The following is a 57671-nucleotide window of genomic DNA, read 5'->3' as shown; positions in this document are numbered from 1 at the left end:
TCATTGCAGAATCCGGTATTGTTTACTTAACAGGGTTAAATATGGGCGACCAGTTAAGTATCAGTTGGGGAGAAGGAAAGTCATGCAACTTCTCTGCCGACAGTATTCTGGTAAAAAGCAGTGATGCCATCATGTGCAATCAGTAAAATAACGAAAAAATGGGTGAAAAATGACATTCTTTAAAAAGGTAATTTCGGTTGTTTTATTATCTGGCGTAATGACGCAAGCCCAAGCAGTATTAGGGCTTGACCGGACTCGTATTATTTTGAATCAAGCGGATGGCGGTACGAGTGTAGTCGTTGATAACCAAGATAAAACATCATCATTTTTAGCACAGACATGGATAGAAACCGCCAAAGGCGATAAATTAACAAACTCTTTAGTGGCACTTCCCTTTTTACAGAAAATAGGGCCGCTACAGAAAAAACAAATTAAAATTACGCATATGGAAGGGCTGAATACCTTACCGCAAGATAGAGAAAGTTTATTATATTTCAATGTTCTTGGGATCCCACCGCAAGGCAAAGAAGCGAATGTGGTGCAGTTTACCATCCAATCACGGTTGAAACTGTTCTATCGCCCAAAGGGAATTAATTACCCATTGTCTGCGGATAAAGATTTTCAACAGGATCTTAAGGTCGCTAAGCAAGGTGGAAGTTTAAAATTAACTAACCCAACACCATTTAATATTATTGTTACGAATATTAATGTGGATAGAAGCAAGGATAACCAATTTCCAGAAACTGTCGTTGCACCTTTCAGTGATGCTGTTGTCACATTAAAAAATCCATCTTGGAACAGTTTTGAGGTTGCTTATATTGATGACTTTGGTGGGTTAAAGTTTAATAAATACCAATGTGATTCATCACAGTCTTGCCAGTTATTGCCACAGGCGAAAAAATAAATGAAAAGCTTTAATCATACAAAAAAAGATCACAAGAAAAGACTGATTAAAGGCATATTAGGGTCTTTATTATTACTCTCAGGAGCGTCGTCTTATGCGGGGGTAAATTGTAAACCTGGCAGTGGGAATGCCTGGTTTCCTCTACCTTTGATATCGATTGATATGAATACAACTCCTGGTCCTATTCCTATAGGCACTGAGTTAGGCAGTGGACGCTCGATGATGGCATGGGAATGTAATTTTTCGGGGTCTGTAGCGGATAGAACGATTTGGTTTTATAACCAAACGCCAGCCCAGACTAAGGCATATCTCTTATCTAGTGGTATTCAGGTTTATCAACATTCTTATAGCCTTAGCAAGGTTGTTGAGATTACGGCACCGAACACACCGCGTTTAGAAGTAGGTTCTTGGGGGGTAGGTACACAAAATATTGGGTTATGGCATGTGTTTACGCTAAAAAGAGGATATGGTGAGCTAAAATCTTTTGATACAGGAAATTTTGTTGTTGGTTATCATACAGATGGAGTAGGGCAACGTATAGGAGACTTATATACTATCCGTCTAGTTGGGAAGTTGGTTAACTATTGTCCCACTCCGATAGTAACAATGAGCGATAAAGTCGTTGATTTTAAAGAGCTTACTCCTGAGCAATTCAATAATGGTAAAACGGTTAAAGAGAATTTTAATATCACGTTAACGCCTATTTCTACTTGTGAAGCGGCACTTGAAGTTAGCGTGGCTTTTCAAAGTAACAGTGGTGTTGTGAATAAAAAATATTTGATGTTTGACAATGGGTTACAAATTGCAATTACGGATAAAAATTTAGGACAGGAAATCAACTTTGACCAGTATTACTATAAAGGTCAAATTTCTCAGCAACGACCTGGAAGCTACCAATATACTGCTGAATTATCGAATAAAAGTAATGATCCAATTAAATCAGGGCAATTTAGTAATACTGTAAATGTATTATTTTCATACCGTTAACGTTACCTCATCTTATTTCATGAAAGCCCATCATATTGAATATGATGGGCTTTTTTGTTTTCATAGTTTCAATCAATTTAGCCATTTATAGCTTTAAGTCTTATTATTTTATAGATGTATGTTTCACTCTATCTTGGGGATATAAAATGCCATCAAAAAGAAAATGTTAACGTTTGGTTAATCGATAACATTTCACATTGAAGATTTGTTAGATAAAAAAACTGTATTTTTAGGATATGTGAGATAAGTAACCATATTTGATGATGGCATTTACCCGAAAAATGATGAGTTCGCTAGACAATGTTTCATACACCTTACTTATATTAAGGGTAAATCATATATTAATAGTCAAAAATCAGATATTTTAATAAATAAAATTAATGTTTTGTTTTATTTATTACTCGTATGTGAATTTGTTATTTTTATTTTATTTAATTAGTATTGCTCGCAGTTAGTTATTCTTATGTTATTCAGTATCTACTTTGTATTATTCAGAAAGGAAATAAAAATGGCAGCTAGATATCCTATTGCCAAAATAGTAGGGAGCAGAATAAAGAAGCTTAGAAGGGAGTATGGACTAACGGGAACTGAAGTGGCAATGGCTTTGAATGTTAGTCAACAACAGTTTTCTCGCTATGAACGAGGTATTAATAGAATAGATATCGATTCATTAGTTATGATTGCAGACTTCCTTAAAGTCAGTGTTCATTATTTCCTTGAAGATATAGATTTAGAACAATCAAAAAATTGGACCTCTGAATACAATTCATTATTAAGTCATGGTTTTTATTCAAAAAATAAAAAAAATGAAGATTAGTATTTGTTTTAAGGATCTCCTTATATTTACGGTTCATGTTAGTGGTTATATTACTTCACATGTTATCGGACATCTCAAGTCATTAAAATAATGATACGAATAAAGTTAACTGAATTCTAGTTATATCAATAATACGATTGGTATGACTGTGTACCAACTAAGGTATTGCCTTAGTATATATTAATAATATCATGAAATAAGGGTTTAAAATGAAAAAGACGCTATTAGCATCTTCAATTATCGCATTAACATTCACTGCTGCATCAACTTCATTCGCTGCGGATGTAGGAAGTGGTACTATTGAATTTAATGGTACAGTGAATACGGGTGCTTGTACTATTGCTCCTTCTTCTGTTAACAAAGAAGTTCAATTAGGTTCTGTTCCAGCGGCATCATTACAAACAGCTGGTTCACAAGGTCCAAATGTTGATTTTACATTAGAATTAACGGATTGTATTTTGGACCCTACTGCAAGTGGTACTGATTATTCTAAAGTAACAGTTAAATTCACTGGCCAAATGGATGCAGCAGGCACCTTATGGGCAAGTACTGGTACTGCTACCAATGTTGGTGTGTTATTCCAAAATGCAAGTGGAACAAATTTAAAAACAAATGATACTGTTGAGCAAAGCTTAAATGCAGGAACAAATGTTATTAATTTATCTGCTCGTATGCAGGCATTAGGTGCAGCTACAGCCGGTTCTGTTAAATCTACAGTCGCTTACGTTTTAGATTACCAATAAGTATTAATATAAAAATATTAAAAAAATAATAAATCTTATATTTGCTGATTATGCTGTGTATAGCAATTGCTTCACAGCATTTTCAGTTATATGAGTTCATTCAATAAATCCATTATAGAATATTGCGGCTAATGAAAAAGAACAATTTTAATAAAAACATAGTGACTAGTTTAGTATCTAGTTTATTGTTTTACACTTACTATGTTAATGCGGATTCTGTTCAATTTAATGAAGACGCATTATCTATTTTGGGTAATACTAATATCGATTTAAGTGCATTTGAGAAAAATAAAATTAGTGAAGGTTCTTATTTTTCTAATGTATCGGTAAATGGTCGAAGAATTAATTATTTTGATCAAATAAATTTTTTAAGAAAAGATGAAAATATACAACCTTGTATTTCTAGAAGCTTAGTAGAAGTTATTGGGTTAAAAGAAGAGTTTATTAAAGAAGTGCCTACATGGGAAAATGGTCAGTGTTATGACCTTGCATCACAGGATAAAAACATTCAGGCTAGATTCGATGATGAAAAGCAAGAGCTAATGCTTTCAATACCTCAAGCTTACTTTCAGTATTCTGATGACAATTGGGTTCCGCCTATGCAACGGGAAGTTGGGGTTAATGCGCTCGTCTTGGATTACAACCTTGTTGAAAACTATATTAAATATAAGAATACTCGAGACATTAATAATTTTAGCTCATTCGGTTCTGTTGGTGCGAATGTAGGGCGTTGGCGTGTCCGTAGTAATTATCAATACCAAAAAGACTTTAATGATAATAAAAATGATAATTTTAAATGGGTACAAACTTATTTATTTACAGATTTACCTAGTTTATCTGCAAAATTTTTTGCGGGTAAATATTATACAGTAAGTAATGTATTTGATTCTGTACGTTTTAACGGTGTTAGTGTCTTTACTGATGAGAACATGTTACCAGCTTCTCTAAGAGGCTATGCACCGAGTGTTACTGGAACCGCGACAAGTAATGCGACGGTTACTATATCGCAAAATGGACGTATTTTGAATCAAATGAAAGTGGCACCAGGGCCTTTTTCAATTGATAATTTAAGTTCCTCTTTATCGGGGGCTCTTGATGTTAAAATTACAGAGGAAGACGGCTCTATACGTGAGTACCAAGTATCCTCGACTAATATTCCATTTTTAACACGCCCAGGCATGGTGCAATATAAACTAAATGCAGGTCGGTTAGACCCAATGGGATATAAAAACATTAATGATGATTTTATATCAACTGAAGCCTCTTGGGGGATCCTCAACAATTTGTCTATTTTTGGTGGTGTTTTCGCAACCTCTAATGATGAATACCATGCCTATAATGCGGGTGTTGGGGTAAATATGGAACGCTTTGGTGCAATATCTTTTGATATTACACAGTCGAGAAACCAACTACAGGATGTCGCTTTACATACTGGTGAAAGTTACCGTATTAATTATGCAAAACGTTTTTCAAATTCGAGTAGACTGGATTTAACAGGGTATCAGTTTTCTAACGAAGGCTTTATGTCAGTGAATGACTATATTAGCTTAAAAGAAACTCCGTTAACGCCACATTATCGGCAGAAAAATGTATTTACGACTTCTTTTACACAACAACTCCCTGATTTACAGGCTGATATAAGTTTAAGTTACTCTCGGGAAAGTTATTGGAAAGAATCAAAAAATAACAATACTCTTAATTTATCATTTAATAAAACAATAAACACAAGTTTTATAAATAATGCGATTTTATCATTATCAATTGGTGAAAGTAGCTACGTAAAAGGTAAACGCTCTAAGCAAGCATACCTTTCGTTAAGCGTCCCATTTGGTGGTGAAAGAAATTCACGGATTCAATATTTTAGTTCTTATAATGATATTGATAAGAAATATAATAGTAATATTAATTACAACTCTAAAATTAATGATAATAACATTAGTTTAGGTTTATCAAGTAAAGACTTTTTTGAAAATGCGGCAATGAACGCATCCGTTTATCGTGACACGCAATATGGTACTGCACAACTAACGGGGTCGTATGGTGAAGACTACCATACATTAAGTGGTTCTCTAGACGGCTCTTTGACCATTACCAGCCAAGGGCCAGTCTTACACCGACGAGTTTATGATAACCAAGCTCGTATGGTTATTGATACAGATAAGGCGAAAGGGGTATCAATTAATAAAAATGAATCAGTCACGAATGGGTTTGGTTTAGCCGCAATTAGTAATGTTCCAACCTATTATAGGTCGACCCAGTATGTTGATCTTAATAATGTACCAGACAATGTCAGCATTGATGACAGTGTGATTGAATCAAATTTAACTGATGGTGCGGTTGGTTATTCAAAACTCAATACATTAGTGGGTGAAAAAGCGTTAGTCACAATTAAATTCCCTGACGGCAGTACGCCTCCATTTGGTGCTTTAGTTTATGGCTCCGATAATAAAAATGTATTGGGAATGATTGCAGAGGAAGGGCAAGTTTATTTAACGGGCTTCCAGCCAGATCAACAATTAATAGTTAAATGGAGTGGTGACCAGTCATGCAGAATTATACTAGGTAAACAAAGTCATTTAACCAGTAAAAACATAACCTGTAATAAAGAATAGAAAATTATGAAAAAACTTAAATTAATAATGAGTGCTTTAATTTTAATTAGCACATACACACATGCATCAATTTCTGTTGACCGTACTCGCGTTATTTATGATGAAGCAAGTAAAGGTGTTAGCGTTGTGATTGAAAATATTGATAAAAAAGATCCTTATTTAGTTCAATCATGGATCGAGAATGAAAATGGCGAAAAAATTTCAGAACCACTGATTGCTTTGCCTTTATTACAACGTGTTGAAGCGAATCAAAAGAAGCAAGTTAGAATTAGTTTATCAAAAAATGATGTGAAAATACCGAACAACCAAGAGTCATTATTTTACTTTAATGTCTTGGGCATTCCACCGAAAACTAAGTTAGAAAATGCAGTTGAAATTGTCATTCAATCACGTTTTAAATTATTTTATCGTCCGAGTGAATTGAAAAAATACCCTAATAATGATTGGCAAAAAGAGTTGAAAGTGGAGAAAGTGGGAAAGTCATTAAAATTAACTAACCCGACTCCCTATCACATTGTTGTGATTAATGTTAATGATAATGAATCTAAAGTTCCTGATTTTAAAGAAATTGTCGTGAAGCCAAATAGCAATGCAACATATTTACTATCAGATAAACAAGTGAAATCACCAAAAATGATTGTGACTTATATTGATGATTATGGAACACCAAACTTATTGAAATATACATGTAATACAACTTGTTCCTTGTCAAATGAAAAGGATAAGAGGTAAGTTATGTTAATTTTGAAAAAAATAAATGCATTCGCTATATTATTTTTATTTTTGCTAAGTTTTCAATCAGTAGCTGCTGTTAATAATTGTGTACCGAGTTCCGGAGCTACATCTATAGAACAAGAATTAACCTTTGATATTACAAATAGTAGTACTTCAATTGCAAATGGTACCTTATTGACATCAGCAATGAGCTCATATGTATCAGTGAGATGTGAGTTTACTGGTTCATCAAGCACAGCTAATGCAGTTTACTTTAAGAATACAATGCCAAGTGCAATTAAAACATTGTTGATTAATAGTGGTGTCAGTGTGACACAACAAAATGCAATTTCATCTCCTAATCCAGTAACGATAACCAACCCAACTGTTCCGAATATTTATTTAGGGTATTGGAGTCAACCAGAGACAGGAATTACACGTAATATTGCTTTTATGTATAACTTCTATGTTTACAAGGGGGCTAATGCTCTTAAACCTTTTGATACTGGGTTATTTTTATTAGGAACTCATGTGGATTATTTAGGTAAGGATTTAGGCGGACCAACTTATGTGCGAATTAAAGGTAACTTAACCTTACTCTGCCCTGCGCCAGCGGTGAATATCACAGCTTCTAATGGGGGAAGTGTAAACTTTGATACGATTTCACCTAAACAAATGAATGCGGGAGATGTGGTTAGCCGAACTTTTAATTTAGGTATGTCAGTGCCACAAGACTGCGAAACAGGACTGAATATATCAGTTCGTTTTGAACCCAATAATAATACGGTGCTAGGCGGAAAATATCTTGATATGGGTAATGGATTACAAACGCTATTAACCCGTAATTCAACTGATATTAACTATAATGAAAGTTACAGTATTGGTGAAATCATGCCACAATCACCGATTAGTGTCCCTTTTACTGCGACATTAAGCAAGATTGCAGGCAGCACCATCGCTTCAGGTCCGTTTTCTAAAACAGTTCGAGTTGTTGTTTCATATTAAGAGTGTTAATTGACATTTTTTTATGGTGTTATATTGAATATACATATTCTGATGCTGAGTATCATTAAATGAAAAAACTCAAATTAGTATTAGTTGATGATCATCCCATTGTGCTTTCAGGTTTGAAAGATACACTTTCTCAATCAATGAATTTAGAAATTTTAGGTGCCTACACTCAGGATGCTGAACTATTTTCTTTCTTGAAAAAAAATGAGGTTGATGTGATCGTAACTGATTATATGATGCCTAATAATACCCAATCTAGCGATGGCCAGAATTATATTCAATTTTTACGTCGTCAATACCCAAATATTGCTGTGATTGTATTAACGATGGTTTCTAACCCAATGATTATACAAATGTTATATGATTCGGGGGTGAGCGCGGTGGTGTCAAAAGAGGCACCATTAAGCGACCTGATGAAGGCTATCACATTAGCGGGGCAAGGCCGCCAATATCGTGTTCCTGTTGCAGATATGACAACGACATTAAAAAGCCGTAATGCGGTAACATTAAATGATAGGGTAAAGACATTATCACCTCGTGAACTTGAGGTATTGCGCCTTTTTGTTCAAGGAAAACCTATTGTTGATATTGCAAAGCAATTAAACCGCAGTGATAAAACTATCAGCTTACAGAAAAATGCAGCAATGCGTAAATTGGGTGTTGATAATAATCAAGCGTTAATCAGTTATTGCCTTACACACCATTTATTTGACTGATTTTTTTTATCCAATTAGCTAATTGATTGCAGATATTCTGGTTAACCTGAGTATCAATGTGTGTTGATGCCTGTGAATCTAATGATGCCTCAAACTCCCGAAGCTCATTAGCTAATTCACGTTGTTCAACACTAATTAATGCGCCACGGATACGGTGGGATAACTGCTTTATTTCATCAGTATTATTATCTTCGACAGCTCGGCAAAATTGAGCAATATCGGTAATAAAATGATGAATAATTTTTTCTCTATCCTCTCCATTTAGTGGGTTAATCATTTTTAGGGAGGCCGTTTCTAAAGTTGAGGAGGAGTAAATCGGGAATAAACGGTTGAATAATTGAATTAAGGTTTCTAGCTCTATAGGTTTTACAAGCCATGAATCCATTCCAGATTCTAGGCATCGCTCTTCTTCTTCTTTTAATCCATTCGCAGTAACACCAATAATCGGACATGTTTCACCTTCACTGCGTAGCTGTTGTGCGAGTTCATAACCATTACGATAGGGCATATTAACGTCTGTAAGAATGATATCGACAATTTCGTTATCCCAAATTACCAACGCTTCTTCACCATCATTGGCAATAAATACCTTACAACCGAGTAATTCAAGCTGCTCTTGTAGAACAACTTGGTTAATGGGGTTATCTTCAGCAATTAAAACGCGAAGCGGATATTTATGCATATGAGTTTGTATACGAGATGTTGGACAAATAAGGGGTAACTGTTCTTTATTATTTTGTAGTAAGAATAACTGCTGATTTAATTCGGATAGTCGAAAATTCATCTCAGGGCTTACCCATTGTTGTCCATCCCAATGCGTCGGCAGAGGAAACGATGGAATTAAGATGCCGACAGCAATAACGGATGAGGTATCTATGGGGAGGCTATTTTCTGTGAAATAAACATTAGCTCCCCAACGTTTTAGCCATTGTGTTATATTTTCAGTCAATAATGGGTTTGGGGTTTGTAACCAAATATTGGTATTTTTTAGTGGTAACCAATGTGGTTGCTGTATATCGAGCGCTAAAGGTAGTGTCACGAGAAACGAGCTACCAACCCCAGTTTCACTTTGTAAGCTTATTTGCCCATCCATCAATTTAATAAGTTTAGAGCAAATAAATAGGCCTAAGCCAGTACCGCCATAGGCATGAATTTCTGAATGAGCTTGATAAAATGGCTCAAATAATTTTATTTGTTGTTCAGGACTAATTCCAACACCGGTATCACTGACACGTATTAATATATTATTATTACTTCTTTTAAGTTCAATAGTAACCGTACCCCTGTGGGTAAATTTAATTGCATTACTGAGTAAATTACCTAAGATTTGTTGCAGTCGAGCAGAGTCACCAATTCTATTTGCTTGTACACTTGGGTCAATAATAGCAAATAGGAGTAACCCTTTTTGCTGAGCAATACCTTGATATAATTGAACAGTTTGTTGTACTAATTCTAATAAATCAAATGGCTGATTATGGATTTGAATTTGATTAGCTTCTATTTTGCTAATATCTAAAATATCGCCAATTAATTGCATAAGTAATTGGGACGTTGTTGATATTCTCTCAATAAAATGAGCTTGTTGAGGTGAAAGAGAGGTATTTGCGAGTAATTCTAACGTGCCGATTAGGCCATAAAGTGGGGTTCGTATTTCATGGCTCATTGTTGCTAAAAATGTCGATTTAGCTCGGTTAGCTTCTTCTGCAAGCCGTTTAGCATCATCAAGTTGTTTTTCAGTTTCTGCTTGGATGGTAATATCAGTAAATGCGCATAAAATAACAGGACGCTGTTGGTAATAAGTTGCTGTACTCACAACATAGAGGACATGCTCCCCTGATTTTAAAGTTGTTTTAACGTGTTCTGTGTCAGAAAGAACCTTGGTGAGTAATTCATTATATTCATTTGAGTCGCGGGGGGGCGCTGTATTGGTTATTTTTAGCCAGTAACGAGCTAACTCATTCGCGAAGCGTAACTGCTGGGTTTCTTTATCTATTACACATAATCCGATAGGTGTTGTTGCGATAAGTGCTTGGTTAAATGCTTCATTTTCTAAGATGGCTTGTTGGGAGTCTATTGCGGGTTGTAATATTTTTCGTTGGTACCAGCGGTGGTATCCCCATCCACAAAATAAACTAAAGAAAAGTGCAATAACTAAGCTGATAGGAAACCACAGGTTGTCTTCAAAAAAAGCAGCATAACTAATTCTATAATATCCCGTCCATTCGTCAGTTTTAGATGAAAGCTTAAGAACTAGGCCATCTTTGGTATAAAAAATACCTTCTAATGCTTCTTCCTCAGGTGCTTGGGTTGTTCCAAGTAACTGACCATATTTTGTATGAATTAGCCAAAATTGATGGGTGAGTGTGGGATTTAACATTCGTTCCAGCACACTTAACCTAGCTTGGCTTAACATACTGACCGCATAAATATTTTTAGGGGAAATATGAGCATTTTGCCATAAATGTTCATCAAAACCGGCTGGAATAATCCCGATGAGAATATTATCAAAAGGCACTGGACGTAGCCAAATAATTTGTTTTAAGTCAGCCGGTTGCGATTCTGAAAACTGAGCATGGATAGCAGGTAAATTTTTCCTGACGTTATCAATAACGGAATAATATAAATTTGGAGATATGGATTCATTTCCTAACACAGTGCCAACAGAAGGCACACTAATACTAATTTGGTCGTGCTCATTGACAAAAAATACAGCCGCGGCTGGGAAATAGGATCCCCCCCAAAACGTGGAATAATAATCAGCTAAATAAGCCCCCAGAGAAAATAATATGCTGGGCACTTTGGTGCATTCTAAACTTTTATCACAAGCTAGCGTGAATGGCATTGCGACTAAAGACTCTTTGCCTTCGAGTAGGTGTAATGATAGTTTGGTTGGTAGTGATTGCTCTTGTATTGCATAAGTTCGGCTTTCAACTAGCTCTGATAGGTCTTGGTTTTGCTTATTTAGCGATCTTAAAAATTTCTCTTGCTCATTGATATAACCTATTAGTGACCTAAAATCGACTTCTAACCGCTTAGTTTCTTGTTGGACAATGCGTTCTGCGCTCCAAAATAATGTTGCTATTAGGATAAACAACAGAGGGAAGGCGACAGTGAGTATGCTGTTCGTGCGTCCTGATGTGCGAGTTATCCTTGAAAATGCAGTCGGAGAAGGGGTAGGCATAGTGCTGTTCTCATCGATTATAGGCAAACTCCATAATTTTCATAATAATATAAAATAAACAAATTAAACAATATTTCTTTATGCCAAAGGTTAGACAATTGCTGAATTGTAATAGTCTTTCAAATCATCTAATTCCCAACCAAAACCATTTAAATTAGTGATATGGTGTGAAAGTTTAGGATGATGGCTAACGATATAGAATAGCCTATGGTAAAAATCTGGAAAGTTAATACCGAGTATAAGAATAAATTTAAATAATACATCTACGGTTAATGCATTCTCACCTCGTTCATAACGAGATAATTGCTGTTGGCTAATACCTAGCTCTTTCGCAATCCTCTCACCGCTAATACCTAACTCTTGTCGGTATTCTTGTAAGCATTTACCAACTAGCTGGCTGATATAATAAGTTGTATCTTTTTTCTTTTTCATGTGGAAACTTGACCCTAGTATCATTGATTCATAAAACTATTTTTATCTTTAAGAGTAAATTATGGCAAAAATAAAATTTTAGAATATAAGGTATTCCTTAATTAAAAATAATATTAAGTCATTTATTTCAGGTTCATATGCAGAGTCTTATTTTAAACATTATAGTTATTTTCTTTTTATTTTAGAGAACTATTTTTGTTGCTTAACAGTATGTTAAGCATTGATTGTGAATTGCTCGGTAAGGTTTAGTTGGCTTTATTGTATTAAGGCTTGGTTACATTCTCATTACAAATTATTATTATTTATTGTTTAATATTGTATTTGATTATTTTTTTAGCTCAATAGATGGGAATAAAAAATGATATTATGGTTTTTTAGTGGTTTATTTGAATAATTATTAATATAAAAACTTATTTTTAGGTTCTTAAATGAGACAACAGGCCAGTAAATACACGTAATAAGAGTGAGTGAGAGCCGTTTAATGGATAAATTGAGAAAAGGGTGAGAATAATAATCTAGTTATAAACCTTAGCGTTTGGCTTTTTCTAGTTACATTCTAATTATTTGGTATAAGTCAAGTCAATGAACTTTGGCTTATGGTTATTTTTATATCTATATTCTGTATATAGGCTTATTACTCATAGATTGCAAACAGAGAGTATAGAGAAATAGGTGTTTAGAGGAGAGTAAAGGCCATTCCGTGCTTTTAGCCTAGTTGGCTAAGTATGAGTATTTGGAAATACAAAAGCAAAAACCCGCCTTTTGGGCGGGTTCTTTAAATAGTGGTGCCCGGACTCGGAATCGAACCAAGGACACGGGGATTTTCAATCCCCTGCTCTACCGACTGAGCTATCCGGGCAACGGGGCGCATTAAACCGTATTCAGCCGTTTGCGTCAATGCATTTTTAATAAAAAAACACTTTTTTTTACTGAGTGTTTTCTTTTTCAACAAAAAGTGTGCGTTTAGTATGCGTTAATTAGTTTTTTAGCTTAACGCTCCTTTTTTACGGCACAGTGCGATTGTTAGGATGTCCTCTGAAAGGTGTTGTGCAATATCAACATCTTGAATGTCCCTTTGTACTAATAAGCGGTTTAAACAGCCTTCAAGCACTAATTCCATTTGGTTAGCGACTAGTTCAGAGTCTTCAATATCCAATTCATCTAACAGGTCTTTGGTGAAGTTAAAGGAATTGTCTTTCTGTAAACGACTGAGCTGATGGATTGGGTGCTGTGAGTCAGGGTAATAATTACAAGCAGAAATAAACAAACAGCCAGGAAAACGCCCTTCACTGACTTTTTCAGACAATTGTTGGTAACGGGCCATTAATTTTTGTTGCGGGCTTAGGGATTCATCTAGCAAGGTTTGGCGCTGCCATACTTCAATTTGTTGGCTATGATAGCGCAAACAATCATAAACAAGAGCTTCATCGTCTGGCCAGAACTGCCGAATTGTAGAGAAATCAGATTCAATTTCACTGAGTAAATTTTCTGTGGATGCGGATAAACCTTGGATTTCCAGTTGATTTAACGCATGGCTCAAAATAATTTCACGTTGGATAGGCATTGTTAACTCCATCACAATAATGTCTGATTTTTCTCCATCATAACAATGTTCAATTGTGAATTATAGCGGTTTGCAGTGCTATCATGAGTCGCCGTTTCTGAGGGGGGGGGGGATAAAACCAAATAAGAAATTGAATGGGATTCAAAAGTGAGTAGTTTAAAGCACACAGGAGGGGGAAGAACCCCCCTGGAACGAACTTCATGGGTTTATATCAGACTTTAATTGATCAATTTAGCTTCTAATGCCGCATCGATATAGTAAAACTGAAAGACTTTATTCATAAAGTCATCGATGTCATGTTTTCGCAATTCGAGAGCTTGTAAAATGTCCAAAAGACCTTGGATAGTAATGGCATTTTTACCTCTTTCATAGCGGGAAACTTGCTGCTGGCTGATTCTTAAGCGAGAAGCTAATTGTGCACCAGTTAAACCAACCACTTTTCTGCGGTGCTTTAAAAAGGTTCCAATATAAACGGTTACATTTGTATTTTCACTTCGTTGAGTATTTAGCATGCCTCCTCCAAATAGATAAATTTTGCTAAAATAAATTATCTTGTTATTAAACTTTCTTGATATTTAATTCGTATCACTTAATTAATTAAATGATCATTATCAGGTTTTTCGGGTATTATTAAACAAGGGTGAGTTAATTATTACCAATATTTATGGCGGATTGATTTTAAATTTTTGATAGATGATTTCTATCTTTGATACCCTCAATCCGTGTGGTTGAAATGTTTTTTTGGTTTAATTGTCTTTTTTTAATTAAACTATTGGTTTTTTATTTTAATTTTCTTTTGTTTTTCTTTTTTTTTGGAGTTATATTTTTATTGATGGTTTTGATAAAATAAATGAGGTGGCTTGTTATTACATGCTTATAGTCATTGTTTGTTACACTTATATGTAGAGTATTAATATACTTATATTGTTAGAAAAATTTTTATCTCTGATTTATGCATAATTAAATTCAATATATTTTAAATATATCTTTTTAAGATATGGTTTGAGTTTTTATCTAAATGATTATTGTATTTTTATAATTGCTTACGTGATTTTATATAAGATAACAAAAATAATATGTTATAGGTAGGTATAGAAAACCCGTGCTATTCGCACGGGCCTGCATAAGATTAATTGTAACTAATATAAACTATAGGATCATACCGCCAAATAAGAAGCCGAATGAAACAGCTAATGCGACAGCGATAGTGCCTGGAATAAAGAATGGATGGTTAAAGACGAATCGGCCAATACGCGTTGTCCCTGTGTCATCCATCTGTACTGCAGCAACCAGTGTTGGGTAGGTAGGCAGAATAAATAGACCAGAAACCGCAGAGAATGATGCGATAGCAGTTAATGGGCTAACATTCAGCGCTAATGCCATTGGCATTAGAGCCTTCGCTGTTGCGGCTTGTGAGTATAGTAAAGCGGAGCAGAAGAAGAAAATAACCGCTAACATCCAAGAATGTTCATGAATTAAATCCCCCGCAGTTTCTTTGATCCAGTCAATGTTGTGTTGTACGAATGTATCACCTAACCAAGCCACACCTAAAATACAAATACATGCACTCATACCTGCTTTAAAGGTACTTGAGTTCAAGATAGCATCAGTATTTACACGGCAGAAAATAGTGATTAATGTCGCCACAGTCAGCATGATAATCAAAATCGCATTTGTGGTGTTCATTAATGGTGTTTCAACAATCCCTAAACTTGGGCTGTTAATGATGGCATAGCAGACAACGCCAACAACCCCAAGCAAGAACAGCAGTACAGAAGACTTAGCGCCCGCTTTGATTTCTTTAACTTGACTACCGCGCAGTTCAACTAAACCTTCCGCTAAACGTTTTTGGTAGATAGGGTCATCAGATAATTTAGAGTTAAACGTCCAAGAGATGATGAACGACATCAAAATGATAGCAAGGAATGTCGCAGGTAATAGAACACTCAGAAGTGAGATATAGCTGACTGTGTTACCTGCACCCACCATTGCTGGGTTTTCCATGACGGATGCCATGTAAACCACTGCCGCAGAAATTGGTGATGCTGTAATACCTATCTGTGCTGCAACGACCGCAGTCGATAATGGACGACAAGGTTTTACACCTTGTTCTTTAGCGACTTCTGCAATAACAGGCAGTGTTGCTAATGAGATATTACCTGTCCCTGCGAAAAGTGTCAGAAAGTAGGTAACAATAGGTGCAAGAATGGTGATGTACTTAGGATTACGACGCAGTAATTTTTCGGTTTGGGCGACTAAATAGTCCAGACCTCCAGCAATTTGCATTGCAGAGATAGCGGCAATAACAGCCATGATGATTGAGATAACGTCAAATGGAATGGTTCCTGGTTTTACGCCAATAGCTGCGAGTACCAGTACACCAAGGCCACCGGCAAAGCCGATACCTATCCCACCTAAACGGGCCCCCAAAAAGATGGCCAGCAGAACAATAATAAATTCTACGGCTAACATAGTGTTTACTCCTCGACAAAATGAAAATTAAAATTATGAAACTGTTATGTTAATTATTTGTGTGTGTATTAATCAAAAAAGGCACGCTTTCTGTTGAGAGGCGTGCCTTTATTTTTAAGTATTATTTATGATAAACATAAATTTTTAGTCATCAAAGCGTTTTGCTTTATAAGCTGGGTGTTTTAAGTTCTCAACAGAGAAAATATCATCCAGTTCTGCTTCAGTCAGTAAACCGCGTTCTAAAACAACTTCGCGTACGCTCTTACCCGTTTCAGCACAGATTTTACCTACGATATCACCATTATGGTGACCAATGAATGGGTTCAGATAAGTGACGATACCGATGGAGTTAAACACAAATGCTTCACAGATTTCTTTGTTCACAGTAATGCCGCTAATGCATTTTTCTTGCAGATTACGACATGCGTTGCTCATCAGTGAGATAGACTCGAACATCGCTTGGCCAATCGCTGGTTCCATTACGTTTAATTGTAATTGACCTGCTTCAGCAGCCATCGTTACACAGATATCATTACCAATAACTTTGAAACATGCTTGGTTGACGACTTCAGGAATAACAGGGTTAACTTTTGCTGGCATGATAGAAGAACCAGCTTGTAACTCAGGTAAGTTGATTTCTTTAAGGCCAGCACGCGGACCTGAAGATAGCAGACGTAAGTCGTTACAAATTTTAGACAGTTTCATCGCTAAACGTTTTAAGCCTGCATGAACAGTGATGTAAGCACCACAGTCAGAGGTTGCTTCGATTAAGTCTTCTGCTGGAACGCATGGTAAACCAGTCACTTCTGCTAATTTTTTAACTGCAAGTTCTGAGTAACCAGGTGCCGTATTCAGGCCTGTACCAATAGCAGTTGCGCCTAAGTTAACTTCGAGCAGTAATTCAATGCTGCGTTTTAAGTTTTTCTCTTCTTCTTTTAAGAGAGTAGCGAAAGCATGGAATTCTTGGCCGACAGTCATTGGAACGGCATCCTGCAGCTGGGTACGTCCCATTTTCAGAATGTCTTTGTATTCTTCCGCTTTAGCTTCAAAGCCTTTTTTCAGGTATTCAACAGACTCAATTAACTTCAATATAGAATTATACACTGCGATACGGAACCCTGTAGGGTATGCATCGTTAGTGGATTGACTTTTGTTTAGGTGGTCATTTGGGTTTAAGAATTCATACTCACCTTTTTTATGGCCCATCAGTTCAAGACCGATGTTTGCTAGAACCTCGTTGGTATTCATGTTCAGTGATGTGCCCGCACCACCTTGGAATACGTCAACCGGGAATTGGTCCATGCATTTGCCTTCATTTAGAACAACGTCACACGCTTTGATGATGGTATCCGCGATATTACGTGGAATAGTGTGCTGTTCTTTGTTGGCTAAAGCCGCCGCTTTTTTAACCATAACCATGCCACGAATAAATTCTGGGACATCGTTAATGGTGCGGTCGCTGATATAAAAGTTTTCAATCGCACGCAGAGTATGAACACCATAATAGGCATCAGCTGGAACTTCTTTTTTACCTAACAGGTCTTCTTCGATACGAGTATTGTTTGACATGAGAACCTTCTTAATTAGATTACAGTTACTGTCCGTTTATGCGCTTTAAAAATCGATACTTCGTAAAACAAAATTCACAGGTGATTAATATTGCAAAGTAAAACTTTACAAGCAATTAACACCGTCTACTACGTTGTCAGCATTATGATCTACTGATTTATGGGTAGATGATATGCTTTTAATCATCTATTGCCTTGAACCTAGATCACTATATAGTTTGATTTATGCAACAGATTTCACGTTGTGTGATATTCATCACAGATAAGTGCCATTAATGAAAAAAATCTGTGAGTTGAAAAGCGTTATATCTGCCCCAATTATTATGGCTATACTGAAGAAAAAAGCGAATATTGATGGTTGTCTCTTAGATGCAGTTCACAAAGGTTTCCCTAGGGGCGTAAAATAATCGATAGCTTATTGAAATAAAGGAGAACTTGTGCGCTGGTTACCACTCATTCTGATATGTATTCTCGTTTACATTGAATCCGTCATTTTTGTGCGGGTTGCATCTGAAGTTGGAGTTTTAATGACGTTAATTTTAGTCGTTTTGACATCCTGCTTAGGTGTGTCACTTGTGAAAAATCAAGGTATGAAAAATGTACTGCAAATCCAACAAAAGTTAGCGTCGGGTGAAAGCCCAGCAGCTGAAATGATCAAGAGCGTTGCATTGGTCTTAGCGGGTTTCTTGTTGATTGTGCCTGGGTTCTTTACGGATTTTATTGGCTTACTGTTATTACTACCGCCAATTCAAAAGCTTATTGTAATGCGCTTAATTCCTCATATTCGTTTCTACCAACCAGGTTCTGGTTTTAACCAAACGGGAAATAGCGGCTTTCAACGTGGCGATACTTTTGAGGGGGAATTCCAACGTAAGCAAGATGATCCTTCTTTTACAATCGATAATTCAGATTCATCAGATAAAGACGATCGTCCTAAACCATAAAACCATCCTATTTATGGGGAGATAAAAATGAAAAATTTTTTATCTCCCCCCTTGAAGTTCCTCTTCTTCGCCCCAATCTGCTCAAACATGGTACTAGTTTATTTAAGACATGCTGGTATCGTCCTTTTACCTAGTATGGACTTTATTTATAGGAGAACTATTAATGAAAATTCGTCCATTGCATGACCGTGTTATCGTTAAACGTAAAGAAGTTGAATCAAAATCTGCAGGCGGGATCGTTCTGACGGGTACTGCCGCAAGCAAATCAACTCGTGGTGAAGTTCTTGCAGTTGGCAACGGCCGCATCCTCGAAAATGGTGAAATCAAAGCACTGGATGTGAAAGTTGGCGATATCGTAATCTTTAACGATGGTTATGGCGTGAAAGCTGAAAAAATCGACAATGAAGAAGTCCTGATTATGTCCGAAAGTGACATTCTGGCAATTGTTGAAGCGTAATTTTCACTTAAAACTTCTCAACGAACGAAAAGAATTTGAAGGAAAGAGATAATGGCAGCTAAAGACGTTAAATTTGGTAGTGATGCACGTACGAAAATGCTTCGTGGTGTGAATGTTCTGGCAGACGCAGTAAAAGTGACTTTAGGTCCTAAAGGCCGTAACGTAGTTTTAGATAAATCTTTTGGCTCACCAGTTATCACCAAAGATGGTGTTTCAGTTGCACGTGAAATCGAATTAGAAGACAAATTCGAAAACATGGGCGCTCAGATGGTGAAAGAAGTTGCTTCTAAAGCTAACGACGCAGCGGGTGACGGTACCACAACGGCAACTGTACTAGCTCAAGCTATCATTACTGAAGGCTTAAAAGCGGTCGCTGCGGGTATGAACCCAATGGACCTGAAACGCGGTATCGACAAAGCAGTTGTTGCTGCTGTTGAAGAACTGAAAGCACTGTCTGTTCCTTGTTCAGACACTAAATCAATCGCACAGGTTGGTACTATTTCTGCAAACTCCGACGAAACCGTGGGTAAATTAATTGCAGAAGCGATGGATAAAGTCGGTAAAGAAGGCGTTATCACAGTTGAAGAAGGTACTGGTCTGGAAGACGAGCTGGATGTGGTTGAAGGTATGCAATTTGACCGCGGTTACCTGTCTCCTTACTTCATCAACAAACCAGAAACAGGTGCTGTTGAGTTAGAAAACCCATTCATCCTGTTAGTTGACAAAAAAGTTTCTAACATCCGTGAATTACTGCCAGTATTAGAAGGCGTTGCTAAGGCAAGCAAACCACTATTAATCATCGCTGAAGATGTTGAAGGTGAAGCGCTGGCAACTCTGGTTGTTAACACCATGCGTGGTATTGTTAAAGTTGCCGCGGTTAAAGCACCGGGCTTTGGTGACCGTCGTAAAGCAATGCTGCAAGATATCGCAATTCTGACTAATGGTACTGTTATCTCTGAAGAGATCGGTATGGAGTTAGAAAAAGCGACATTAGAAGATTTAGGTCAAGCAAAACGTATCGTTATCAACAAAGATACGACCACTATCATTGATGGTGTGGGTGAAGAGTCTGCTATTGCTGGCCGTGTTGCACAAATCCGTCAGCAAATCGAAGAATCTTCTTCAGATTACGACCGTGAAAAACTGCAAGAACGCGTTGCTAAATTAGCAGGTGGTGTAGCGGTAATTAAAGTGGGCGCAGCAACTGAAGTTGAAATGAAAGAAAAACGTGCTCGTGTTGACGATGCTTTGCATGCAACTCGCGCAGCCGTTGAAGAAGGCGTTGTTGCTGGTGGTGGTACTGCACTGGTTCGCGTTGCAGCGAAACTGGAAGGCATGAAAGGTGATAACGAAGAGCAAACAGTTGGTATTCGTGTTGCTCTACGTGCGATGGAATCACCTATGCGTCAAATCGTCACTAACGCAGGTGAAGAAGCTTCTGTGGTTGTTAACAACGTTAAAGCTGCTAAAGGCAACGAAGGTTACAACGCAGCAACTGACACTTATGGCGATATGATCGACATGGGTATCTTAGATCCAACTAAAGTAACGCGTTCTGCTTTGCAATTCGCAGCGTCTATCGCAGGTCTGATGATCACAACTGAAGCGATGATCACTGATCTGCCAAAATCAGATGCACCTGACTTAGGTGCTGCTGGTATGGGCGGCATGGGTGGAATGGGCGGTATGATGTAAGCCAGTTGGCGACATCAAGCTCAAGTAGTTACTAACTAGGTTAGGGCTACCCACCATAAGACCGGCATCGTTATATTTCTAGCGGTGCCGGTTTTTTTATTGATTTTTAATTAATAAATAACCATTAATTATTGATGAAGGTAATATATCAAAACAAGATACAATTAATGCGTTATACGATTTATTTTTGCGTCAATGTTGCTTCGCAGGTTATATTTAACGTAAGGTAAGTGGTTTGAATTAGCAAAGAATAGAGCAGGTTCTTGATTAATTTGTGGTAGACTCTATTCGGCTGGTGATGTGTGGCAATTATGGCGCTGTATGTTAATCACCTTCTAGATATTTCAATTAGTAGGCTATTGGAACTAAAGCGATTTTCAAACCAGCTGCAAAAACACAATGAAAAATGAGGGAAAACATGCGAATTAAAGTCTTGCTTGGTGCTGCTGCATTATTGCTTTTAGCAGGTTGTTCAACAACAACTAATTTGACTGCGGCAGGCTCACAAGTTCGTTTTGTTGAGAATCAACCTGGAAGTGATTGCCAACTTCTCGGTCAGGTTGCAGGGACTCAAAGCAACTGGTTGAGTGGTGTCAACAATGAATCTAGCTCAATGCGCAGCGCAGCAAATGATTTACGTAATAAAGCAGCGGCGATGGGCGGTAACGTGATTTTTGGTGCATCAAGTCCAAGTGAAACCGTGTTATCTAGCTTCATTCCATTAGATAGCAAAATGGTTGGCCAAGTTTATAAGTGCCCCTAAAATGAATTCATAGCGCCCAAATAATTATTTGGGCGTTTTGCTTTCTAGTTCTGCCTTAAGTTAAGGTCTAGCAGTGTTTTACTTGGCTCTCCCCCAATTTCCCGAGCGAGCTTAGGTACAAGGTACCCAGAGACCTTACTCAGTAATTGCTGTATCAATTGTCTAGCTTCGGTATCACTCACTAAAAAGTGCGCAGCGCCTTGAACTTTATCTAATACATGTAAGTAATAAGGCAAAATACCTGCATCAAATAAGGCATTACTTAAATTCATCAGAGCCGTCACGTTGTCATTAACTTGGCGCAGTAATACGCTTTGGTTTAATAATGTCACACCTGATAGTTTTAGTTTTTGCATTGCCTTGCTGAATAGCTCGTCAATTTCGTTAGCATGATTAACGTGTGTAACCATAATGACCTGTAACCTAGAGCTAGCAAGCCGTTTACAGAGCGTATCTGTGATGCGTTCTGGTATCACCACAGGCAAACGAGTATGAATTCTAAGGCGTTTTATATGAGAAATCGCCTCTAATTGGCTGATGAGCCAATCAAGTTCATGGTCTTTTGCCATCAACGGATCACCACCTGAGAAGATGATTTCATTGAGTTCGGTGTGGTTTTTTATATAATCCACAGCCATCAACCAGTTATTTTTATTTCCTTTGTTGTCTTCGTAAGGAAAATGCCGGCGAAAACAGTAGCGACAGTTGACTGCACAGCCACCTTTTACCAGCAGTAATGCGCGGTTGTGGTATTTATGCAGTAAACTTGGAATTTCATTATCCTGCTCTTCTAGTGGGTCAGTAGAAAAACCTGGATGTATATCAAACTCTGCTTTTGCAGTTAATACCTGCAATAACAGAGGGTCTAGTGGATCGCCTTTTTTCATGCGGGAAATAAAGGGCATTGGAACGCGTAAAGGAAATAATTTGCGTGCCTCACTGCCTTCTTTCGATAAAAGATGATTTTCTAGGTTAAGTATTTGCAGCAATTCATCTGGATTAGTGATTGCTTCAGCAAGTTGTTGTATCCAGACTTCTCTGGATGAGGTATTTTGAGTTACAATATCGACCATTTTTTGGCTATGCCATTTTTAGTTTATAAATTAGAGGATCACCATGGCTACTTATAGTACCAATGAATTCCGCTCAGGTCTTAAAATCATGTTAGATGGCGAGCCTTGTGTCGTTTTAGAAAGTGAATTCGTCAAACCGGGTAAAGGTCAAGCATTCGCACGCGTGCGTATCCGTAAACTAATTTCTAACAAACTGTTGGAAAAAACATTTAAGTCTACTGACTCTGTTGAAGGTGCAGATGTCATGGATATGAACTTAACTTACCTGTACAACGACGGTGAGTTCTGGCATTTCATGAACAACGAAACTTTTGAACAGTTAGCAGCGGACGAAAAAACCGTTGGCGATAACGCGAAATGGTTAGTTGACCAAGCAGAATGTATTTTAACACTGTGGGACGGCCGTCCTATCGCGGTAACTCCACCTAACTTTGTTGAGTTAGAAATTACCGATACTGACCCAGGCCTGAAAGGGGATACCGCAGGTACAGGTGGTAAACCTGCAACACTGAGCACTGGCGCAGTGGTTAAGGTTCCTCTGTTCGTTCAGATCGGTGAAGTTATCCGTGTTGATACTCGTTCAGGTGAGTATGTTTCACGCGTAAAATAACGGTTGATCCTATACTCAATCGTTAGAAATAAAAAGCCGTGGCTTAAGTCCACGGCTTTTTTTGTCTATTTTAAGTGGTTAACAGCACTTAAACCCACCTTTGCCACCGTAACGTGCGTCTTGACGCTCTTTGAAAAACTCTTCATAGGTCATAGGCGTTTGGTCAGGGTGTGTTCTTTGCATATGAGCGACGTAGTTGTCGTAATCGGGAACGCCAACCATCATTTTTGCCGCTTGGCCTAGGTAGCGGGCTGCTTTTCCCAGTTCTCCAAACATTTTTTTCTCCCTCATATTTCGCGCTACAGCGTTGTTGACTTCGCTTGGCTACCCTAGTCACATACTGTTATGTATGCTCCTAGTTTCTCCTTCATACTTCACGCTGTTGCTGCGTTGGCTTCATTCGCTAACCCTAGTCACATACTGTTATGTATGCTCCTAGTTTCTCCTTCATACTTCACGCTGTTGCTGCGTTGGCTTCATCCGCTAACCCTAGTCACATACTGGAGTATGCTCCTAGGGATTATCTTCTTTGCCGCCTTGCTCCAACGTGAATTATTTTGGAGAAAGAGTATATGTCCTAAACAGTGACAAGCTTTTCTGCGAAAATCAATGATGGCGCGTATTTGCCACGATTTCTTCATAATTGGCTGGCATGGGTTCGTATGGTACTTCATTCGCTGTTGGTTGGTCGGATTTTAATGCCTTCAACGCAGTGCGGATGGAGAATAGAGCCAGTAATACCACGACAATCATAAAGAAAATAGTTAATCCTGCATCTAAGCGGTTATTGAAAATTAACTGAGTTAATTGAGACTCTGTATATTGAACAGGAATATTGCCGCTATCAATCATTGCTTGGAATTTATTTGCTACAGCTAAGAAACCTACACGGGCATCTTCACTGAAGGTTTTTTCCCAGCCTGCAGTCATCGTACAGATTAACAGCCAAGCCGTTGGTACTAAAGCGACCCATGCGTATCTTTGGCGCTTCATTTTGAACAGTACCACAGCACACAGCATTAATGCCATACCTGCTAACATTTGGTTCGCGATACCAAACAATGGCCACAAGGTGTTAATACCACCAAGTGGGTCGACAACGCCTTGGTGGAGGAAATAACCCCAAGCTAGCACACACAGTGCAGTTGCTATCAAGTTGGCGGGTAGCGAATCCGTACGTTTCAAAGATGGAGACACCACTCCCAGTAAATCTTGTAGCATAAAACGTGCTGCTCGGGTTCCTGCATCCACCGCGGTTAAAATAAATAATGCTTCAAATAATATGGCAAAGTGGTACCAGAACGCCACATTCATCAAGCCGCCAAGCGCACCGTGAAGAATATACGCCATCCCAACTGCCAGTGTTGGCGCACCGCCTGCCCGTGAAATAATACTGGTTTCCCCCACGTCATTAGCAATGCTGTTGAGCTGCTCAGGAGTGATCTGGAAGCCCCAACTACTTACCACTTGTGCTGCAGATGCGACCACATCTTGCGTACCTGCGGGAGCTAACATCGCCATGGGACTATTCATGGCAAAATAAACACCCGGGTCAATCACACAAGCGGCAACCAACGCCATAATTGCCACAAAAGATTCCATTAACATGCCACCATAACCAATGAAGCAAGCTTGGTTTTCATTAGCCAACATTTTTGGTGTGGTGCCTGATGAAATTAGTGCATGGAAGCCAGAAACGGCGCCACAAGCAATGGTAATAAATAAGAATGGAAACAAATCACCTGCCCAAACTGGGCCTGTACCATCAATATATTTCGTCAGCGAGGGCATTTGTAGATTTGGATTGAGGATTAAAATACCAATTGCCAAACCAATGATAGTCCCGATTTTTAAGAAGGTTGATAGGTAGTCGCGGGGAGCGAGTAACAGCCAAACTGGCAAAACGGCAGCAACAAAGCCATAACCGACTAACATCCAAGTGAGTTGAACACCAGTATAGTCAAAGTAAGGCGCCCAAGTTTCGCTTTCAGCAACCCAACCCCCTGAGATAATTGCAAATACAAGGAAAACGAGCCCAATAATAGAAACTTCACCAATGCGTCCTGGGCGGATATAACGGGTATAAATCCCCATAAAAATCGCTAAAGGAATAGTAAAGGCAACTGTATAAGTTCCCCATGGGCTATGAGTAAGGGCTTTTACGACAATCATGGCAAGTACGGCTAAGATGATTACCATAATCATAAAACAAGCGATTAAAGCCAGCACCCCTGCGGTATTGCCCATTTCTTCTTTGACTAATTCACCCAGTGAGCGGCCATCTCGACGTGTTGAGACAAACAACACCATAAAGTCTTGTACGGCACCTGCTAGCACAACCCCAGCGAGTAGCCACAACATACCGGGTAAATAGCCCATTTGCGCTGCAAGAACAGGGCCAACCAGTGGGCCGGCGCCTGCGATAGCGGCAAAGTGGTGACCAAATAATACTTTTTTATCTGTTGGTACGTAATCTAAGCCATCATTATGACGAATTGCTGGTGTCATACGAGTTGCGTCAACTTGGAGTACTTTTTTAGCAATAAAAAGCCCGTAATAGCGGTATGCAATCAGATAAATACATACGGCTGCGACGACGATCCACAAGGCATTGATTTGTTCGCCACGATATAAAGCGATGTAGCCAAGTGAAAAAGCACCGAGCAGAGCGAGCACAATCCAAATAAATTGTTTACCCATAGCCATCCCCATCTGTTCAATGAATGATATTTGTTATTTATTTAAGTGAAACTGAGGAAGATATAGCCATAGTTAAGTTAAAGAAAAAGTAGCTAAAACGAGACACCTAATTGAAATTTGAGATAAATTTAATAATTGTTGCCAGTATCACTAATTTAGGATTATTTATTGGATTTTATCTGGTTTTGAGCTAGCGATTATCTAATGAATTGGTTTTTTATCTGGATTTTTGGTGTTTTTTAGCAATAGTAACTATTGCGGTATTTTTGTTGATACGAGAATGGTTAAAGAAAAGAAAATAATCGGAAGCTAAAAAACTCCCGACTATTAATTGGTTAACTAGGCTCGTCTTAATTGTTGGATTATTTTTTTACCAAAAAGCGTGGTAATTAGACCAAACATGATTAAAACGAGGCCAGCAACTTGTACGCCATTTATATGCTCCCCAAGGAATAAAGCACTGCTGCTTAAACCAAAGACAGGAACCAACAATGAAAAAGGAGCAACACGCCAAGCTTCATAACGACCGAGCAGGACTCCCCAAAGCCCATAGCCGACAAATGTTGATAAATAAGCTAAATAGATAATGACACCAAAGACTGACCAATTAAAACCTGATAGCCCTTCAACAATGGCTTCTTCACCTTCTAAAACCCATGAACTAATCAAAAAGGGGATGATTGGGATCAGCGCGCTCCAACTGACCAATGATAGGGCGCTGCATTTCTCTGCGCCTTCCTGTTTCATTATGATTCGATTGGTGATGTTTCCACAAGCCCATGATAAACCAGCAATTAAAGTGAATGCTAGGCCTAGTAATGGAATATCATCTAATCCACCGGAGGTGGCGCCATTGGCTAAAACCGTTAGCCCTGCAATCGCGATAAACATGCCAATAAAATGGGTTGGTTGTAATGATTCTTTTAAAATCATTGCGCCGAGCAATAGCGTAAAGAACGCTTGGGATTGCAATATGACAGAGGTAATCCCCGCTGGCATACCCACTCTAATCGCGCAAAATAAGAAGGCAAATTGACCAAAGCTGATGGTGAGCCCATAGAGAAGCAATAATTTGAACGGAATTTTGGGGCGCTTAAAAATAAAAATAGCAGGAAAGGCCACAAACATGAAACGTAATGCGCCTAATAATAACGGCGGAAGTGCGGTAACGCCGAGCTTAATGATAACGAAGTTAACACCCCAAATAACCACCACACAAAGGGCGAGTAAGATGTCTCTGAGACTCATGCTGTTTTCTCGATGAACTTGCCAGATTAGACATCTACTTTACATGTGTATAATTTTGAGTGCGATGGCTATGATGCTTAATAATAAAAAACGGTATAAAAAGGTTAAATTTTATGGTTGATTTGCGCTTATTTGTTATTTTTCGTTGCTTGAGCCTAGGTCTGTGAATATTTATAATGTATTTATACATCATACGTATTCAGGACGACCTGAATCAACGTCATTTAAATATGGGGACGGCCCCAAGTTATTTACGCGAGAAACGAGCATGGCTTGGATCGTCCTTTTATTTGCGGGTTTACTAGAAGTTGTATGGGCTGTAGGGCTAAAATACAGCCATGGCTTCACCCGATTAACTCCGAGTATCATCACTATTCTCGCCATTATTGCGAGTATGGGGTTATTGGCTTATGCCATGCGTGATTTGCCGGTCGGCACGGCTTATGCCATTTGGACTGGGATAGGTGCGGTTGGTACTGCGATTGTGGGAATTATTTTTCTCGGTGAATCCGCGAATATGTTCCGCTTGTTAAGCCTTGCATTGATTATTACCGGGTTAATTGGTTTAAAAGTATCAAGTTAGCTTTCAAATTAAGCATATTTTAATTAATAAATAATAAGCGGATGACAGAGAAAGTTACCCGCTTTTTTTTGATATTTTGGGGACATAGAGATAACTATTCTTATGTTATTTTTCATTATAACGCGATGGCCAAATTTCAGATGCAGGTATATCCAAAAACTCAGCAATAATTCTTTCTCCTTTAGGCCAACGTCTTGAAAGCGCATTATTTAATGTTGATGAGTTTAGTCCGGCTTGTCGTGATATGGCAGAAAGAGAAGAGCCTTTTTTCTTTATTGCTGCAATAATGTCTGCTGAATGCCAATCTTTTTTCATTTTTTATCTCCAATTATTGTTTATTTAATGATTAAGTTTAAATTTTTATTTCATATTAATATAAAGTTATCAGTCCTATATTTAATAGTCTAATTAAATAATACTTTGAATATTTTTCATCCTATGATAAAGATACGTCTCTCGATGTTAATTATTTTTAAACTTAAAGGGATTTATTATGGATGTTAAAAATATTATTTTGGAAAAAGCTTGTGCTGGTTTGAATGATACATTTTCTAATTATTTTGACTGGAATGATATTGATCTTTCTTTTTCTAGAGTTGATGTTAGTAATAAGAAGGTTAACATTATTTCGAATAACTACGAATGGTTATTGGTCTATTGGGATGCAGATCTAGATAAACTAATGAGTGAGAGGCTATCATCAGGGATACAATATTGGAATAATTACTCTAAAGCTTATATGGAAACTTTATTGAGAACGAAAAAGAATGAGTTGAAGGTGGATTTTTGTACCAAATATGGAAGTGTATATGAAATAACTTCAATTAATTCAAAAAGAAAGCTTTCAATTAAAGAGATGTTCGCAATATATAAATGTCGTCCAACAATTGCTGATTATGCACATGGAATATGGAAATCAAATGATGATTATTTACCTTTAAGAGAGAATATAGAGTTATTGGTAGAAAATAATTTGGATAATAATGAAAAAGAAGCTGAAATTTTAGACGTGCATCAATACATGCGGTTTGGAAATATTCTTTTTACCCGAAAAGAGATTGTAACTATTAGGTTATTATTATCACATTGTAAAGTAAAAGAAATTAGCTATATACAAGGTTGTTCAGAAGTTTGTGAACATAAGAGAATTCAAAGAATTAAAGAAAAACTTGATTGTCCACATGCTTCTTCTAGTGGTCTATTTATGGCATTAAAGGAAAATGGAATTACACTAGCCTGCTTAGAAACCTTAGTAAGCTATCCTTAAATTTAAATGTACATTGAAATAATTAAAATACTTTATCATTTTTAAATGGATGTAAATATCAAAATGAAATGGAAATTTAGATTTGGTGTAGTTGCTGGTAATGCTTTGGAATACTATGATATTGCAGTTTTTGCAGCTATATCTACTTATTTAAGTATTGAATTAACTAAATTAGGTTATTCTCAAGCGACAGAAATGGTATGGGGTATCTTTGCATTACGTTTTTTAATCCGCCCTTTAGGCGGATATGTAATCGGTCGCTATGCTGATACGGTAGGAAAAAAGTCAGCCCTAGTATTAACAAGCTTGATAACAGGTACGGCAACATTAATGATGGCACTGTTACCCATTGAATTATTAGGGAACTATACGCCATTAGTGATATTAATTTTGCAGTTAGCTCTTTCTTTTAGTTTCGCAGGAGAGTTCCCTTCTCTAATTACGTACTTATTTAAGGATTTAGATGGAAATATTCGGTCTAGAGTTTCGTCAATTATTGTTGGTAGTTCTTTGTGTGGAGTTATTGCATCATTAGCTATCGTTTTCATGCTAAAGAATACGTTATCTGAAGATACTATGCAGTCAATTGGATGGAGGATCCCATTATTAATTGGTTTAATTAATATTTTAATTAGTTTTTGGTTTAGAGCTAAATTACCCGATTATAAAAATGAATCAAACAGAGAAATAATGTTCAGCTGGTACCGTATTTTTTTGGTGTTTTTATTTACCATTCCTGGAACTGTCACTTTTTACTCTCAAAGTTTGTCAACCTCACTAATTATTCAACAATTAAAGATAGATGAGATAAAAAATTATTATGAAATATTTTCATCCGGTTTATTGCTAGTTTTTATGATGATATGTGGTTGGTTAACAGATAAGTATGGTTCGGCTAAATTTGTTTCTGATATAGGCGTTATTGGGATGGTATTGTTTTCAGCGCCACTTTATTTTTTATTACAAATAGATAATTTGCTTCTAGTCTTTTTTGCTCAAGTCGTTATGTCTGCATACTCAGCGATGATATTGTGTAATTTATCAGCTGTACTGATGGATAAATCTGACGGACAGGCAACAATATTAGGTATTGGTTATAATAGTGCAGCTGCATCTATCGGTGGGATCACCCCTCTAATTGTCAGTTATTTAAGTCACTTTAACTTAGGTTATGTTGGGCTATTTATTGCGGTTTGTGGGCTTTCCTATTTTATTTCAGCTTGGCTTCCAAAGCCTAAGCTGACTTAGGCTTTAATATTTTTGCTAGTCCCCCTATGGGGCTAGCAATATTAATTTGCAGGCTAGAGTATCCAAGCAGTCCTAGCTCCTACCGTGGTACTTTTATGGCGTTCAGTGTGGCTAAGGCACAGGGCATCGATACCAGCGCTGGCTTGTGAATACCATGCTCCCCCACGCATTAGAGCGCGCTCACCATAATTGCGTAGATAAATTTGGTCACTGGTTTGTTTCGCTTTATAAGGCGCAAAGCCCAATACTTTCAGTAAAGTCAGTATTTGCTCTTGGCTTGTACTATCAAGCAAACGAAAAGGGCTATCGAGTAGACCTGCGGGGTAGCTGGAGTCACTCGGCTCGCCGTTAAAATTCAAGATATTTTGTGAAATGATTGGGGTTCCTGCATTGCCATCAGTTTTAGAAATTGGCGAGTCATATTTGGCACTTGTTGAACTGTTTATCGGGATATACTTGTTAGTCGTCATGTCAATAGCGTACCAATTTGCGGATGAGTACTCTAAGTTGATGGCTGCATCATTATTTGGGATCACTTGGATTTCACCTGAGTGTAACCGAGCACCCGTTTGCCATTCCCACAGATTTCCTACTAAGTCACTAATACCTGAAAGTTGATGGTTATGATGCCAGTTTTCCCATTGTGCATTGGTTCGGGTTGTTGGCGTTCCATGTAAATCACCTGTGGCAAGGCTATCTATTCTTGGAGTGAATTCATCATGGGAATAATAGTTACGGCCATAATCGGTATTGCCTTGAACAATGCCATTATATTGATTGGTCAATGCTGAAATGGCGCACCATTCGGCATTGCTACTGATATGACATCCTTTACCACTTTGCTTAGCCAGTAATTGAAATTGTAATAAATCAAGGTTGCATGCAGGTATTTGATCTGGCTGACTGACTAATTCGCCATCAAGCAAACTTGCGCAGTAGCAAGAGTAATAAAAAGCATCGATGGGCTGGTTATTGATAATAAAAGCAGGGTGAATTCCACTTCCCAATCGCTTATCAATATCCTCTAGGTTGAAGCGTGGAATAATGAAAACATAATTAGGTTGGCCCTTGGGGCTATAAATAATGGTGCGTTGTCCATTACTTTGTTTTTCAACTTGTTGACGTAATGGATCAGGGGAATAAATCATGGTCATATTAGCCTTTTTATTAAAGTGAAACCCAATAGCCTTCTTCCCACTTTACAGGTAAGAATTGTTCGGTGAAGGTTTTAAAAACGTTATCGGCATCAAGGTCAGCAAATAGCGTCGGGTGGAGCCAACTAGCGAGCTTTAAGACTGCGATAAAGCCAAAAGGGCTATCATAGAATGTGTGCCAAATGGCATGAACCTGCTGTTGTTTCACGGCACTTAAGGTCTTAAACGCATTACGTGCCATTAGCTGTTTCAGCTTCTGTTTTGCAATAGCTAAATCAGCCCCAGGCCCTAAACCCACCCAATTGCCTTTTGGGTTATAGCCGCTCCAATCCGTTCCTGTCACAATCACCATTTGTGCTTCAGTGTGGATGATGGCTTCCTGATTGAGAACACCATAAGTCCCATGAATATATTGTTTAGCTACATTTTCTCCACCCGCAAAACTAAGAAATTGGGCAAAGTTGCCATTTCCATAAGCTAGACAGCATTCATCAGTGAAGCCAGCGGCTCTTTCAAGGAGAACTTTGGGTTTAATAGGTTTTGCACTTTGCAAACGGCCTTTTACTCTACCCAGTTGAGTTTTAATAAATTGGTTGATTTGCTTTGCTCTATCTTGTTGTTGAAAAACATCAGCCATGATGGAAATGCTTTTGGGTGTATTACCAATGGGATCAACACTCATATCAAGCGCAATGACGGGAATTTTTACACGTTGTAATAGCGCTAGTAACCCGTTGGCTTGTAAACCTGAAAACGTCCCGGTTGTGGTAAATATCACTTCAGGTTGTAGCATTAATATCGTTTCTAAGTTCGCTTGGGCTCCACCAATCGAGGGAAGGTGAGGGAGTGTTTGAATCGCCGGAAAAGCTGTGCAATATTGCTGATAACTGCGTAAATCAGCCGTGCGAAAGTTGTTTGGAATAGCGACGAGTTTCTCCACGAAATTGTTTTCATTGAGTGCAGCGTAGAGAAACATTAGAGCTGGATCAGCCAAATAAATACGCTCAGGATTTTTTGGAAAGTCGACTGAGCGGCCGAGAATATCGGTAACACTGAGCTTATTCTCTGCAAAAGAAGGATATGGCACTAAATTAAGTGCCATAGTCGCCAATCCTGTTTTGATAAATGCTCTTTTGGAAATGGTCATGGGTGCTAACCTAGCCGATTAAAAATAGTAATTGAGGTTGGCAAATAACGTTCTATTCGTGCCTATGCTGCAGTAGGTAGAACTGGTGCAGCTAGCGACGTAGGATTTATTGGTGATATTACTCACGGTGAGCCCAATTTCCATTCCTGTTAATTCAGGAATGAGTGCGTCTATTTGGTACCTAGCGCTCACATCCCCAAGCCATACCGCAGGGACTTTAAAGGTGTTGGTATTGTCACCCCATGTTTCCCCTAAATAACGTACTCCCACCCCAACTAAAGCACCTTCTAAATAAGGGGAGTGAAAGCGGTAATCTAACCATGCGGAACCGCTATGTTTTGGGACTTGTACTGGGTGTTTATTTAGGACTGAGAGATCTTGGCTTTCAGTGATTTTGTTATCTGTATAGGCATAATTAAGCATTATATTTAGCGAGGGAGTGATAGCGATTCGGCTTTCAAAATCCATTCCTCGTGAACGAATTTTCCCTGTTTGGTTGTAATAATCAGGGTTTAGAGGGTTATGGGTAGTGACATTTTTTTGTTCTAATTCATATAGCGCGACACTTGCCATCATATCGCCTGCCTGGTTTTGGTATTTCAACCCAACTTCGGTCTGTTTTGATTCTGTAGGAATAAAGGATTTGCCGTCTGCATCAGTGCCTAAAACAGGATCAAAGCTATCAGACACACTGATCCACGGTGAAAAACCGCTTGTGAAAGCGTAGGTCAGCCCAACGCGTTGGCTCCATGCGGAAGTGTCATTCTTTTGCGTTGTTTTTGTCAGGTTATTGTTGGTATCGAGGTATGACCAATCATAGCGCCCACTGAGAATGAGATCCCATTGTTGCCAACTTAGTTGGTCTTGTAAGTAAACGCCATAACGATCAAATCGTTGCGTGGTTGATGTGCGGGATACCGGATAGGGTTTGAACTCAGGATAATAAGGTTTCACCCAAGGATCAAAACTGACGGTTTGCGATCCCCACCAGTCTTTATCGAGCTTTCCAGTCTGGTAATCAAAACCGGAAAGCAACTGATGGCTAATTGGTCCGGTATTAAGCTGGTAAATCAGTTGATTATCCGCAACTAACGTTTTTGATTGGCTTGGCGAATCTTGGTAAACCGCGGTAAGTAGCCGATCACCGGCTAAAAAGCCACGAGTAAAGTCACGTTTAATATGCGTATCGACATCGGAATATCGCATATTCTGTTTAAAAGTGAGAGAAGGGGTGATTTGATAGTCGACCAGTGAAGTAATAGACCATTGAGTGCGTTCAGATTTCTCATGTCTAGGGTCGCTGTAGTTTTGGGTAAAATCTAACTTACCATTTGGATTCGGTAATAAGCCAATTGCTTGAGCGGGTAGCGTATTATAGTGGCCAATATGAGGATCACGTTGATATTGGCTTAATACCGTCCAACTCAGTTTTTCATTAGGTTGCCAAGTGAGAGATGGAGCCAATAAATAGCGGGATTGTTTGGACGAATTGACCTGTGAATGCGTTGATAATGCTAACCCATTCATTCTATAAAATAACGTTTCGCTATCATTCAATGCACCTGTGGTATCAAATTTCACGGCATTGTTATCAAAGTTCCCTCTTTGGAATTGAATTTGATGAGACTCATTAGCGCTTGGTCGACGAGATTGCATATTGATAACCCCGCCAGCACCACCTTGGCCATATAATGCAGAAGATGGGCCATGAATAGCTTCGAGGCTATTTAGTGTCCATGAATCGATTTGCGGCCCCCAAATACCACTATTACCAATCACTTTCAGGCCATCTAAGTAATAGTCTGCATCGAATCCACGGATTTTTGAGAAATCAATGCCATTGCCAAAAGCACCAAATTTTTCACTGGTAACCCCAGCGCTATAGCGCAAGGCTTGGCTGATAGACTCAGAGGGCAGTGTGTCCATTTGCTCACGTTTAATAATGGAAACAAACTGTGGAGTTTCCAATAATGATGCGGAAGTTTTGGTTGCCGTTGATTGGGATTTATTAGCGTAGCCTGTGGGTTCGATATCATCATTTTCTGTGGCGGTGACGACAAGTACATCACTTTTAGGGGGAGACCCCATCGCAGTAGAACAAAATAAGGCTGAAATTAACAGGCTGATAGTCGATAGTTTGTCGGTTTGTTGTGTGATGTTATTCATGCAATCCAAGCCAATGAAGTAAAGGTAACAGTTGAATTTTGCGCTAGCATAGATCGACGACTGACCATCAGTCAATACAATTAATAATCATTTGCATTTAATAACGAATTATTAACAAGAAAAGAAATAGGTATTTTTTTTATTTAATTGATCTAAAAAGAAAATAAATTATTAGTGTGGTTCTGTATTATGTTGAGTGAAAGGAATGGAAGGTAACAAAAATGACTAAATTGAAATACAGTGGTTTGATCGATAAAAATGAAAAACCACTGTAACGAAATTATTTAGTTGATCAATTGACTGAATCGTTGGTATAGGATCTCACCCAAAGTATGTTGATCATACTCAGTACTATTGGCTAAATTATCAACAGCAGCATGCATGGAGTGATAAATCATTGTCGCCATCAATTCATGTGGCAATTCTGGCCATGCTTTGTTTTGTTCACCAAAAGCTAAAATAGCTTTAATCTGTTCAACTGCACGGGTTTCATGATCATTACTGCGTCCGTGGTATTCGTCATGAAATAGCATGTCGTGAATGTTTTGTTTTTCAACATAGTATTTGACGCTATTTTCACACCATGATTGGAGTTTGGCTGATGCACTTTTTTGTGAGTCTAAAGCGGATTGGATGTGGCCTAGATACCAATCCATATAGCGAGTGCGTAAGGCTTCCATAATGTCATTTTTTGACTGGAAGTAGTGATAAAAGGTTCCTTTTGCAACATCCGCAGATAAGACAATTTCGCTAACCGTAGTATTGACAAAACCTTTGGAAAGAAAAAGTTTTTCTGCTGCGTTCATTAGGTCATCAAGCCTTTCTTCCGCAGGTTTTGTTCTTGGTTTTTTAGGTTGTATTGTCATTGAAATATCTCTTAACGTCATGTACCAAAAGCAAATCTGATAGGGATATCATAGCATTTAATATTCATATGCTAAAATTTAGCTTGCCGGTCGTGTCACTATTTTAACTATCTGTCTGCTGCTTCTATAAAAAGATAAAATAAATACGATCAAGAAAACATACATTATCGCACCAATTAGCCACACCCAACCGTCCCAACTTGCCAGTGTAAGGCCAAGAATAAAGCTAAATAGTAATGGGCCAATTACCCCTGTGGCATTGGTTAAACTCACCAATACGCCTTGTAATTTACCTTGATTAGCTTGATTGACGTGAGCTGACATTAACCCTTGTAGTGCTGGTAATGCAATACTACCGCCGGCGAGTAAGATTAATGTAGGGTAGATCATCCAACCTTCTGTGAGTAATGACAAAATAATAAATGCGCTTCCGTCTGCGACAAAGCCGACAATGATTGTTACCTTTTCATTGAATTTTTTGGCAATGGCACCAGCAACAAAAGCTTGGAATAGGGCATGCATAACGCCTAAGCCTGCCAAAGATAATCCAACTTGAACACTATTCCATTGGAAGCGATTTTCGGTAAATAGTACCCAGGTTGTTGCAGGGATCTGGCCAATTAACTGTGCCATAAAAAAGACGAAAAGTAGCAAAATGACGGGTTTTATCAGCTGTATGAAGGAAACTGACAGCTCTACAGTTTCATTTTGATCATTCTGTATGGCATTTTTATTTTGATCTTTAAAAATAAGCCAGATCACGACAAAAGAGCATGCGTTCAAGATAGCTGCAATAACAAAAGGTAAATGCGGGGAAAATTGCCCCGCGAAGCCACCAATTGCAGGGCCGGCGATTAACCCAACCCCAAATGCTGCGCCTAATCGGCCAAACCACTTAGTACGCTCTTGTGGGGCAGTGTTGTCGGCAATAACAGAAGCAGCTACGGCGCCTGTTGCGCCAGTGATCCCTGAAATTAAACGACCTAAATACAGCATCCAAAGTGAGCTCGATAAAGCCAATAAACTGTAGTCCAGTGCGGCTCCTGCAAGGGAGATCAACAAAATAGGCCTGCGGCCGAATTTATCAGACCACTTGCCCAATATTGGGGCAAAAAACACCTGCATGATGGCGTACAAAGCCAGCAAGATGCCGTAATGATTTGCCAAGTTTTCTAGGGTTACATACTCACGAAGTAAGGCAGGTAAAACAGGCATGATCAAACCGATCCCCATAGCATCAAGGGCGGTGATCGTTAATGCAGTGATCGCAAATTTATTCATTATTTATTTCTCTATCATTGATAGATTTGGAATATATCCCTATCAGTGATAGAGTGTCAATAGAAAATTAAGGGGAAAGCGATGGCAAGATTGGATAAAGAAACCATTATTACGGCTGCATTAGATTTGCTGAATGAAGTGGGAATGGAGGGGCTGACAACGCGAAAATTGGCCCAAAAGCTCGGGGTTGAGCAACCCACGCTGTATTGGCATGTGAAGAACAAGCGCACATTGTTGGATGCATTATCGGTTGAAATGTTAAAACGACATCATGACCATCCATTACCTGTTGAAGGTGAAACGTGGCACGAGTTCTTGCGCCATAATGCACTAAGTTTTCGTCGAGCCTTACTTAGCTACCGTGATGGGGCAAAGGTACATTTAGGCACGCGGCCTAGTGCAGAGCAATACGCCACGGTGGAAAAACAATTGCAGTTTATGGTTGGTAGCGGTTTTTCATTAAAAAGTGGCCTTTACGCAGTGAGTGCAGTGGGGCACTTTACATTAGGTTCAGTACTTGAACAGCAAGAACATTTGGCGGCAATGGCTGAGAGAGATGTTGAACAAGATGGGGCTATGCCATTGTTATTAAAGGAAGCTGTTCAAATCATGGATAATGATGACGGAACAGAAGCATTTTTGTTTGGTTTAGAATCACTTATTCGAGGTTTTAAGCCCTAAAAAAGAAAAGGTATGACAATGCGCAGTCATACCTTTCATTAAAATAATGTGTGATTGAATTATTTACAGAGTAAATACACCAATAATTGCAATTACACTAATGATTGCTGAGCCACCGTAGAAAACCCATTTGGTCGCAGGGACATGGATTTTAAAGTCGTGCAGCGTATGGTGAATACGGTGCATACCACACCACACTGGCAAAATAATCATCAATAATAAGAATACGCGGCCGATAAAGCTTTGGCTAAATGCCATAATGCGCTCATAGCTCAGCATTTCTGGTGCCACACCGAGAGGAATTAAAATTCCTAACAGAATGATGATTGCAGGGCCAATCACGGCACTCCACATACCACCTGCACCAAATAACCCCCAGAAAATCGGCTCATCGGAACGTTTAGGCGTTAGATTCATCAGATTCTCCTTAGATTAAAATAACAATGCGATTGCTAAGATTGCCGCCGTAACAACAATCGTGAGAGCCCAGAAGCCTTTAACGATAGGCTCATCAGACATTTTCTTATCTTTCACAATAATACTGACGGCTTTTGGCGCAAGGTTGAACCACGTCGTGGTATGCAGCAATGTCGCAGCCAATGTAATGATGTTAATGATAAGAATGATTGGGTTGCTTAAGAACCCAACAAAGCCAGCCCATGATTCTGGACCGCTTTTCAGCGCAAATACCCCATACAGGACTAAAATACTGAACCAGACCTGAAGGACGGAGGTACTTTCACGCATGATGTAAAAGCGGTAAAAACCCAGCTTTTGCCACCAGTCGCCCTTCATTTCTCTGACATAGGGTTTACGTTTCGTAGTCATGACTTCAATTCTCCTTATCGTGGCTTCAGCATGGCGATAACAAAGTCTTGCGCGCTGGCAACTTTCCCTTGCTGAATAGCACCAGCAGGGTCGACATGCTTAGGACAGACTTCAGAACAGTAGCCTACAAACGTACAGCTCCAGACACCATTGTCACCGTTTAATAAGGTCATGCGTTCTTTCGCACCATGGTCTCGGTTATCTAAATTGTAGCGCTCTGCCAATGTGATCGCGGCTGGGCCGATGAACTCTGGGTTCAGTCCAAATTGTGGGCAAGCTGCATAGCACAGACCACAGTTGATACAGCCTGAGAACTGATGGTATTTGGCCATCTGTGCAGGCGTTTGCTTATTTGGGCCCTCAGAAGGTTTACGGTCATTACCGATAATATACGGTTTGATCGCCTCTAAACGCTCAATAAAGTGAGTCATATCAACAACAAGGTCGCGCTCAATTGGGAAGTTACCTAATGGCTCAACTTTCATACCTTGCGGGTATTCACGCAGGAATGTTTTACACGCCAGTTTAGGCACTTTATCAACCATCATGCCGCAAGAACCACAAATCGCCATACGACAAGACCAGCGGTAAGATAGGTCTGGAGCGAGGTTATCTTTGATATAGCCTAACGCATCTAACAAAGAAGTTTGCTCGTCGTAAGGGACATCATACGTCACCAAATGGGGCTCACTATCCGTTTCCGGATTGTAACGCATGATCTCCATTTTTAGGTGTTTCATATCATCCATTAGCTTGCTCCTTCTTCGCCTTATCTTGAGCTTCAGCTTCGGCACCGTAAACACGTTTAGCTGGCTGAGATTTCGTGATTTTCACATCACTGTATTCTAAACGAGGGGAGCCCTCTGGGTTATAGAATGCCAAAGTATGTTTAAGGAAATTCACATCATCACGCTCAGTACAACCTTCGTCGAGACGTTGGTGTGCACCACGTGATTCTTTGCGGTTGATTGCAGAGTGAGCCATACATTCCGCCACATCAAGGCCAAAGCCTAATTCAATGGTGTACAGTAGGTCAGTGTTAAATACGCTGCTATGGTCAGTAATTTCGACGTGTTTGAAGCGTTCTTTCAGTTCAGCAATCTTATCAACGGTTTTTTGCATTAATTCAGGAGTACGGTAGATACCGCAGCCTTCTTCCATTGAAATACCCATTTCGTCACGAATTTTCGACCAGCTCTCTTTCCCTTTTTGGTTCATGAGTTTACTGAGGTCAGCTTCGATATCACGGGTACGGGCTTCGATAGCATTTGCATTGGCAGGTGTTGCTTCAGCAGCATGGCGAGCGGCTTCTTCACCGGCCAAGCGACCAAATACCACTAATTCAGCTAATGAGTTAGAACCTAAGCGGTTTGCACCGTGTAAGCCAACAGAAGAACACTCACCAACGGCAAATAGGCCTTTAATGCGCGTTTCTGTACGTTGATCCGTTTCGATACCACCCATAGTGTAGTGAGCGGTTGGGCGAACAGGAATTGGGTCTGTTACTGGGTCGACGCCCACGTAGGCTTTCGCCAATTCACAAATAAATGGTAAACGCTCATGTAGTTTTTCTGCGCCAAGGTGACGTAGATCCAGATAGACGACATCACCACGGTGAGTGCTAATGGTGCGACCTGCACGCCATTCGTGCCAGAATGCTTGGGAAACTTTGTCACGAGGACCGAGTTCCATATATTTATTTTCAGGTTTACCCAGTGGTGTTTCAGGTCCCATTCCGTAGTCTTGCAGATAGCGATAGCCATCTTTATTGACTAAGATACCACCTTCTCCACGACAACCTTCTGTCATCAAGATACCTGAGCCTGGGAGGCCTGTTGGGTGATATTGAACGAATTCCATATCACGTAAAGGGACACCATGGCGGAATGCCATCCCCATGCCATCACCAGTAACAATACCGCCATTGGTGTTGTAACGGTAAACGCGTCCTGCTCCGCCTGTTGCCATGACAATGGAGTTTGCACGAATTTGGACTTTTGTGCCTTCCATCATATTTAATGCAACAAGACCGCGAACTTGGCCTTCATCAACAATGATATCGAGAACGAAGTGTTCATCAAAACGTTGAATTTGTGGATATTTTAATGAAGTTTGGAACAGGGTATGGAGCATGTGGAAGCCAGTTTTATCAGCAGCAAACCACGTACGCTCAATTTTCATCCCACCAAAACGGCGAACGTTAACTGAACCATCTGGTTTACGGCTCCACGGGCAGCCCCATAGCTCTAGTTGGGTCATTTCTGTTGGGCAGTGTTCGACGAAATAATCGACGACATCTTGCTCACACAGCCAGTCCCCACCAGCGACAGTATCATTAAAATGATAGTCATAGGAGTCATGAGCCTGAGTAACTGCTGCTGATCCCCCCTCTGCTGCCACGGTATGGCTACGCATTGGGTATACTTTTGAGACCAGAGCAATCTTGATATTGGGATTTGCTTCAGCGGCAGCAATTGCTGCACGTAAGCCTGCGCCCCCGGCCCCGATAATCGCTAAATCGGCATTGAAGGTTTGCACTGCGCTTCTCCATTGTTCAAGTGTAAAATTGATAAATTCTTTTAAATACTTTTGATAATTAGCTACATTATTTTCAGTTCAACTTAAAGCTAAACTACGAAATATCTGTTTTTTAATAGTAAATAATATAATAGCTAATAATGACTTATCATGCTGTGAATTATAGCGAATAGTCCTCAAGATAAATTTGATATAGAGGGGGGTTTTGGCCAAATTTAGTGATAAAGTGTGAGGTAGATCTTCTTTTTATAAATTGTTTTTACATCACTCGATTTTCTAGGCTGTTAACATCGAATAAAAAGGAATTTCAAATAATTATCATTAAATTTACATAAACTTTTAGTGTATAAAACCAAGTGAATTAGTCAGGTTTTATCAATAATCAGTGATTAATACTATTATTATAGCTGAAGAGTTTAATTCATATTGAATGCTAATTTGCGAGGAGTCTCACTATTTATTTTTAGAATAAATTTAATTTTGAACAGAAAATTTTAAAATAGATTGAGAAAGCGAATCGTTTCGCTTTTTTAGTAACAGATATGTCACATAATATAAGAATTAATCATGTTTCAGGCTATTTTCATTACTCTTTCCATCGCTACACCATAAAGCTCAAAGTAAAGGCTTTGCCTAATCGTATAAAGCAAGAGATAATCAGGCTATCTCTACTTACTCATCATGTCGGCAGTTGCAAGTATTTACGTTCAGATAAATGTGCATTATCAGTGTAAATGCATTGTGTGTTGCCTGTGAGGTGGGTACACTGCACGACTAAGTTTATTTTGGAGTCATCTTAATGAGTGATATAGCGAATTGGCAGCCAACCGCCCCCATCGCTAACTTGTTACAGCGCGCAAAAATAATTGCGGAAATCAGACGTTTTTTTACTGATCGTTGTGTACTTGAAGTCGAAACCCCCGCAATGAGTCAGGCAACAGTCACTGACATTCATCTTGTCCCATTTGAAACGCATTTTGTGGGTCCTGGTGCGGCGCAAGGTATTAATTTGTATTTAATGACCAGCCCTGAATACCACATGAAACGCTTATTAGCGGCCGGTAGTGGTCCTATCTATCAGTTAGGTCGTAGCTTTAGAAATGAAGAAGCAGGGCGACATCATAATCCTGAATTTACCATGTTAGAGTGGTACCGCCCGCATTTTGATATGTACCGCTTGATCAATGAAGTGGATGACCTACTGCAACAAGTTTTAGAATGTGAGAGTGCAGAGCTACTTTCATACCAACAAGCGTTTTTACGCTATTTGGATATTGACCCGTTATCTGCTGAAAAAAGTGAATTACGTGAGGTTGCAGCTCGTTTAGATTTAAGCAATATCGCTGATACTGAAGAAGATAAAGATACCTTGCTACAGCTGCTATTTACCATGGGTGTTGAGCCTCATATTGGCAAAGAAAAACCGGCTGTTGTGTATCATTTCCCTGCAACCCAAGCGTCTCTTGCCGTGATTAGCACTGAAGATCACCGCGTTGCTGAACGTTTTGAGGTGTATTATAAGGGAATGGAACTGGCGAATGGTTTCCATGAACTCACTGATGCAAGCGAACAACGTCAGCGATTTGAACAAGACAACCGTAAGCGAGCGGCAATGGGGCTACCTACCGCACCTATTGATGAGCACTTGCTCGCGGCTTTAGAGCATGGTTTACCTGATTGTTCTGGTGTCGCTGTTGGGGTTGATAGGCTGATTATGATTGCTTTAAATGCAGATAAAATCAGTGATGTGATCGCATTCCCTGTCACTATCGCTTAAATTTAAATTAAGATGGTCAACTTGAAGAGAATGCAGCCAAATGGCTGCATTCTTATTTTGTCCCAGAAAACTATTTTTGTTTCTGTTGCTCTAAGAACTTAACCCCTAAATCAGGGAAGTCGGTGAAGGCACCATCGACATCGGCTTGGTTATAAATGATGTCATAAAGTTGTTGCCCATCTTTGGCGTATTTTGGCAGCTTATCAACACGGATAGTGAACGGATGAACCGCCATTTTGTTGTCATGGGCTTCTTTGACCATGCCATTCACTTTGATATTGCTTGGTGTGGATTCTTCACTAATTAGCATATGATAATCAGGGCCAATGCCATCTGCATAAGTGGCAATTTCTTTCATAGCACCCGGTTTCATCATCCAATCATAATTGTAATTGACCCACGTCCCGTCAGGTTTTTGTTCTTGAGTCTCGTTCCAATCGGTGTAAGCAATCAATTGAATTAATTTAAGATCCATCCCCATTTCTGGCATCAAGGTATTTTTGATACGTTTTAGGTCATTTGGGTCAAATGATTGTAGATAAACGTTGGAATCCTTGGTGGTGTAGCCATATTCTTTAAGAACTTCGAGTGTTTTCTTGGTGATATCTTTGCCTTCTTGTAGGTGGAACCAAGGCGCCTTAATTTCTGGGTAGATACCAATATTTTTACCCGTTGATTTGTTTAATCCTTGAACAAATTCAATCTCTTCTTGGAAGGTATGAACGCGGAAGTCTGATTTGCCCATCGGGAAGCGGTTCGGATAGCTTTGGACTTTTTTGCCATCAACAATATCAAATCCTTCTGTAAAATTGAGTGATTTGATTTCATCAAGGGTAAAGTCAATCGCATAGTAACGGCCATCTTTACGGGCGCGATCAGGGAAACGTTCAGCAACATCTGTTACGCGATCGAGATAATGGTCATGTAAGACCACAAGTTCGTTATCTTTCGTCATAACTAAATCTTGCTCAAGAAAATCAGCACCTTGTGCGTAAGCCATTGCTTTTGCAGGTAGGGTATGTTCCGGTAAGTAACCACTTGCACCACGATGTGCAATGACAACTTTACTTGAAGCTTGAGCTACAGCAGACACTGACATCACTAAAACCATACTAGCCACCAATGTTTTTAATGGAAAGCTCATGATTATATCTCCTTGGCACTTTATTTGGGTAAAAAAATGGGCTACATCATTTTTTGATATAGCCCACGAGTCTAGCGATTAACAATGAACATTTGATGAATGTCTATTGTGAGTTTGCTAATTCACGTTTATGTTTGCTTTCGCTCAACATGACGATAAACAGTAGAACAACCGCTAATGCTGAACCACCGATCATGACTGCGAAGCCACCGTCCCAACCGAAGTAGTCTACGGTATAACCGACGATAGCACTTGCTGCTACAGAACCACCGAGGTAGCCGAACAAGCCAGTAAATCCTGCGGCTGTACCAGCTGCTTTTTTCGGTGCAAGTTCAAGGGCGTGTAAACCAATCAACATAACAGGACCATAGATTAAGAAACCGATGATCAGCATACATGCCATATCAATATTTGGGTTACCCGCTGGGTTCATCCAGAACACGATAGTTGCGATGGTTACCAGAACCATGAAGAACACACCAGTGGCTCCACGGTTACCGCGGAAGACTTTATCCGACATCCAACCACACAGTAATGTTCCTGGGATACCTGCGTATTCATATAAGAAGTAAGCCCATGAAGATTTGTCCATTGCAAAGTGTTTTACTTCACGTAGGTAAGTTGGAGACCAGTCCAAAACACCGTAGCGCAGTAAGTAAACGAACACGTTAGCAATTGCAATCATCCATAACAGTTTGTTCGGGAAAACATACTTCATGAAGATTTCTTTTGCTGTTAACTCTTCTTCATCGGATGCTTTATAGTCTGTTGGGTAGTCGTTTTTGTATTCTTCAATGGGTGGAAGACCACAAGACTGCGGGGTATCACGCATTAATGCAAATGCAATAATCGCAACGAGGATAGCGGCCAATGCAGGCATATACAGTGCGGCTTTCCAGTCGTTAAACCATGCCATACCTAACATGAACAGTAATGGTGGGATACCGCCACCAACGTTATGCGCACAGTTCCAAACCGAAACAATACCACCACGTTCTTTTTGTGACCACCAGTGAACCATGGTACGTCCACAAGGAGGCCAACCCATACCTTGGAACCAACCACAAAGGAACAGTAATACGAACATGATCATGATGCTCGATGTTGCCCATGGCACGAAGCCCATGATTAACATCACCGCGGAGGCGAGAATCAAACCTGCTGGTAAGAAATAACGCGGGTTTGCGCGGTCGGAAAACGACCCCATGATAAATTTAGAAAATCCGTAAGCAATTGAGATCCCTGATAATGCAAAACCAAGGTCACCTTTAGAGAAACCTTGTTCAACAAGATATGGCATCGCTAACGCAAAGTTCTTTCGGACTAGATAATACGCTGCGTAACCAAAGAAAATACCCATGAAGATCTGCCAGCGAAGCTTACGATAGACAGGATCTACCTTATCAGCTGGCAGCCTCTGTATATGAGGTGCTGGTTTAAAAATGCTTAACATATACGCCTCCGATGGCATGCTAATTTTTATTTACACTTCCATTTCTCTGTTTCAGAGAAAGATTGAGTGTTTATTATTGGTGAAGTAACAAAAACGAAAATAATCGAGTAATTTAAGAGTCTTTATTTTCTTAATTGCTCTAAATTGTAGTCGTTAAAAAACAATTTATCTGTAATCCAACGCACAATTATTGATTTTGTTTATGAAGTTGCATAGTAAATGACATTTGTGAATAGAATGGAACTAGAAATGTTAATTATTTTGTGATTTTCATCACGATTTTGCTCTTTAAAACACTAAAAATGGATCTATCACTTTCGTTTTTGTTCCTTATCAAACATTGAACGCGTTTCTGGGCTATATTTAATAATAGATTATAAAAATAGAACCTATACTTATCTATTATAGAAACGTTTATTAATGTGAGGAATGCGACATGAATGGCTCATCTGTGACTGAAACGGATGTCATCATTATTGGTGGTGGCGCAACAGGTGCAGGGGTCGCTCGTGACTGCGCTCGCCGAGGTCTAAGAACCGTTTTGCTCGAAAGGCATGATATTGCGACTGGAGCGACTGGGCGTAACCATGGATTACTTCACAGTGGCGCGCGTTATGCAGTCACAGATGGAGAATCTGCCAGAGAATGTATAGAAGAGAACAAGATTTTAAAGCGTATCGCGCATCACTGTATTGAGCGAACAGATGGTTTGTTTATTACCCTCCCCGAAGACAGCTTAGAGTATCAGCAACAATTCATTACGGCTTGCCAAGCTGCAGGTATTGATGCAACGGCGATTGACCCTAAAGAGGCGATTCGCCTTGAACCTTCCGTTAACCCTCATCTCATAGGTGCGGTTCGTGTTCCTGATGGCACGGTTGACCCATTTCGTTTGACAGCGGCAAATATGTTAGATGCCAGAGAGCATGGCGCGAAAGTGTTAACTTATCACGAAGTCATTGGTTTGATTCGGGATGGAGATACGGTACGTGGCGTGACGGTTTATGATCACCATGCCAAGAAACAGTATGATATTTATGCAGAAATTGTTGTTAATGCTGGTGGGATTTGGGGACAAAAAATCGCAGAGTATGGCGAATTAAAAATTAAAATGTTCCCTGCAAAAGGCGCACTATTAATTTTAGGCCACCGCTTGAATAACATGGTGATAAACCGCTGCCGTAAACCTGCAGATGCCGATATTTTGGTTCCCGGCGATACTATTTCCCTGATTGGCACCACGTCGACTCATATTGAATATGATCAAATTGATAATATGTATGTCACCCCTGAAGAGGTGGATATTCTTATTCGCGAAGGTTCAATGCTATCTCCTGCACTTGCGACAACGCGCATTTTACGTGCATATGCAGGCGTTCGACCATTAGTTGCCAGTGATGATGACCCATCAGGGCGTAATGTGAGCCGCGGTATTGTGTTGTTAGACCACGCTAAACGTGATGGCTTAGAAGGTTTCATCACCATTACGGGTGGCAAGTTGATGACTTATCGCCTGATGGCGGAATGGGCTACAGATAAAGTTTGCGAAAAACTGGGCCACAGCGCCAAATGTACAACCGCAGAAGCGCCGTTACCAGGCTCGCAGCACAGTGCAGAAGAAGCCTTACGTAATGTTGTTTCTATTCCAGCCCCTATTCGTGGTTCAGCGGTTTACCGTCATGGTGACAGAGCTTCTGCCATTCTCAGTACGGATAGGCTCGATAAAAGTTTAGTCTGTGAGTGTGAAGCCGTTACTGCTGGTGAAGTACGTTATGCTGTTAATTCATTGACGGTCAATAACTTGCTTGATTTAAGGCGCCGTACCCGAGTGGGTATGGGAACTTGCCAAGGTGAATTATGTGCTTGCAGGGCTGCGGGCTTACTCAATCGTTTTAATGTCACAACGCCTCATGAAACAGAGCAACAACTTGGCCACTTCCTGAATGAGCGATGGAAAGGTGTACGTCCAATTGCTTGGGGGGATGCACTGCGTGAAAGTGAATTTACCAGTTGGGTATATCATGGATTATGTGGCATGAACGAAGCGACACTAGGTAAGGATGCACAGAAGGAGGCTGATAATGAAATATGATGCTGTGGTAATGGGCGGCGGCCTAGCAGGGTTACTTTGTGGTATTCGTTTAACACAATCAGGCCTGTCTTGTGCAATTGTTAGCGCTGGGCAAAATGCGCTGCATTTTTCTTCAGGTTCATTAGATTTGCTCACACATTTACCGGATGGGCAAGTTGCCGAAAAACCATTAGAAATGCTTGATGCGTTAAAGGAACAGTCGCCAGCTCACCCTTATAGTTTAATTGGAAAATCGCAAGTTACTGAGCTAGCGCATATGGCACAGTCAATATTGCAGCAAGCAGGAGTCCATTTAAAAGGCGCTTGTGAAGAAAATCATTATCGCATTACACCTTTAGGCCATAAGCGCATGACGTGGCTCAGTCCTGAGTCTGTCCCAACGGTGGGCTTACATCAAAAAATGGCAATGGGAAAAATTGCGGTTGTTGGTATCGAAGGGTTTTTAGATTTCCAACCACAAATGGTGGCGGATGAACTACAACGTGATGGGATAGAAGCCAGTTCTCATTATGTTCATTTACCTTTACTTGACCGTTTGAGAGAAAACCCGAGTGAATTTAGGGCAATTAATGTCGCTCGTTGGTTGGATAGGCCGGAGAATATGGCGCAAATGGTTGAAGAAATTCTTCCGTTAGTTGCTGATGCTGACACTATATTCATGCCTGCTTGTGTAGGACTTGATAGTGATGAGCCATTAATTGAGTTACAAAAACGGTTAGGCAAGCCCTTATTCTTGCTGCCGACGTTACCGCCATCATTATTAGGTATTCGCTTACATGAGTTGCTACTGCGTCAATTTCGTCGCCAAGGCGGTATTGTGATGCCGGGTGATAAAGTCACTTCAGTGAATTGTTTCGATGGGGTAATTGACTCGGTACAAACTCGCAATCATGGTGATATCTCTTTAAAAGCTAAGCATTTCGTTCTGGCGACAGGGAGTTTTTTCAATAATGGGTTGGTAGCCGAATTTGACCGTATCTATGAGCCTTTGATGCAATTGGATCTGTGTGAAATTTCAGAACGTGCAAAATGGACCAATAAAGAGTTTTTCGCTTCCCAGCCTTATATGGCTTTTGGCGTGAAAACCGATGAAAAACTGCGGGCACAAAAGGGAGGGAAAGCGATTTCTAATCTTTATGTGGCAGGTGCCGTATTAGGTGGTTTTGACCCCCTTACTCAAGGCTGTGGCGCGGGCGTATCAATGATTAGCGCATTATATGCAGCGAATCAAATAATCAATGAAATGAGTAAAAATAAAGCGATGCAGGCGGAGGTGGCGCAATGAGTATTCAAGATGCAAGCTTTGAAAGCTGTATTAAATGCACGGTGTGTACCACTTATTGCCCTGTCGCAAAAGTTAATCCATTGTACCCGGGGCCAAAACAAGCAGGGCCAGATGGTGAGCGTTTACGTTTAAAAGACCCCATGTTATATGACGAAGCACTTAAATATTGTACAAATTGTAAGCGTTGTGAAGTGGCTTGTCCGTCGGATGTAAAAATTGGCGATATCATTGCTCGCGCTCGCAATACTTATAGCCAACAGAAGCCTAAAATTCGTGATGCAATTCTTAGCCATACAGATTTAATGGGCTCGCTATCAACGCCTTTTGCACCCGTGGTGAATACCATTACAGGGCTAAAACCTGTACGTCAAATCCTTGATAAAGCATTGAAAATAGACCATCGCCGTGAATTACCTAAATATTCGTTTGGGACTTTCCGCCGCTGGTACGCAAAACAAGCTGCGGAACAAGCTAAATTTGAAGAGCAAGTTGCGTTCTTCCATGGTTGTTATGTAAATTACAACCACCCTCAATTAGGTAAGGACTTAATTAAAGTCTTTAATGGCATGAATATTGGCGTTCAGCTACTTAAGCGTGAAAAATGTTGTGGCGTGGCGTTAATTGCCAATGGCTTTATGAAACAGGCGAAGCGTCAAGCGAATGTTAATTTAGAGTCCTTGCAAGAAACTATCCTTGAAAAACATATACCCGTTGTTGCAACGTCATCAACGTGTACGTTTACCATCCGTGATGAATATACACATGTACTCGATGTCGATACTTCTGCGATGAGGGATAACATCGAACTCGCAACGCGTTATATTTATCGTTTACTTGAAGAAGGGCGCGAGCTCAAGCTGAAACATACGCCTTTAAAAGTGGCCTACCATACACCATGCCATATGGAAAAAATGGGTTGGACTTCCTATACGTTAGAGTTAATTAAGCGTGTACCGGGCGTGGAGTTGATTGTGCTGGATTCACAATGTTGTGGTATCGCTGGTACATATGGTTTCAAAAAAGAAAATTATGAAGTTTCTCAAGGGATTGGGGCTGGATTATTCCGCCAAATCGAAGAAAGTGGCGCTGATATGGTGATTACAGACTGTGAAACCTGTAAGTGGCAGATTGAGATGTCGACAAGTAAGAAGTGTGAGCACCCGATTTCACTCCTAGCAAAAGCTTTGTGATCTGCTACTTATCGAATTGTAGGGTTGTTATTCTTTGTTTTAGCTCAGTTAAATTCATTTGGAGATAGCATTTAGCTATCTCCTTTTTTTGTTTAGTGCTGGTTGACTAACTGTTTTTTATCTGAGTTTGCAAAGAAATGCTTCAAGATAAAATTCAAAAGCACACCATAAGCAGGCAAGAAAAACAGCATGCAAATAAGTAGCTTGAAAACATAGTCAACTAATGCAATTTCGACCCAGTTTGCGGCCATGAATGGGTCGCTACTACGGAAAAATGCGATAAAGAAGAATGCGATAGTATCAATTAAGTTACCAAAGAACATGGCACAGGCAGGTGCCACATACCAACGCGCATTTTGGCGTAACTTATTGAATACACTGACATCTAATATTTGACCAAGTACATAAGCCATAAAGCTTGCCGCGGCGATACGCGCAACGAATAGGTTGAACTCAGATAAAGCGGTAAAACCTTGCCATTCACCTTGGAAAAATAACGCTGAAATAACATAGGATATTAATAGTGCGGGCAGCATAACGGCGGTGATGATCCGGCGTGCAAGCGGTGCGCCATAAATACGGACAGTTAGATCTGTTGCAAGGAAAATAAATGGAAAAGTAAAAGCACCCCAAGTGGTATGGAAGCCAAAAATATTAATTGGCAACTGCACGAGGTAGTTACTAGAGGTAATGATTAAAATATGAAATAACGAAAGCCAAATTAACGCAGTGGCTTTTTGCTGCGCAGTAAAATTAAACATATTGTACCTTTTTAGTCACAATGGGGTGAGGGAACCCATGAAATACATCCCAGCATTTGGGAACAGCACATCATACGCTCGTTGCGCAACAAAAGCAAAACTGTTCATTTATCAATGAGCATTTTATTATATAATCAGTCTATTGATTCCTTTTAAAAGTGTTTTTTAATGTCTGATTTATTTGCTAATCCAACGAAAACCCTTGATACGCTAGGGTTACGATGCCCAGAGCCTGTGATGTTAGTGCGCAAAACAGTTCGTAATATGGCTGATGGGGAAACGTTGTTAATTATTGCTGATGACCCAGCAACCACACGGGATATCCCAGGTTTCTGTCGCTTTATGGAGCATGATTTATTAGCGGTAGAGGCTGACAATGCCCCGTATCGTTATTTGTTACGTAAAAAATCGAGCTAGCTGCCATTAGCTAATTTCATTTTGTGTGTTAATCCCTGCCAAGAGGTGGGGGCTATTATTGCAGGTTTAATATTTCCTTATAACTTAATCCAGTAAGCTGGCTGATAAGTTCAATACTTGTACCGAGTTGTAAACCTTTCAGTGCAACTTCATGTTGTTTTTTGTTTGCTCCGATATCTATGCCTTTATTTACTCCTATATCAATGCCTCTATTTACTCCTATATCAATGCCTCTATTTACTCCTATATCAATTCCCTCTTGTAATCCCTGATCTTTTAATCGTTGTGCGATGTTCATAATTGCCTCTTGGTTGTTTTCTAATTGAAATATAAGTTGATTGACCACTGTTTCAAAATGAGGTGAATCCATAGTAATAAATAGGTAGTTAAAAATAGTAATAACATCATCACTACGGTGGTAGTTTTTATTCATCGCTTCGGCTAACAGTTGCGTTACCTTCTCAATGTTATCCCTTAGGTCCCGATGTTTCATCGCCAGCTCCATCACTGCAACTTTGCGATGGTTTACGAGTTCATTATCATCAATGACAGTAATATCGACGAGCGGAAATGGCTGACTATACAAGTTTGATGCAATTTCTGGCCACGGAAAACAGTGTGTCCACGGCTTAGCATATGGATAAGGCGTTACCTTTCCATGATAAAATAAAACTGGCACAACCAGTGGTAAATCATGATGGCCTTGTTGTAAATGTTGATTCATGGCAAGGAACGAATAATGCATCATCCGCCAACCCATTAGCTTATCGGGTGTTGATTGGTGCTCAACTAACATATAAATATAACCTTCACCTTGCTGTGTCTCGACAGTGTAGAGCATATCCGAAAGACGAGTTCGTAGCTGGTTATCAATGAAAGAAGAATTTGTTATCGCTAATGTTTTGAAATCACATAATTGCTTAATATGGTCGGGCAAATGAATATCAAAAAAATCACGTGCATTATCAATTTTAGACATGAACCCTTTAAATGCAGCGTCATGTGGCGTTGAACTGTGATTTTTTACCATACCTAATACCCGCTAGTACCTTGCCAAAAGAGTGATTTTCAAAATGCATTTTAGCGGAATCTGGGGTTGATGGAGAAAAAGTTAGTCCTAATTCTTAAGTTGAAATTTAATTTAACATATTGTAATTAAAGTATTTATTGGAAAGGTTGTAAAAGAAAAAACGCCACTTATTGTGGCGTTTAAATCAGTTGATTAAAGTTATTTTTTAACTTGCGGTAATTTAACTCGCAGTAAACGTACCGCATTTGCTGTAACGAGTGCTGTTGCACCGGAGTCAGCAAGTACAGCGACCCAAAGCCCAGTAATTCCTAATAAACTGGTCACTAGAAATATCGCTTTTAACCCTAAGGAAATCGCAATATTTTCACGAATGATTTTTCGTGTTGCGCGAGATAGCGCAATAATTTCTGCGAGCCCAGTTAAACGGTTATGAGTTAACGCGGCATCGGCAGTCTCTAATGCCACATCCGTACCACTGCCCATGGCAACACCGATACTAGACGCTTTCATTGCTGGAGCATCATTAATGCCATCACCGACCATCATCGTGCTGTGGTTTCGGTTAAGCTCCATAACCGCAGTGACTTTATCTTCCGGTAATAACCCTGCGCGGTATTCCATGCCTAATTGGCCTGCAATAGCACTTGCTGCTCGAGGGTTATCACCTGTCAGCATCACGGCATTCACGTTGAGCGCTTTTAGCATGCTCATCGTATCCGCAGCATCTTTGCGCAATGTATCTTGCAGTGCGGTTAAACCAATCACGCGGTTATTTTCGAGTGTGACAACAACCGTTTTCCCTTCTGCTTCTAAGGTTTCTACTTTACTTTGCCACTCACTATTTAATGGCATATCAAGGCGGTTTGGTGCGCTAACAAGGATATGTTTGTTATTAAGGTATCCTTCAATTCCTTTTCCTGCCAGTGCCTTACGCTCTTGCGCTTCAGTGACAGTCAAAGAAAGTTCTTCCGCTTTATTAACTACTGCTTTAGCAAGTGGGTGGTGAGAGCCAACCTCAACAGATGCGGTGATTTGCACTAATTCACTTTCTGACAAGCCTTCAACAGGCACTAAGTTAGTGACATGGGGTTTACCTTCTGTCAGTGTGCCTGTTTTATCTAAAGCAATTGTGGTGACAGTGCCCAGCTGTTCAAGTGCTGCGCCACCTTTAATTAAGGCCCCGCGCCGTGTAGCAGTTGCTAACGCGGAGGTGATTGCTGCAGGGGTTGAAATCACTAATGCGCAAGGGCAACCAATCAATAACAGTGTTAACCCGCGATAAATCCATGTTTCCCATGGTGCGCTGAAGAAAATAGGTGGAATAACAATCACTAATGCGGAAATCAGCATGATGATTGGTGTGTATACACGGCTAAAGCGATCAATAAAACGTTCTATTGGTGCGCGACGTTCTTCTGCTTCTTCAATCAGCTGTAAAATGCGGTCAATCGCATTTTGCCCCTGTTCTGATACCACCTGCATTTGAACGGCTCTATCTACAGATAAGCAGCCTGCTGCCACTTTCTCTCCAACATTACGTTCGACAGGCACAGACTCCCCCGTTAAAGCACTCTCATCAAAGCTAGCAAAACCTGAAACTAACACAGCATCGGTAGGTAAACGCCCACCTGGTGCAATCTCAATAATGTCTCCTGGCCGTAATTGTGCAACGGGAATCGTCGTTTTTTGCCCATTTTTGATTAAAACGGCATCTTCTGGAACCAGTGCCATTAAGGCGCTAACACCTCGTCTGGCCCTCCCGGCTGAATAAGACTCCAACATTTCGCCTAACATAAACAGTAAGATAACCATTGCAGCTTCTTCTGTCGCTTGAATAAAGATTGCGCCTATTGCGGCAACCGTCATCAACGTTTCGATGGCAAAAGGTGAACCCGTTCGCATTAAGCGCAGTGATTTACGAGCAATCGGATATAACCCAAATAGGGTTGTCAAAATAAAGGCTATCTTACCGACTTGTGGGCTGAATGATTCAATTCCCCAGCTGATAGCCATCAAAATCGCTAATATAATAACGGGCTTAGCTTCGCTGAGTAAGCTTGGAGGGGGTGCAGCTGTCGCACTATTGCCACCGACTTCAAGTAATTCATAACCCGCAGTTTCAACGGTAGAGCGAACTGCCACACTAATATCGGTGTTGGCATCAACCACAAGTTTTTCTGTGGCAAATAATACTTTGGCTTGCTTTACTTCACTGATTTGCTTAACTGCAGTTTCGATTTTATTTGCGCAGCTTGGGCAATCCATACCACGGATTATCCAGCTAAAACGTTGACTCGCTGTTTGGGTTGGTTCAACTTCATTCGCGACATCAGGGGGTAAACCACAGCTATTACTATGCTGGTGGTTATGTTTTTCATGATGATTGTCATCCGCCACATGCTCATGGGAGGAATAGCCCCCTATAGCTTCTTCTTCATCATCAAGGTTTTTCTTCACAGCATTGTGCTCAGAAGTATGTGAGTCGTTACTCACTTTTTTGTCATTTTCAGCGATAGCCGATGAGCAAGTATTGTTACTAGAGCAACAAGAACTGCTATGTACATGATTTTCTTTATGAGAGTGTGAGTGCATAAGCGCCCCCTTATCAAGCAATGATCCGTTTTATCATTCATTGTTGATAAGTCTACACTCTGGAGTCTACTCCAGAGTCAAACCCAAAAGAGGGAGCCAATTGATAAAATTCTCAAATAGCACTTTTAGTCAATTGGCATAGTCTTATGTAGACGCTAATTACAAGTAGATTGCCCGCACAATAAAGAACTGCCCAAGGAAATAGAGAGCCGCAACAACGGCTTTTGAGGCTTTAAAAGGAATACGGAATCGAGCTATTAGCCAAACACAGTTAGAAAGAAATAGCAGAGACGCACCAACCATGATTGAAAAATTATATTCACGACCGAGACCAAAATATTGGTCACCAGCAACCCACGCCATAATCATACACATTATTAGTGATGCAAAAACAATGGATTGAAGATTATCAAGTTTGCCCCAAATAAATACTAAAGTAATGGCAGCGATAATCAGAGGGGCAGCTAGCCAAGGTAGATAGAGCCCGAAATTTAGCTGCATTCCAAAGCTGATGGTGTAAATCAAATAACTTAAGAACATCAATGCGACAGAAGCTAGTAAGTGCTCACTTGAAAGCATACGAGAAAGATCCGCAACAAGAGAAACTAGCAACCCAGCAAGAATGAGGTAGTTTTGCAGGTTAAGATCATCGGAACTCCACCCCCAAAGTAATAAAAGCAGCAGCGTGATCGGGCGAAATAACCAACGTTGCCACCCAGGTCCTCGATAGGCGGCATCGACATATAACCAACCAGAAAAGAGTACTGCGAGGAATGGCCAACTAATCATATACACATCCTTATATGTTCAATGAATGACACGGCAGTGATCTGGCAACTTAGAAACGTGTCCTGTTTAGTTAAATAAGATAAACTATCATGACGGACTTTTTAAGCAAAAAGCATACATTATGAACAAGCCCATATTATTGATCATTGTTTTAGCGGTCATTGCAGTTCTTGCCACTAAGCGTTTTTTTGACCAACGTAAGCAAAATGAAATTAATGATAATTCTTTGCCGGTGACTTATTTGGTCAAGGTGGATAATAAAAAGGATTACCCTTATCCTAACATGCGTTCTCGTGAACGAGATGTCGTTTCCCCTGAAACCTTCCGCTATGAAATTTATTTCAAAACACGCTCAAGCGGCGAAATTATCAAAACGATTGTGACAGAAGAACAATACCAAAGCGTTGTGTTAGGCAGTGAAGGAAAACTCACGATGCAAGGAACTCGGTTTATTCGTTTTGAGCCTGCATCATAAAGTTTTTACTGGTCTGATTGCCTTTTCTTTGCTTCTTCTAAAGCCGCTTTAGTTTTTTTCTGCATGGCTAGCATTTCGAATACGCCAAAAAAGAAAATGCGTAGTTGAACTAAACCAGAGATTTTTTCCCCTTTAGGAAGCGTTGCTTTCAGGAAAATAGTTTGCAGTGCATGCATAAATACCATGAACACCATTGCAATATCCATAAAATATTTCAATGGCTTAGGGAATGGATGGACGAGGTTAAAGACCATAAAACCCCAAACGCAAATCATGAGCAGGCGTCCAATATTGATAAACATGTTTTTGTCCCTAAAGTGAAGTTCGAATAAAAAGGCGATATGCGACTTGCCCAGCTATTTTTTCGCGATGAAGTTGCCAGTTAGCTGGAATGTCAGTAAGTGGTGACTCCGCTTCTGACTCAACGTATATCCAGCTTTCTTCAGCTAACCATTGATTTTTTTCTAACAATTGAATGGTTTCATTGAGTAGCCCTTTGCGAAATGGTGGGTCAATGAAAACGACATCAAAAGGTGTACCTGCTTGGCTTAAAAAATTTAGGCTATTGTGATTCACTACGGTTGCGTTGTCGGCTTGTAAGCGAGTTTTATTTTCAGTCAATAATTGTGCGTTTTGTTTATCGAGCTCAATAAAGGTGACTGTTTCTGCAAAACGAGAAAGGGCTTCAAAGCCTAGTGAGCCACTGCCTGCGAAGCAATCCAAGCAACGCGCATCTCGGATGATTGGCATCAACCAGTTAAATAATGTTTCTTTAATTCTGTCTGTAGTTGGGCGTAAGCCCTCACTATCACGAACTGGCAGCTTTCTTCCGCGCCATTTTCCACCGATAATACGAATTTGCCCTAAAGAGGGGGACTGTGGTTTTTTTGCCATAATGTTTATTGCTGCTTAACGGGTTTATGTACTTAAATTTGATTGTTACTATTGTATACCTGTCAGGCGATAAGTTGCAGTGTTGTTATCTCTGATTGGCCGTATTTCAATTATAGAGCTTCATTTTCACAGTTTTAACACGAAAATTCAGATTAAATTGGCAGGATTTTTCTTTCAGATATGTGTTGCTGAGCGATGAAATGGTAGACTGCATATAATTTTATTGCGATTTGATTATCGAGTGCCATATTTTTACCGCGAGGAGTGTAGTGGCAAATGGCTAAAGACAAGAAAAAAGGTTTTTTTTCATGGTTAGGGTTTGGGCGTAAAAATGAAGAAGAAACCCAGCAACAAGAAGTTCAACAGAATGATGTAGTTAACGACGTCGAAAACCAATCAACCCATGAAGCTGCAGTTGATGCGGCAACAGCCGAAGCGGAACGCCAACATCAAGCTGAGCAAGCTGCTATTAAAGCGGCAGAAGATGAAGCTCAGCGTCAGTATGAAGCACAACAAGCTGCGATTGATGCGGCAACAGAGCAAGCTGAACGCGAGAGGGAAACTAAGCTAGCAGAACTTCAAGCTGCCCAAGAGCGAGCGGAACAAGCACGCCAGGAAGCCGAAGAGAAAAAACTTGCGGAAGAAAAAGCCGAGCGCGAACGCCAAGAAGCTGAAGCAATGCGTCTCGCTGAAGAAGAAATGGCACGTCAGCGTCAAGTTGAGTTAGCCGCGATTCAAGCGGCAGAGGAAGCGGAAGAGCAGCGTCGCCAAGCCGAGTTAGCTGCAATTCAAGCTGCCGAAG

The 57671-nt window shown here is 39.8% G+C and carries 52 protein-coding genes, 1 tRNA gene and 1 pseudogene (1 of these 54 running past the window's edge); 25 read left to right on the top strand and 29 right to left on the bottom strand.

Annotation, left to right across the window (positions count from 1 at the left end; translation table 11 throughout):
- The 9 genes from PSE60_RS01730 to PSE60_RS01690 all read left to right on the top strand — a co-directional run.
- A protein-coding gene (locus PSE60_RS01730) for a fimbria/pilus outer membrane usher protein (protein WP_272664398.1) crosses the window boundary here: on the top strand, nucleotides 1-146 show its final stretch. The gene continues 2329 nt to the left of window position 1, outside the view; the window shows 146 of its 2475 coding nt (coding positions 2330-2475); its start codon lies off the left edge, out of view; its stop codon occupies nucleotides 144-146.
- Nucleotides 147-169: 23 nt separating this feature from the next.
- Nucleotides 170-904 carry a fimbrial biogenesis chaperone gene (locus PSE60_RS01725; RefSeq protein ID WP_272664397.1) on the top strand — a complete coding sequence of 245 codons (735 nt, stop codon included), beginning with the start codon at nucleotides 170-172 and terminating at the stop codon, nucleotides 902-904.
- Nucleotides 905-1891, top strand: a complete 987-nt coding sequence (locus PSE60_RS01720; protein WP_272664396.1) for a fimbrial protein — start codon at nucleotides 905-907, stop codon at nucleotides 1889-1891. It begins immediately after the preceding gene.
- Between the two features lie 508 nt (nucleotides 1892-2399).
- Nucleotides 2400-2708: a helix-turn-helix domain-containing protein gene (locus PSE60_RS01715; RefSeq protein WP_210840283.1), complete on the top strand. Its 309-nt coding sequence runs from the start codon at nucleotides 2400-2402 to the stop codon at nucleotides 2706-2708.
- 209 nt (nucleotides 2709-2917) lie between these two features.
- Nucleotides 2918-3451 (top strand): fimbrial protein, encoded by a 534-nt coding sequence (locus PSE60_RS01710; protein WP_004258955.1) that lies wholly within the window; start codon nucleotides 2918-2920, stop codon nucleotides 3449-3451.
- Between the two features lie 131 nt (nucleotides 3452-3582).
- On the top strand, nucleotides 3583-6063 hold the full coding sequence (locus PSE60_RS01705) for a fimbria/pilus outer membrane usher protein (RefSeq protein ID WP_272664395.1): 2481 nt from the start codon (nucleotides 3583-3585) through the stop codon (nucleotides 6061-6063).
- 6 nt (nucleotides 6064-6069) lie between these two features.
- Entirely contained in the window at nucleotides 6070-6795 is a 726-nt protein-coding gene (locus PSE60_RS01700) for a fimbrial biogenesis chaperone (protein WP_109912634.1), read from the top strand.
- A 3-nt stretch (nucleotides 6796-6798) separates the two neighbouring features.
- On the top strand, nucleotides 6799-7782 hold the full coding sequence (locus PSE60_RS01695) for a fimbrial protein (RefSeq protein WP_210840181.1): 984 nt from the start codon (nucleotides 6799-6801) through the stop codon (nucleotides 7780-7782).
- Between the two features lie 68 nt (nucleotides 7783-7850).
- Nucleotides 7851-8504, top strand: coding sequence for a response regulator transcription factor (locus PSE60_RS01690; RefSeq protein ID WP_206083458.1), 654 nt, complete (start codon nucleotides 7851-7853; stop codon nucleotides 8502-8504).
- Here the strand turns inward: PSE60_RS01690 and PSE60_RS01685 are convergent.
- The 7 genes from PSE60_RS01685 to aspA form a co-directional block, all read right to left on the bottom strand.
- On the bottom strand, nucleotides 8482-11685 hold the full coding sequence (locus PSE60_RS01685; RefSeq protein ID WP_272664394.1) for an ATP-binding protein: 3204 nt from the start codon (nucleotides 11683-11685) through the stop codon (nucleotides 8482-8484). The genes PSE60_RS01690 and PSE60_RS01685 overlap by 23 nt on opposite strands.
- 90 nt (nucleotides 11686-11775) lie before the next feature.
- A complete protein-coding gene (locus PSE60_RS01680) occupies nucleotides 11776-12117 on the bottom strand; it encodes a helix-turn-helix domain-containing protein (RefSeq protein ID WP_272664393.1) in 342 nt (113 codons plus the stop codon).
- Nucleotides 12118-12900: 783 nt separating this feature from the next.
- Nucleotides 12901-12976: transfer RNA gene (locus tag PSE60_RS01675), tRNA-Phe, on the bottom strand.
- 126 nt (nucleotides 12977-13102) lie between these two features.
- Nucleotides 13103-13675, bottom strand: a complete 573-nt coding sequence (gene dicD, locus PSE60_RS01670; protein ID WP_419182212.1) for a division control transcriptional repressor DicD — start codon at nucleotides 13673-13675, stop codon at nucleotides 13103-13105.
- 224 nt (nucleotides 13676-13899) lie between these two features.
- Nucleotides 13900-14193, bottom strand: coding sequence for a helix-turn-helix domain-containing protein (locus tag PSE60_RS01665; RefSeq protein WP_210838873.1), 294 nt, complete (start codon nucleotides 14191-14193; stop codon nucleotides 13900-13902).
- A gap of 637 nt (nucleotides 14194-14830) precedes the next feature.
- Nucleotides 14831-16153: an anaerobic C4-dicarboxylate transporter gene (locus tag PSE60_RS01660; RefSeq protein ID WP_004258703.1), complete on the bottom strand. Its 1323-nt coding sequence runs from the start codon at nucleotides 16151-16153 to the stop codon at nucleotides 14831-14833.
- Between the two features lie 144 nt (nucleotides 16154-16297).
- Nucleotides 16298-17722 (bottom strand): aspartate ammonia-lyase, encoded by a 1425-nt coding sequence (aspA, locus tag PSE60_RS01655; RefSeq protein WP_004908081.1) that lies wholly within the window; start codon nucleotides 17720-17722, stop codon nucleotides 16298-16300.
- A 436-nt stretch (nucleotides 17723-18158) separates the two neighbouring features.
- Here aspA and PSE60_RS01650 point away from each other — a divergent pair, with 436 nt between their 5' ends.
- The 4 genes from PSE60_RS01650 to PSE60_RS01635 all read left to right on the top strand — a co-directional run bounded on the left by PSE60_RS01650 (nucleotide 18159) and on the right by PSE60_RS01635 (nucleotide 21580).
- The gene (locus tag PSE60_RS01650; protein ID WP_272664392.1) at nucleotides 18159-18665 is read left to right on the top strand and encodes an FxsA family protein; all 507 of its coding nucleotides are present in this window, start codon (nucleotides 18159-18161) and stop codon (nucleotides 18663-18665) included.
- Nucleotides 18666-18828: 163 nt separating this feature from the next.
- Nucleotides 18829-19122, top strand: coding sequence for a co-chaperone GroES (locus PSE60_RS01645; protein WP_004908085.1), 294 nt, complete (start codon nucleotides 18829-18831; stop codon nucleotides 19120-19122).
- Nucleotides 19123-19173: 51 nt separating this feature from the next.
- The gene (gene groL, locus PSE60_RS01640; protein WP_210839703.1) at nucleotides 19174-20817 is read left to right on the top strand and encodes a chaperonin GroEL; all 1644 of its coding nucleotides are present in this window, start codon (nucleotides 19174-19176) and stop codon (nucleotides 20815-20817) included.
- A gap of 418 nt (nucleotides 20818-21235) precedes the next feature.
- Nucleotides 21236-21580 carry a DUF4156 domain-containing protein gene (locus PSE60_RS01635; protein ID WP_004908089.1) on the top strand — a complete coding sequence of 115 codons (345 nt, stop codon included), beginning with the start codon at nucleotides 21236-21238 and terminating at the stop codon, nucleotides 21578-21580.
- A 44-nt stretch (nucleotides 21581-21624) separates the two neighbouring features.
- Here PSE60_RS01635 and epmB read toward each other — a convergent pair whose 3' ends face one another.
- Nucleotides 21625-22653, bottom strand: coding sequence for an EF-P beta-lysylation protein EpmB (epmB, locus tag PSE60_RS01630; RefSeq protein WP_210839689.1), 1029 nt, complete (start codon nucleotides 22651-22653; stop codon nucleotides 21625-21627).
- A 43-nt stretch (nucleotides 22654-22696) separates the two neighbouring features.
- On the opposite strand from epmB, the gene efp reads away from it, so the two are divergent.
- On the top strand, nucleotides 22697-23263 hold the full coding sequence (gene efp, locus PSE60_RS01625) for an elongation factor P (RefSeq protein ID WP_004258667.1): 567 nt from the start codon (nucleotides 22697-22699) through the stop codon (nucleotides 23261-23263).
- A gap of 78 nt (nucleotides 23264-23341) precedes the next feature.
- Here the strand turns inward: efp and PSE60_RS01620 are convergent, their stop codons facing one another.
- The 3 genes from PSE60_RS01620 to PSE60_RS01610 all read right to left on the bottom strand — a co-directional run bounded on the left by PSE60_RS01620 (nucleotide 23342) and on the right by PSE60_RS01610 (nucleotide 27211).
- Nucleotides 23342-23539, bottom strand: coding sequence for a YbdD/YjiX family protein (locus PSE60_RS01620; RefSeq protein WP_004908094.1), 198 nt, complete (start codon nucleotides 23537-23539; stop codon nucleotides 23342-23344).
- 330 nt (nucleotides 23540-23869) lie between these two features.
- Complete coding sequence (cstA, locus tag PSE60_RS01615; protein ID WP_004908095.1) at nucleotides 23870-25963, bottom strand: pyruvate/proton symporter CstA; 2094 nt, start codon at nucleotides 25961-25963, stop codon at nucleotides 23870-23872.
- Nucleotides 25964-26302: 339 nt separating this feature from the next.
- On the bottom strand, nucleotides 26303-27211 hold the full coding sequence (locus tag PSE60_RS01610; RefSeq protein ID WP_272664391.1) for an EamA family transporter: 909 nt from the start codon (nucleotides 27209-27211) through the stop codon (nucleotides 26303-26305).
- A 268-nt stretch (nucleotides 27212-27479) separates the two neighbouring features.
- On the opposite strand from PSE60_RS01610, the gene sugE reads away from it, so the two are divergent.
- Nucleotides 27480-27794 carry a quaternary ammonium compound efflux SMR transporter SugE gene (gene sugE / locus PSE60_RS01605; protein ID WP_272664390.1) on the top strand — a complete coding sequence of 105 codons (315 nt, stop codon included), beginning with the start codon at nucleotides 27480-27482 and terminating at the stop codon, nucleotides 27792-27794.
- Nucleotides 27795-27899: 105 nt separating this feature from the next.
- Here the strand turns inward: sugE and PSE60_RS01600 are convergent, their stop codons facing one another.
- Nucleotides 27900-28109, bottom strand: coding sequence for a helix-turn-helix domain-containing protein (locus PSE60_RS01600; RefSeq protein ID WP_272664389.1), 210 nt, complete (start codon nucleotides 28107-28109; stop codon nucleotides 27900-27902).
- A 178-nt stretch (nucleotides 28110-28287) separates the two neighbouring features.
- Here PSE60_RS01600 and PSE60_RS01595 point away from each other — a divergent pair, with 178 nt between their 5' ends.
- Nucleotides 28288-29061: a hypothetical protein gene (locus PSE60_RS01595; RefSeq protein WP_272664388.1), complete on the top strand. Its 774-nt coding sequence runs from the start codon at nucleotides 28288-28290 to the stop codon at nucleotides 29059-29061.
- 63 nt (nucleotides 29062-29124) lie between these two features.
- A complete protein-coding gene (locus PSE60_RS01590) occupies nucleotides 29125-30309 on the top strand; it encodes an MFS transporter (RefSeq protein ID WP_272664387.1) in 1185 nt (394 codons plus the stop codon).
- A gap of 53 nt (nucleotides 30310-30362) precedes the next feature.
- Here the strand turns inward: PSE60_RS01590 and PSE60_RS01585 are convergent, their stop codons facing one another.
- From PSE60_RS01585 to tet, 5 genes are all read right to left on the bottom strand, one after another.
- The gene (locus tag PSE60_RS01585; RefSeq protein WP_272664386.1) at nucleotides 30363-31463 is read right to left on the bottom strand and encodes a hypothetical protein; all 1101 of its coding nucleotides are present in this window, start codon (nucleotides 31461-31463) and stop codon (nucleotides 30363-30365) included.
- A gap of 13 nt (nucleotides 31464-31476) precedes the next feature.
- On the bottom strand, nucleotides 31477-32610 hold the full coding sequence (locus PSE60_RS01580) for an ABC transporter substrate-binding protein (protein ID WP_272664385.1): 1134 nt from the start codon (nucleotides 32608-32610) through the stop codon (nucleotides 31477-31479).
- Between the two features lie 18 nt (nucleotides 32611-32628).
- Nucleotides 32629-34776 carry a TonB-dependent siderophore receptor gene (locus PSE60_RS01575; protein ID WP_272664384.1) on the bottom strand — a complete coding sequence of 716 codons (2148 nt, stop codon included), beginning with the start codon at nucleotides 34774-34776 and terminating at the stop codon, nucleotides 32629-32631.
- Between the two features lie 284 nt (nucleotides 34777-35060).
- Nucleotides 35061-35642 carry a TetR/AcrR family transcriptional regulator gene (locus PSE60_RS01570; protein ID WP_272664383.1) on the bottom strand — a complete coding sequence of 194 codons (582 nt, stop codon included), beginning with the start codon at nucleotides 35640-35642 and terminating at the stop codon, nucleotides 35061-35063.
- 78 nt (nucleotides 35643-35720) lie between these two features.
- On the bottom strand, nucleotides 35721-36923 hold the full coding sequence (gene tet / locus PSE60_RS01565; RefSeq protein ID WP_272664382.1) for a Tet(A)/Tet(B)/Tet(C) family tetracycline efflux MFS transporter: 1203 nt from the start codon (nucleotides 36921-36923) through the stop codon (nucleotides 35721-35723).
- 81 nt (nucleotides 36924-37004) lie between these two features.
- On the opposite strand from tet, the gene tetR reads away from it, so the two are divergent.
- Nucleotides 37005-37604 carry a tetracycline resistance transcriptional repressor TetR gene (gene tetR / locus PSE60_RS01560; RefSeq protein ID WP_272664381.1) on the top strand — a complete coding sequence of 200 codons (600 nt, stop codon included), beginning with the start codon at nucleotides 37005-37007 and terminating at the stop codon, nucleotides 37602-37604.
- 63 nt (nucleotides 37605-37667) lie between these two features.
- Here tetR and frdD read toward each other — a convergent pair whose 3' ends face one another.
- The 4 genes from frdD to frdA are packed head-to-tail and all read right to left on the bottom strand — an operon-like array spanning nucleotide 37668 to nucleotide 40970.
- Complete coding sequence (gene frdD / locus PSE60_RS01555; protein WP_004258620.1) at nucleotides 37668-38021, bottom strand: fumarate reductase subunit FrdD; 354 nt, start codon at nucleotides 38019-38021, stop codon at nucleotides 37668-37670.
- 15 nt (nucleotides 38022-38036) lie between these two features.
- Entirely contained in the window at nucleotides 38037-38432 is a 396-nt protein-coding gene (gene frdC, locus PSE60_RS01550; RefSeq protein WP_004258617.1) for a fumarate reductase subunit FrdC, read from the bottom strand.
- A 14-nt stretch (nucleotides 38433-38446) separates the two neighbouring features.
- Entirely contained in the window at nucleotides 38447-39181 is a 735-nt protein-coding gene (locus PSE60_RS01545) for a succinate dehydrogenase/fumarate reductase iron-sulfur subunit (protein ID WP_004258616.1), read from the bottom strand.
- Nucleotides 39174-40970, bottom strand: coding sequence for a fumarate reductase (quinol) flavoprotein subunit (gene frdA, locus PSE60_RS01540; RefSeq protein ID WP_102137997.1), 1797 nt, complete (start codon nucleotides 40968-40970; stop codon nucleotides 39174-39176). Before frdA ends, PSE60_RS01545 begins: the two co-directional genes overlap by 8 nt.
- Nucleotides 40971-41769: 799 nt before the next feature.
- Between frdA and epmA the strand changes: the two genes are divergently transcribed.
- Nucleotides 41770-42747 carry an elongation factor P--(R)-beta-lysine ligase gene (epmA, locus tag PSE60_RS01535; protein ID WP_272664380.1) on the top strand — a complete coding sequence of 326 codons (978 nt, stop codon included), beginning with the start codon at nucleotides 41770-41772 and terminating at the stop codon, nucleotides 42745-42747.
- Nucleotides 42748-42817: 70 nt separating this feature from the next.
- Here epmA and glpQ read toward each other — a convergent pair whose 3' ends face one another.
- Both glpQ and glpT read right to left on the bottom strand, forming a co-directional pair.
- A complete protein-coding gene (gene glpQ / locus PSE60_RS01530) occupies nucleotides 42818-43891 on the bottom strand; it encodes a glycerophosphodiester phosphodiesterase (protein ID WP_272664379.1) in 1074 nt (357 codons plus the stop codon).
- A gap of 103 nt (nucleotides 43892-43994) precedes the next feature.
- Entirely contained in the window at nucleotides 43995-45344 is a 1350-nt protein-coding gene (gene glpT, locus PSE60_RS01525; RefSeq protein ID WP_272664378.1) for a glycerol-3-phosphate transporter, read from the bottom strand.
- Nucleotides 45345-45780: 436 nt separating this feature from the next.
- Here glpT and glpA point away from each other — a divergent pair, with 436 nt between their 5' ends.
- From glpA to glpC, 3 genes are read left to right on the top strand one after another with little or no spacing between them, the layout of a single operon-like run.
- Nucleotides 45781-47436: an anaerobic glycerol-3-phosphate dehydrogenase subunit A gene (gene glpA / locus PSE60_RS01520; protein ID WP_272664377.1), complete on the top strand. Its 1656-nt coding sequence runs from the start codon at nucleotides 45781-45783 to the stop codon at nucleotides 47434-47436.
- The gene (gene glpB / locus PSE60_RS01515) at nucleotides 47426-48721 is read left to right on the top strand and encodes a glycerol-3-phosphate dehydrogenase subunit GlpB (protein WP_272664376.1); all 1296 of its coding nucleotides are present in this window, start codon (nucleotides 47426-47428) and stop codon (nucleotides 48719-48721) included. Before glpA ends, glpB begins: the two co-directional genes overlap by 11 nt.
- A complete protein-coding gene (glpC, locus tag PSE60_RS01510) occupies nucleotides 48718-49911 on the top strand; it encodes an anaerobic glycerol-3-phosphate dehydrogenase subunit GlpC (RefSeq protein WP_272664375.1) in 1194 nt (397 codons plus the stop codon). Before glpB ends, glpC begins: the two co-directional genes overlap by 4 nt.
- A 92-nt stretch (nucleotides 49912-50003) precedes the next feature.
- Here glpC and PSE60_RS01505 read toward each other — a convergent pair whose 3' ends face one another.
- Entirely contained in the window at nucleotides 50004-50672 is a 669-nt protein-coding gene (locus tag PSE60_RS01505; protein ID WP_272664374.1) for a 7-cyano-7-deazaguanine/7-aminomethyl-7-deazaguanine transporter, read from the bottom strand.
- 168 nt (nucleotides 50673-50840) lie between these two features.
- Between PSE60_RS01505 and tusA the strand changes: the two genes are divergently transcribed.
- The gene (gene tusA, locus PSE60_RS01500) at nucleotides 50841-51089 is read left to right on the top strand and encodes a sulfurtransferase TusA (protein ID WP_004258596.1); all 249 of its coding nucleotides are present in this window, start codon (nucleotides 50841-50843) and stop codon (nucleotides 51087-51089) included.
- A gap of 55 nt (nucleotides 51090-51144) precedes the next feature.
- Here tusA and PSE60_RS01495 read toward each other — a convergent pair whose 3' ends face one another.
- The 3 genes from PSE60_RS01495 to PSE60_RS01485 form a co-directional block, all read right to left on the bottom strand.
- Nucleotides 51145-52119, bottom strand: coding sequence for an Rpn family recombination-promoting nuclease/putative transposase (locus PSE60_RS01495; protein WP_272664373.1), 975 nt, complete (start codon nucleotides 52117-52119; stop codon nucleotides 51145-51147).
- Nucleotides 52120-52317: 198 nt separating this feature from the next.
- A complete protein-coding gene (locus tag PSE60_RS01490; protein ID WP_272664372.1) occupies nucleotides 52318-54711 on the bottom strand; it encodes a zinc/cadmium/mercury/lead-transporting ATPase in 2394 nt (797 codons plus the stop codon).
- 159 nt (nucleotides 54712-54870) lie between these two features.
- On the bottom strand, nucleotides 54871-55500 hold the full coding sequence (locus PSE60_RS01485; protein WP_272664371.1) for a lysoplasmalogenase: 630 nt from the start codon (nucleotides 55498-55500) through the stop codon (nucleotides 54871-54873).
- 121 nt (nucleotides 55501-55621) lie between these two features.
- Here PSE60_RS01485 and PSE60_RS01480 point away from each other — a divergent pair, with 121 nt between their 5' ends.
- Entirely contained in the window at nucleotides 55622-55975 is a 354-nt protein-coding gene (locus PSE60_RS01480; protein WP_272664370.1) for a DUF2500 domain-containing protein, read from the top strand.
- 5 nt (nucleotides 55976-55980) lie between these two features.
- Here the strand turns inward: PSE60_RS01480 and PSE60_RS01475 are convergent, their stop codons facing one another.
- Together PSE60_RS01475 and rsmD are read right to left on the bottom strand one after the other, a co-directional pair.
- Nucleotides 55981-56277: a DUF1145 family protein gene (locus tag PSE60_RS01475; RefSeq protein WP_004908141.1), complete on the bottom strand. Its 297-nt coding sequence runs from the start codon at nucleotides 56275-56277 to the stop codon at nucleotides 55981-55983.
- 10 nt (nucleotides 56278-56287) lie between these two features.
- A complete protein-coding gene (gene rsmD, locus PSE60_RS01470; protein WP_210838010.1) occupies nucleotides 56288-56869 on the bottom strand; it encodes a 16S rRNA (guanine(966)-N(2))-methyltransferase in 582 nt (193 codons plus the stop codon).
- A gap of 276 nt (nucleotides 56870-57145) precedes the next feature.
- Between rsmD and PSE60_RS01465 the strand changes: the two are divergent.
- Nucleotides 57146-57671 (top strand): annotated as a pseudogene (locus PSE60_RS01465) (signal recognition particle-docking protein FtsY); the annotation flags it as partial.

The organism is Providencia sp. PROV174, from assembly GCF_028480685.1.
GTDB classification, from domain to species: Bacteria; Pseudomonadota; Gammaproteobacteria; order Enterobacterales; family Enterobacteriaceae; genus Providencia; species Providencia rettgeri.
This window is presented reverse-complemented; position numbering and strand designations above follow the sequence as displayed.

What these genes read in the sequence shown, in the direction of transcription:
- PSE60_RS01725 (WP_272664397.1), top strand. Translation starts at nt 170, where the DNA reads ATGACATTCTTTAAAAAGGTAATTTCGGTTGTTTTATTATCTGGCGTA.
- PSE60_RS01720 (WP_272664396.1), top strand. Translation starts at nt 905, where the DNA reads ATGAAAAGCTTTAATCATACAAAAAAAGATCACAAGAAAAGACTGATT.
- PSE60_RS01715 (WP_210840283.1), top strand. Translation starts at nt 2,400, where the DNA reads ATGGCAGCTAGATATCCTATTGCCAAAATAGTAGGGAGCAGAATAAAG.
- PSE60_RS01710 (WP_004258955.1), top strand. Translation starts at nt 2,918, where the DNA reads ATGAAAAAGACGCTATTAGCATCTTCAATTATCGCATTAACATTCACT.
- PSE60_RS01705 (WP_272664395.1), top strand. Translation starts at nt 3,583, where the DNA reads ATGAAAAAGAACAATTTTAATAAAAACATAGTGACTAGTTTAGTATCT.
- PSE60_RS01700 (WP_109912634.1), top strand. Translation starts at nt 6,070, where the DNA reads ATGAAAAAACTTAAATTAATAATGAGTGCTTTAATTTTAATTAGCACA.
- PSE60_RS01695 (WP_210840181.1), top strand. Translation starts at nt 6,799, where the DNA reads ATGTTAATTTTGAAAAAAATAAATGCATTCGCTATATTATTTTTATTT.
- PSE60_RS01690 (WP_206083458.1), top strand. Translation starts at nt 7,851, where the DNA reads ATGAAAAAACTCAAATTAGTATTAGTTGATGATCATCCCATTGTGCTT.
- PSE60_RS01685 (WP_272664394.1), bottom strand. Translation starts at nt 11,685, where the DNA reads ATGCCTACCCCTTCTCCGACTGCATTTTCAAGGATAACTCGCACATCA.
- PSE60_RS01680 (WP_272664393.1), bottom strand. Translation starts at nt 12,117, where the DNA reads ATGAAAAAGAAAAAAGATACAACTTATTATATCAGCCAGCTAGTTGGT.
- PSE60_RS01665 (WP_210838873.1), bottom strand. Translation starts at nt 14,193, where the DNA reads ATGCTAAATACTCAACGAAGTGAAAATACAAATGTAACCGTTTATATT.
- PSE60_RS01660 (WP_004258703.1), bottom strand. Translation starts at nt 16,153, where the DNA reads ATGTTAGCCGTAGAATTTATTATTGTTCTGCTGGCCATCTTTTTGGGG.
- aspA (WP_004908081.1), bottom strand. Translation starts at nt 17,722, where the DNA reads ATGTCAAACAATACTCGTATCGAAGAAGACCTGTTAGGTAAAAAAGAA.
- PSE60_RS01645 (WP_004908085.1), top strand. Translation starts at nt 18,829, where the DNA reads ATGAAAATTCGTCCATTGCATGACCGTGTTATCGTTAAACGTAAAGAA.
- groL (WP_210839703.1), top strand. Translation starts at nt 19,174, where the DNA reads ATGGCAGCTAAAGACGTTAAATTTGGTAGTGATGCACGTACGAAAATG.
- PSE60_RS01635 (WP_004908089.1), top strand. Translation starts at nt 21,236, where the DNA reads ATGCGAATTAAAGTCTTGCTTGGTGCTGCTGCATTATTGCTTTTAGCA.
- epmB (WP_210839689.1), bottom strand. Translation starts at nt 22,653, where the DNA reads ATGGTCGATATTGTAACTCAAAATACCTCATCCAGAGAAGTCTGGATA.
- efp (WP_004258667.1), top strand. Translation starts at nt 22,697, where the DNA reads ATGGCTACTTATAGTACCAATGAATTCCGCTCAGGTCTTAAAATCATG.
- PSE60_RS01620 (WP_004908094.1), bottom strand. Translation starts at nt 23,539, where the DNA reads ATGTTTGGAGAACTGGGAAAAGCAGCCCGCTACCTAGGCCAAGCGGCA.
- cstA (WP_004908095.1), bottom strand. Translation starts at nt 25,963, where the DNA reads ATGGGTAAACAATTTATTTGGATTGTGCTCGCTCTGCTCGGTGCTTTT.
- PSE60_RS01610 (WP_272664391.1), bottom strand. Translation starts at nt 27,211, where the DNA reads ATGAGTCTCAGAGACATCTTACTCGCCCTTTGTGTGGTGGTTATTTGG.
- sugE (WP_272664390.1), top strand. Translation starts at nt 27,480, where the DNA reads ATGGCTTGGATCGTCCTTTTATTTGCGGGTTTACTAGAAGTTGTATGG.
- PSE60_RS01600 (WP_272664389.1), bottom strand. Translation starts at nt 28,109, where the DNA reads ATGAAAAAAGATTGGCATTCAGCAGACATTATTGCAGCAATAAAGAAA.
- PSE60_RS01595 (WP_272664388.1), top strand. Translation starts at nt 28,288, where the DNA reads ATGGATGTTAAAAATATTATTTTGGAAAAAGCTTGTGCTGGTTTGAAT.
- PSE60_RS01590 (WP_272664387.1), top strand. Translation starts at nt 29,125, where the DNA reads ATGAAATGGAAATTTAGATTTGGTGTAGTTGCTGGTAATGCTTTGGAA.
- PSE60_RS01585 (WP_272664386.1), bottom strand. Translation starts at nt 31,463, where the DNA reads ATGACCATGATTTATTCCCCTGATCCATTACGTCAACAAGTTGAAAAA.
- PSE60_RS01580 (WP_272664385.1), bottom strand. Translation starts at nt 32,610, where the DNA reads ATGACCATTTCCAAAAGAGCATTTATCAAAACAGGATTGGCGACTATG.
- PSE60_RS01575 (WP_272664384.1), bottom strand. Translation starts at nt 34,776, where the DNA reads ATGAATAACATCACACAACAAACCGACAAACTATCGACTATCAGCCTG.
- PSE60_RS01570 (WP_272664383.1), bottom strand. Translation starts at nt 35,642, where the DNA reads ATGACAATACAACCTAAAAAACCAAGAACAAAACCTGCGGAAGAAAGG.
- tet (WP_272664382.1), bottom strand. Translation starts at nt 36,923, where the DNA reads ATGAATAAATTTGCGATCACTGCATTAACGATCACCGCCCTTGATGCT.
- tetR (WP_272664381.1), top strand. Translation starts at nt 37,005, where the DNA reads ATGGCAAGATTGGATAAAGAAACCATTATTACGGCTGCATTAGATTTG.
- frdD (WP_004258620.1), bottom strand. Translation starts at nt 38,021, where the DNA reads ATGAATCTAACGCCTAAACGTTCCGATGAGCCGATTTTCTGGGGGTTA.
- frdC (WP_004258617.1), bottom strand. Translation starts at nt 38,432, where the DNA reads ATGACTACGAAACGTAAACCCTATGTCAGAGAAATGAAGGGCGACTGG.
- PSE60_RS01545 (WP_004258616.1), bottom strand. Translation starts at nt 39,181, where the DNA reads ATGGATGATATGAAACACCTAAAAATGGAGATCATGCGTTACAATCCG.
- epmA (WP_272664380.1), top strand. Translation starts at nt 41,770, where the DNA reads ATGAGTGATATAGCGAATTGGCAGCCAACCGCCCCCATCGCTAACTTG.
- glpQ (WP_272664379.1), bottom strand. Translation starts at nt 43,891, where the DNA reads ATGAGCTTTCCATTAAAAACATTGGTGGCTAGTATGGTTTTAGTGATG.
- glpT (WP_272664378.1), bottom strand. Translation starts at nt 45,344, where the DNA reads ATGTTAAGCATTTTTAAACCAGCACCTCATATACAGAGGCTGCCAGCT.
- glpA (WP_272664377.1), top strand. Translation starts at nt 45,781, where the DNA reads ATGAATGGCTCATCTGTGACTGAAACGGATGTCATCATTATTGGTGGT.
- glpB (WP_272664376.1), top strand. Translation starts at nt 47,426, where the DNA reads ATGAAATATGATGCTGTGGTAATGGGCGGCGGCCTAGCAGGGTTACTT.
- glpC (WP_272664375.1), top strand. Translation starts at nt 48,718, where the DNA reads ATGAGTATTCAAGATGCAAGCTTTGAAAGCTGTATTAAATGCACGGTG.
- PSE60_RS01505 (WP_272664374.1), bottom strand. Translation starts at nt 50,672, where the DNA reads ATGTTTAATTTTACTGCGCAGCAAAAAGCCACTGCGTTAATTTGGCTT.
- tusA (WP_004258596.1), top strand. Translation starts at nt 50,841, where the DNA reads ATGTCTGATTTATTTGCTAATCCAACGAAAACCCTTGATACGCTAGGG.
- PSE60_RS01495 (WP_272664373.1), bottom strand. Translation starts at nt 52,119, where the DNA reads ATGGTAAAAAATCACAGTTCAACGCCACATGACGCTGCATTTAAAGGG.
- PSE60_RS01490 (WP_272664372.1), bottom strand. Translation starts at nt 54,711, where the DNA reads ATGCACTCACACTCTCATAAAGAAAATCATGTACATAGCAGTTCTTGT.
- PSE60_RS01485 (WP_272664371.1), bottom strand. Translation starts at nt 55,500, where the DNA reads ATGATTAGTTGGCCATTCCTCGCAGTACTCTTTTCTGGTTGGTTATAT.
- PSE60_RS01480 (WP_272664370.1), top strand. Translation starts at nt 55,622, where the DNA reads ATGAACAAGCCCATATTATTGATCATTGTTTTAGCGGTCATTGCAGTT.
- PSE60_RS01475 (WP_004908141.1), bottom strand. Translation starts at nt 56,277, where the DNA reads ATGTTTATCAATATTGGACGCCTGCTCATGATTTGCGTTTGGGGTTTT.
- rsmD (WP_210838010.1), bottom strand. Translation starts at nt 56,869, where the DNA reads ATGGCAAAAAAACCACAGTCCCCCTCTTTAGGGCAAATTCGTATTATC.